The following is a 57,671-nucleotide window of genomic DNA, read 5'->3' on the forward strand; positions in this document are numbered from 1 at the left end:
AACTTCTTTTCGAGCTCGGCGTTGATGTTTCGCGGCCAGAAATAGAATATATCACGTATGGATTCTGATTGCAAGCATTATTTTGAATTAACCCTTCAACCATTGTTCCAAGGAAACCGCTTGTGCAACTCCCTTGGATATTATGGTTACGGATCAGATAATTATTCAGTCTTTGTTGCGCATATGAGGGAACAGCAGTACATCGCGGATAGACGCGGCATTCGTAAGCAGCATGATAAGACGGTCTACGCCGATTCCCAGTCCGCCTGTAGGCGGCATTCCGTATTCCAGTGCACGGATGAAATCATCATCCATCTCATGCGCTTCGTCATTACCCTGCTCTTTCTCGTGAATCTGCGCCTCGAAGCGCTGACGCTGGTCAATCGGGTCGTTCAGCTCACTGAACGCATTCGCATGCTCACGGGCCACAATAAACAGCTCGAAGCGGTCCGTAAAGCGCGGATCCTGATCATTCTTTTTGGCCAACGGTGATATTTCTACTGGATGTCCCATTACGAATGTCGGCTGAATCAGCGTTTCCTCTACAAACTGCTCGAAGAATGCGTTAAGAATATGCCCGAAGGTCATATGCTTCTCAACCGGCACACGATGCTCCTTAGCCAGAGCCTGTGCTTCTTCATTCGTCATATGGACCCCGAAGTCTACGCCGGTTACTTCTTTGACAGCGTCCACCATGGTCACACGGCGCCAGCCTGGAGACAGGTCTACCTCTTGCCCCTGGTAGTTAATCACCTGGTTGCCAAGAACCTCCTGGGCGATATGAGCAATCATATTCTCTGTAAGCTGCATGATATCCTTGTAGTCCGCATATGCTTCGTACAGCTCAATCATCGTGAATTCCGGATTATGGCGTGTGGAGATCCCTTCGTTACGGTATACACGGCCGATTTCATATACTTTTTCCAAACCGCCTACGATCAGACGTTTCAGGTGAAGCTCGATTGCGATACGCATATACAGCTGCATGTCCAGCGTGTTGTGGTGTGTAATAAACGGACGGGCGGCGGCTCCACCGGCAATGGTATGCAGTGTTGGAGTCTCTACTTCCAGATAGCCCAGCGAGTCCAGATAACGGCGCATCGATTGGATAATCCGTGAACGCGCAATAAATGTCTGCTGTACTTCCGGATTAATAATCAGGTCAACATAACGCTGGCGGTAACGGAGCTCTACATCCTTCAGTCCGTGATATTTCTCTGGAAGCGGAAGCAGGGATTTGGACAGCACCTCAAGGTTATGCACTTTAATAGAGGTTTCGCCGGTCTTGGTCTTGAACAGGGTACCGCGGATTCCGATAATATCGCCCAGGTCCAGAATGGTGAAAGCTGCGTACTGGGATTCAGAGATGCTGTCCTGGCGGACATAAATCTGAATTTTGCCGCTGAGATCCTGGATGTGCGAGAAGCTCGCTTTGCCCATTACCCGCTTAGCCATAATACGTCCTGCTACACTAACCTCAAGTGCCAGCTCGTCCAGTTCCTCATGGGTTAGTCCGTCATACTTGGCCAGAAGATTGCCAGCTGCTGCTGTACGCTCATATTTCTTGCCGAACGGGTCGATTCCCAGCGCGCGGAGCTCGTCCAGCTTCCCCCGGCGGATCTGCAGCAACTCACTTAGTTCACTCTCTGTAGTTTCCACGTTGTTGATTTCTTCCGACATGTTCTTCATCCTCTCTTACTCACGGTATACAAAAGAAGAAACGGCTCCGCCCTCATACCAAGGGGACAGTCCGTTCCAGTACAAAATATAAGCTGTATGTGTTCACCCATATTTTTCGGTTGTTATACGTTGCGCGAAGCCTGTAAATTCTAATCTTTTGAAAAAAGCTCCCCTAAGGAAGCTTTCGGATCCATCTTACTTCATTTTGATATCAAGAATTTTATATTGAATGACGCCTGCAGGGACACTTACATCCACAATGGTACCAATCTTCTTACCGATGATGGCTCTGCCTACCGGGCTCTCATTGGAGATTTTATTATTCAGCGGATCGGATTCGGCGGTTCCGACGATTGTATACTCCATAACGTCTCCGTACTCCATATCCTCAACGTTCACTGTTACTCCGATGCTTACCACATCTGTCACGATCTCATCACTATTAATGATACGCGCGTTGCGCAGCATCTTCTCCAAAGTCAGAACACGTCCTTCGATAAAGGCCTGCTCGTTCTTTGCGTCTTCATATTCCGAGTTTTCACTGATATCTCCGTAGCCGATGGCCACTTTAATACGTTCCGCTACCTCGCGGCGTTTTACGGATTTGAGGGTCTCCAGTTCTTCTTCCAGACGCTTAAGTCCGTCCGGTGTAAGGATGACTTCTTTATCGCTCATCTCAACCGATTCTCCTGTCGTATACATTTATTGAAAACACCATACTATATGCGAATCCGGAGGGAACAGAACCCTCCTTCTCCATTGCTCCTGCTGTAACGGCGATTTTATACTGTGAAATTATATTGGAACCGCTACAAAATGTCAATGACGCCCCATATAATGTTTAGCGATATTCAATAATGCAGGCAGGGACGGGTCTGACAGCGCGGCAAATCAGGGAATTAAACGGCCGAAAGAGCGTTATCCGCGCCTTCCTGCGCTTCTTCATCCTTAAGCTGAACGACAAAATCACTCAAAATCCGCACCATCTCGTCACGTTTCGTTTCTTCCATAATAACGTCCTTCACCCGGGCGGCTGACTTAAGCCCCTTCAAATACCAGGCCAGATGCTTGCGCATTTCGCGGACCGCCACTGCTTCACCCTTAAGGGCGATCAGACGGTCCATGTGAAGAATGGCCACCTTGATCTTCTCTTCAGCGTCCGGTTCAGGCATCAGCTCTCCTGTACTCAGGTATTGAATGGTCCGGTACAGCATCCAAGGGTTGCCCAGCGCCCCCCGCCCGATCATTACGCCGTCGCAGCCGGTCTGATCCAGCATCGCCCGCGCATCTTCAGGTGTATTCACATCACCATTGCCGATGACCGGAATGGATACAGCTTCTTTGGCCATCCGGATATACTTCCAGTCGGCATGCCCTGTATAGAGCTGCTCGCGGGTACGGCCATGAACACTGACTGCCTTGCCTCCGGCACGCTCAACTGCACGCGCATTCTCTTCGACAAAGATATGCTCGCTGTCCCAGCCGATCCGCATCTTCACCGTCACAGGTTTATCCACGGCATCCACAACGGCAGATACCATCTCATAAATCTTGTCCGGATTCAGCAGCCAGCGCGCTCCGGCATCACATTTCGTCACCTTCGGCACCGGACAGCCCATATTAATGTCAATGATATCGGCGTTCGTTTCTTTATCCACTATTTTGGCTGCGTCAACCAGCGACTCGCGGTCTCCTCCAAAAATCTGCAGACTCAGCGGTTTCTCGCGCTCATCCACAAACAGCATCTCGCGGGTACGCGCATTGCCATGCACAATAGCTTTGCCGCTCACCATTTCGGCACATACTAGACCCGTCCCGAATTCCTTGGCAATCAGACGAAACGCAGGATTACACACGCCGGCCATAGGGGCCAATACCACCTGGTTCTTCATCTCAATATCGCCAATCTTCAACATTCGAATCACTTCCTTATATTGTGGATTGGCTTGAGGAGCTCATGTAGCCGGGTTGGCTAATTCATCGACCGTAACTCCCAGGACATCCGCAATTTTATTTAAAATTTGATCTTCTAAACGTCTATTACCCCGCTCGACCGCACCAAGCACGGCCAAGGATATTCCGACAGAATCCGCCAACTCCTGCTGAGTGTAGCCCTTCAGCTTTCGGAACGCTCTAACCCGCCGTCCCATACGTTTGTTGTCCACAAGCGAATTCCTTCCTTTCCGTCTATGTCTTGAAGCGCTGTTGTAATTAAGCCGCGGAATCCGGAAGACTCTTCATTCTGCGAAACGATATCACTAAGCGGTAAGAGCACAAACGCACGCTCCAGCATCCGGGGATGCGGCAGCGTTAAGTCCGGTGTATCCAGGCTCAACCCCTCTACCCAAAGCAAATCCAAATCCACCGTTCTCGGCCCATAGCGGATATCACGTACACGGCCTAACCGGGTTTCTGTCTCCAGCATGACATGAAGCAGAGCCTCCGGAGCAAGCGTAGTACGCAGAGCCGCAGCCATATTAAGAAACTGGGGCTGATCCAGATAACCCACCGGTTCGGTCTCGTATACCGATGAGGTGCGTAGAACTTCAATCTCTTCATGCCGGTCCAGCTGGTTCAAAGCTTCTCTCAGCGTTCCTTCACGGTCGCCCAAATTAGCCCCTAAAGCAATATAAGCCTCTGATGCCTCAGAGGTAGAATGTATATTCATGACTCTGTCTCACTTTCTCGTCCGGCGCAGTTCTACGGTTACTCCCTGAAAATGAATATCGAATGGCGGATGCGGTTTCGTCACCTTGACGGTTACTGCATTGATAACAGTATAAGTGTCCAGTACTGCGGATGCAATATATTCTGCCAAAGCCTCGATCAGCTTGAAGGACTTTGTTTCGACAATTTTTTTGACCAGGAAATGTACTTCGGCATAATTCACAGTTTGCTCCAGATCATCAGAGAGACCCGCTCCCTGCAAATCAAGCTCGAGCTCCAAATCCACATAATAGCGCTGGCCCAGCTTGCGTTCCTCTTCAAACACACCGTGATATCCGTAGTATTCCATGCGGTGCAGCTTCATTTTATCCATTAAGGGTACCTGCCTTCTCTTAAAAATAGTCTATTCACGCACCACAGGTGCTGCAGCATACAACATGGCATCGCACATATCTACTGTACGTTTGATTAAAGAGACATCATGCACCCGCACGATCTGGCAGCCCTGGGCAATTCCGAAAGCGACTGTAGCAGCGGTCCCTTCCACAACATCATCCGCCGGCAGATCGAGTGCGGTACGGATGAATTTTTTGCGCGAAGTGGCCAGCAGCAGCGGATACCCAAGCTCCCCCAGTACATCCAGGCCCATCATCGCCTGAAGATTCTCCGTATAATCCTTGGCAAAGCCGATCCCGGGATCGAGAATGATATTCTGCGGCTCTACTCCGGCTATCAGGGCAAGGTTAATGCTCGCGGTTAAATCCTCTGTCATATCGCTGATCAAATCCTGATAATCGCGGTTATGGCGGTTATGCATCAGGATAATCGGACAACCCGCCTGCGCGGCAACTGCCGCCATCTGCGGATCTGCTTTGGCCCCCCAGACATCGTTGATGATATGGGCACCGGCCTGAATCGCACGGCGCGCTACTTCCGCTTTGTAGGTGTCTATAGATAGCGGCAGATGAGGCGCGGCACGGTGGATGCTCTCGATAACTGGCAGCACGCGTTCCAACTCATCCTCTACTCCTACCGGCTGATGACCCGGACGCGTTGACTCTCCGCCTATATCAATAATATCGGCACCCTCGGCTGCCATTCGCAGTGCATGCTCTACCGCTCTATCCGGATCAGTCCATAATCCCCCATCGGAAAAAGAGTCCGGCGTCACATTGAGGATACCCATGATTAGGGTCCGTTCGCCTAGAATCAGCTCGCCGCCTCCACATTGGTAGCTCCGCTTATATATTACCGGCTTCATTCCAGCCTCCCCGCCCTTTCTCTGTAAAGCTTCAGGATTGCATCTGTCCGTTCTCCGCAGCGTCCGCTGCCTATCGTTATCCGCCGGTCCCCGTTCCAGAGCGCCGTTACCGGTACAATCTCCTGCACCGAGTTGGTGAGGAAAATTTCGTCAGCCGCCTCAAGCTGCTCCCAGCGGTAAAAACCTTGTTCTGGATAGAGGCCTGCGGATGCTGCCAGCTCCAGCACCATTTCCCGGGTAATTCCCGGGAGAATGCCTGTAGCTATATCGGGGGTATAGAGCCGGTTATCTGCGACGAAAAAGATGTTGCTCACAATTCCCTCGGATAGGTCGCCCGCTGCCGTCAGCATCAACCCCTCTGCTCCTCTAGACGCAGACGGGTATCCGGCCAGCTCACGCTTGGCCAGAATGTTGTTCATATAATGCAGCGACTTCAGCCGCACAGGCCCTTCCGGGGTATTCCGCCGGTGATGCAGCAGCTGCAGTTCTTTGCCTTCGCTATACAGGCTGTCCGGCAGTGCCGGCAGCGCTTTGATGTACAGCAGCTGATTAGGCTGCTTGTAATCTCCTGCCGGCAGCCCAAGGATATCCTCACCGGCTGTGACTGTATAGCGGATATAAGCTTCGTTAAGCTCATTCTTGTCCATTACAAGCTGAATCCATTCCCGCAGCTGCTGCACATCCGGTGCAAAGGGAATACCCAGCTGCCGGCAGCCCTCTGTCATCCGGTCAAGATGCCTCTGCAGCAGAAAGGGCTCACCCCCGTAGGTGCGGATGGTCTCAAACAGACCCATTCCGTACAAAAAGCCGTGATCCAGGGCGGAGACCACGGCGTCTTTGGCGTCGACTGCTTTGTTGTTAAGTCCTATATATTTCATGCCGGTTCTCCGGCTCTCCGTTTCAGGAAATTGCGCAGCATCGTATGTCCATGATCGGTAATGATCGACTCGGGATGGAACTGCACGCCTTCAATCGGGTATTCCTTATGGCGCAAGGCCATAATCTCGCCTTCGGCCGTCTCTGCTGTAATCTCCAGGCAATCCGGCAGACTCTCACGTTCTACGATCAAGGAATGATACCGTGTTGCCGTAAACGGGGATTCCAATCCTTCGAAGACAGAGGTGCCATTATGGTGAATCGGCGAGGTTTTGCCGTGCATCAGGCGTTCTGCCCGGATCACATTACCGCCGAAGGCTTGTCCGATGGCCTGATGGCCGAGGCATACGCCAAAGATCGGGATGACTCCTTTGAAATGCTGCAGCAGCTCAAGGCTGATGCCTGCCTCATTCGGTGTACAGGGTCCCGGAGAGATCAAAATATGATCCGGTGCCAGGGCCTCAATCTCCTGAATACTGATCTCATCGTTACGGGATACCTTAACGTCCTCCCCCAGCTCACCCAGATATTGCACCAGGTTATACGTAAAGGAATCATAATTATCGATGACCAAGATCATATTGCGCTTCCTCCTTCGGTGCCGGAGGTAGTCCGCAATTCCTGCTCGCGTTCACTGCAGAGAATCGCCTTCACTACCGCTTTGGCTTTGTTGTGGCATTCCCGGTACTCCCGGTATGGATCCGAATCGATCACAATACCCGCTCCTGTCTGAATGTAGCCGATTCCGTCCTTCACGGCCAGTGTACGTATAATTATATTTAATTCCATATTGCCATTATAGTCAATCCAGCCCATAGATCCAGTATATGGACCCCGGCGGACCGGCTCCAGCTCTTCAATAATTTCCATGGTGCGCACCTTGGGCGCTCCGGTGATCGTGCCGCCGGGGAATAAGGCGGCAATGACATCGTAAGCATCCTTGCCGGGTGCGGCGATGCCCTCCACCTGCGAGACGAGATGCATCACATGCGAGTATCGCTCCACGGTCAGCAGCTCCGGCACGCTGACCGTCCCGTACGCAGCGACACGGCCGATGTCGTTGCGCTCGAGATCGACAAGCATAACATGCTCGGCGATCTCCTTCTCGCTCCCGCGCAGCTCCGCCTCCATGGCGGCATCCTCCGCGGGAGTGTGGCCCCGGCGCCGGGTACCGGCTATGGGGCGGGCGCTGACCTTGTCCCCGTGCAGCTTCACGAGCAGCTCCGGCGAAGCGCTGGAGAGGGCGAAGCCGGGCGTGCGGAGCAGCCCCATGTACGGGGACGGGTTGAGTCTGCGCAGCCACTCGTAGACATCCTCCGGCGAGGACTGCAGCTGCGCCTGCTGGCGCAGCGACAGGTTCACCTGGAAGACATCACCGGCACGGATGTATTCCTGAACATCCAGCACGGCCTGCTGGAATTGCTCCGGCGAGAAATCCGAGCTCATGCCCGGCCATTCTCCGGTGACACTAGCTTCAGTATCAATCAGGCCGGCAATGTCAGCATACTGAGCGGCAGCAGCTGCTTCAGAAGAAGGAGGTGCCATGATATGCTGCCACTCCTCCAGCATTCGCTCCGCACGGCTTACAGCATCAAGATACAAGGTGTGCAGCTCAGCCCTATTAGCGGATATCTCAGCCGGAACAGGTACATGGACTGCACAATACACAATATCCTCGTGATGGTCATAGATCCACAGCTCTTCCAGCCTCATGAACAGATAATCCGGGAAATCGGGATCCCTCTTGGCACAGGACGGCAGCTTCTCCAGAGAGCGGACTACGTCATAGCCGAGAAATCCGACACAACCTCCGGTGAAGGGCGGCTGCCCGTCAACCGGTACGCGGGGTGAGACATAACCCTTCATCCACTCCTGCAGCACTTTCAGCGGACGTCCTTGAAGCAGCTCCGTAGCTTCAGGTTCAGCTTGGGCCTGCCCCACAGCCGCATCAAATAGACTGTAGAGCTCCGCGGTATCTCCAATGCCCTTTATGACTGAAACCGGACGCAAGCCCAGATACGTATAACGTCCGCCCTTACCGCTCTCCAGGACCACGGAATATGGTGAAGCCATCTCCCAGGCTCTCTGCCAGCTGCCCGGCAGTCCCGCTTTCTCCTGCCGTGACTGAAGGACCAGCGGAAGAACGCTCCAGGCTTCGTCCGCCCATTGTTCCCACTCCTGCCAAGCCGTTAAGATCTCCACATTTATCCCCCTAAAGTTTTGTGAAGCATAGCCTCGAAAGCATACGCTGGCTTCTACGATAGTTTATTGCCTGTCAGTATACTGTACATCCGGTTACTTTGAAAAGCCCGTAAACCTGATAAATGCTTATTATTCAGAAAAAGAGCCTGCGATATCCCTATGGAAGCGGATCACAGGCTCTTCTGAATTGCTGGTTCTCAGCAATTATACTTCAAAGTTATACAGCGGTGTGCTCAGATAACGTTCGCCGTTACTTGGGATAATAACAACGATCTTTTTGCCTGCGCCCAGTTCCTTAGCTACTTTGAGGGCAGCGAATACAGCAGCGCCGGAAGAAATACCGGACAATACGCCTTCCTCTTTGGCTACGCGGCGGGCTGTTTCGAAAGCTTCGTCATTCTCTACATGAATGATTTCATCATAGATATCCTGGTTCAGGATGTCAGGAACGAAGTTGGCACCGATCCCCTGGATTTTGTGGGGACCCGGTTTGCCTCCGGCCAGAATTGGGGAAGCTGCAGGTTCTACAGCATAGATCTTCACATCAGGATACTGGCTCTTCAACACTTCACCCGCACCACTAATCGTTCCGCCTGTACCGACACCTGCGATGAACGCATCCAGGGGTCCGCCAATGGATTCGATTGCTTCAACGATCTCCGGTCCAGTGGTCTCGCGGTGAATCTTCACGTTCGCTTTGTTCTTAAACTGTTCTGCAAGGAAGTAATCCGGATTCTCACTGAGGATTTGCTCAGCTTTCTTAACTGCCCCGTTCATCCCCTCGGATCCTGGAGTCAATACCAGCTCAGCACCATAAGCACGCAGCAGGTTGCGGCGCTCAAGGCTCATCGTTTCAGGCATAACAATAATTGCCTTGTAGCCTTTGGCAGCAGCAACAAGAGCCAAGCCAATCCCTGTATTACCGCTGGTCGCTTCTACAATGGTGCCTCCAGGTTTCAGGGAACCGTCTTTCTCAGCTTCTTCCACAATGCTGATAGCGATGCGGTCTTTCACACTCGAACCCGGATTTTGATATTCCAGCTTCAAGTAAATTTCTGCGGAACCTTCCGGAACAATCCGACCCAGACGAACGAGCGGTGTACCACCGATCAAATCTGTTACACTGTTGACGACTTTAGCCATGAGCAAAAACCTCCTTGGAATGATAGATGAATTGGGTGCGGAACCTGTGACAGTTATGATCAGCATATGTTGTGCCGCTTATTATTTCCGACTAAATCAGTAGGTTTTACATTTAATCTCATATTATCAATCTTGCAGGCTGTTGTCAATATATATTGCTGTAGCGTATTTGGCACGCAAATCGCTTTCCACCTGCTGCAGGGGCGCCGCCTGTTCCAGCGCCAGCTCCTGGCGTATCAGCCCTCGGAGCTCATCCTGGTCCGGCTTCCCGGGATCAATAAGCTTCTCCAGCCGGATCACAGCATAGCCGCCTTCGACCTGCAGCGGCCCTGCGATGTCTCCCGCCTCAAGGCCCGCTGCTGTCTTCAGCAGCTCCTCCGGCCAGAACGGATCATTCTCCTCCACTGTTCCGATATTACCGCCATGCTGGCGGCTCTCCGCATCAGTGGACACCTCTCTGGCCAAGCCGGCGAAATCCTCTCCCTGCTCCAGGCGGTCCATAACCTGATTAGCCCCGTTATAGGTTGCCAGCTTAATCATAGAGAGCTGCATTTGCTTCCTGGGAGTGAATCTCTCAGCATTTTGGGCCAAATAATCATCAATTTCAGTTTCACTGACCGTAATACCGGCGGTGGCTACCGCTTGAAGCGTCAGCCGGTACGCGGTTTCCTCATGCAGCTCCTGGCGGGAAAGACCAAGCTCAGACTGCATCTGGTCATAATACTGCTCCTCTGAGCCGTAGCCGGACATGCCGCGCTTCAATTCCTGCTCAATCTCCTCATCGGTCACCGTAATACCGAGAGCTTTGGCTTCCTTGCCGACAACGATATGATTAAGCATGCCCAGCAGCACTTCATCTCCATGCTTTTTTTTGAGTTCATCTATCCATTCCCGGTCCGTGACCGGCTGGCCTCCGGCGGCAGCAATATCCGAAGCCTCCCCGCCTGCAGCCTCACCCTTAAGCAGGGCCATTGCACGCAGGCTCCAGAATAAAAGACCTCCAAGCATTAAGGTCGCGACGGCGAGTAATATAACGGTATTGCGCAGCGCGCGCTCCTGTCTTGTCATCATCTCATAGCCCTACGATTTCGCTTGATCGAGGATTACCTGCAGTTCATCCTTGTTAAACACATAAGCTTCATTACAGTAGTGACATATGACTTCAGCCTGATCGTCTTCTTCAATCAGCTGCTCCAGTTCGTGCTGGCCCAGACTGACCAGAGTCTCTTCTATCCGCTCACGTGAGCATTGACAGACAAAAGAAATCTCGAGTTCATCAAGGACTACAGCATCCGGCAGCAGCAAACGAAGCATTTCTTCAGGCTCAAGGCCCTGGTCCAGGATCGCCGTCACTGAAGGCATCGCTCCAACGGCATGCTCAATCTCGGTGATCTCTTCATCTGTCAGTCCGGGCAGCAGTTGAATGATGAATCCTCCGGCAACTCTTACCGAATTATCTGTCTCCACCAATACACCCAGCCCTACAGCAGCAGGTGTTTGTTCCGAAATGGCAAAATAATAAGTGAAATCCTCGCCCAGTTCTCCTGAGACAATAGGCACACTGCCGCGATACGGCTCTTTCATCCCCAGATCCTTGCTAATATCAATGAATCCTTCCGTACCCACAGCACCTGCGACATCCAGCTTGCCAAGGCTATTACTCGGCAGATGAACATGCGGATTACTCACATAACCGCGAACCTCGCCCAGAGCATTGGATTCGGCCGTAATCTGTCCGAGCGGTCCATTCCCTTTGACCATAATCGCCAGCTTCTCCTGCCCCTTGAGCATAGCGCCCATGATGGCTGCGGCGGTTACAGTACGGCCAAGCGCAGCTGTAGCTGTTGGATAGGTATCATGTCTGCGCCGCAATTCGTCGACAAGCTCTGTTGTCCGGACTGCGAACGCTCTGACCTTCCCGTTCATGGCAGTTCCCCGGATAAGCCGATCCTTCTTTTTTTCCATTGGGTGCATACTCCTCCTATCTGTCTCTATAAGGTTTCATTTCATGATTATTTGTTACGGTTGTAAATAATACGTAATCCTTCCAGCGTCAGCATCGGATTAACCTCATCAATGCAGTCTGTTTCGCCGGCGATCAGCGGAGCAAGCCCCCCTGTAGCAATAACCTTGAGAACGGGCGCATTCATCTCCAGCTTAATGCGTCTTACAATTCCCTCTACCTGGCCGGCATAGCCAAAAATAATTCCTGCCTGCATCGCGTGGACAGTATTGCGCCCGATAACCTTCTTGGGCTTCTCCAGCTCAATCCGCGGCAGCTTGGATGCCCGCTGATATAAGGCCTCTGTAGAGATCCCCAGACCCGGCACGATTGCCCCGCCAAGATAGTTCGCTCCGGCATCAATACAGTCAAACGTAGTTGCCGTACCAAAGTCAACGACCACGAGCGGGCATTTATACTGCTCGATCGCCGCAACGGCATTTACAATCCGGTCTGCCCCCACTTCGCGCGGATTCTCATAACGCAGATTAAGCCCGGTTTTAATTCCGGGGCCTACGAGCAGCGGGTCTTTGCCGATATATTTCACGCACATTTCCACGATAACCTGAACCAGCGGCGGAACAACCGAGGAGATGATGACGCCCTCTACATCTTTAAACGATATATTCGACATGTGGAACAGATTATGAATCAGTACACCATATTCATCCACAGTCGATTGACGCGCTGTGCTAAGCCGGAAATGATGAAGCAGCTCAGGCCCCCGGTAGACTCCAAGCACGATGTTCGTATTTCCGATATCCACGACAAGTATCATTAGAGATTTCCGCCTTTCTTGCCATTCAGATCCAGACTGATATCAAGACTGGCGAAGGAATAGGTAAGCCGGCCTACAGAAATGACATCTACACCCGATTCTGCAATCCCGCGTACCGTTTCCAGAGATACATTGCCTGAAGCCTCGATTTTGACATGCCGCGCTTTGGTTCTGATTCTTCTTACCGCTTCCGCCATCAGCTCAGGTGACATATTATCAAGCATGATAATGTCCGCCCCCGCAGCGAGGGCTTCCTCTACCTGCTCCAGGCTTTCCGTTTCCACTTCGATCGTCATGGTGTGGGGGATATTGGCCCGGGCGCGCCCTACCGCCTGACGAATGCCTCCGGCGCCCTTGATATGATTATCCTTAATCATTACCGCATCATACAAGCCGAAGCGGTGATTGGCTCCGCCGCCTATGCGGACAGCATACTTCTCCAGCATACGGTGGCCTGGTGTTGTCTTGCGGGTATCCACCAGCCGGGTAGGCAGACCTTGAAGCTCTTGCACGAATGACGCCGTCCGTGAAGCCACGCCGGACAACCGTTGCATCAGATTAAGAGCAAGCCGTTCGCCTGTAAGAATGGCATGCGTGCTGCCCTCGACTTCAGCGATGACCGTGCCTTTGGACACCGGCTGGCCTTCTTGAACCAATGCCGTAAATACGAGTGTCGGGTCTACCACTTCAAAAACCAGTTCAGCCACGGGAATTCCGCAGATTACCCCGTCCTCTTTGGCATGGATAATCCCCTTGGATTCATGTCCCTGGGGTATAGTGGTACGTGTTGTGATATCCCCTGATCCGACATCCTCCTGCAGCCATCCCTTAATAGACTGGAGCAGTTCTTCATTATAGCCATTAAACATCATCACTTAATTCCTCCACTATTCCCAGTTCGCGAATCTGGAGCAGATGCTTCTGCCACTCTGCATCATTCCGCAGCGGATAATCCTCACGATAATGAGCGCCGCGGCTCTCCTCCCGTGCCAGCGCTGATTCCGTAATCAGCAGGCAGCACGTAAGCATATTAGCGAACTCGTATTCTTCACGTTTGGTAAGTGCCGCATTAAAAATCGGCAGCTGACGCTTTAATTCATCCAGCCCCTTAATCAGCATTTCCTGGTTCCGCCGCAGTCCGGCGTAGCGTACCATAACCTTTTGCAGCTTCAGACGCCGCTCCACAATAGCCTGAGTAGGCGACTCCACCCGGCCTTGGTCACAGCCTGCCGATACTGTATCTTGCCCAAGCGGCGGGAGCTGACGGATGCGCTCTACGATCCGGCGGCCAAAGACAATCGCTTCCGACAAGGAATTACTGGCCAGCCGGTTGGCTCCCTGTACCCCTGTAGAAGAAACCTCGCCACAGGCAAACAGGCGGGAAACGGTGCTCTCCCCGTTCAGATCGGTCTTGACGCCCCCCATCATATAATGCGCAGCAGGAGCCACTGGAATCCAGTCACTTGTAATATCCAGTCCATAACTCATACAGGTCTCATAGATCGTCGGGAAGCGGTGTTTAACCATATCCGCTGATTCATGTGTAATATCAAGGTAGACAAAAGTGGATTTGGTCAGCTCCATCTCGCTCACAATCGCCCGGGCCACAATATCGCGCGGGGCCAGTTCCAGCAGCTCATGGTACCGATCCATAAAGCGGTCTCCGTTGATATTGCGCAGCACAGCGCCTTCACCGCGCACAGCTTCCGAGATCAGGAAGCGCGGGGCTCCAGGATAACTGAGCGCTGTCGGGTGGAACTGGATGAATTCCATATCCCGTACATGGGCTCCAGCCCGGTAAGCAATGGCTACACCGTCACCGGTTGCCACTTCGGGATTGGTCGTATAGCGGTATAATTGCCCTGCTCCGCCTGAGCATAGGATGGTTGCATCGGCCTGCAGGAACAAACGTCCGCCGCCCGGCCGCTGTACCAGTGCCCCCACGCATTCCCCGTCTACCGTAATCAGATCAATGACATAATGGTCATCCCATACCTCGATGTTCTTATGCTGCTCTGCCTGCTCCGCCAAGGCGCGGACAATTTCATAGCCTGTAGCATCCCCATTCGCATGCAGAATACGGCGGTGGCTATGTGCTGCCTCTTGCGTTAACGCAAGCTCGCCATTCTCCTTGTCGAACTTCGTCCCGAGCCGGATGAGTTCGCGGACGCCTTCCGGGCCTTCATTCACCAGTACATCAACAGCCGCAGAGGAGTTTAGCCCCGCACCGGCCATCAGGGTATCCTGACGATGATATACCGGAGAATCATCGTCTGAGAACACAGCGGCAATCCCCCCTTGGGCATACCGTGTATTGCTCTCCATCACTGTCTTCTTCGTAATCATAATGACCTTCCGGTCTTCACTGGCTTTGATCGCTGTGAACAAACCGGCAATGCCTGAACCAATCACAATACAGTCTGTCTTAATTACAGGAAGCCCCTGAAGATCGAAATCAACCAAATATTGTGGAATCATGACCGCTTTTCACCTGTTTCAACGAAAGAGTAGCGCATGCTACCGGACTTGTAGCATGCGCTCTAGGGAAGTTCTGGCTTTGTCGGCGACAGCGGGCGGTACATAAATCTGCGGCTTCATCGTCTCCAGGCATTTTACCAGTTTCTTTAAATTGTTAACCTTCATATTGGGACAAACCAGAAATTTGGTGGCAAAATGGAATTCTTTATCCGGACTGTCCAAACGCAGCTGATATCCGGTTCCATCCTCAGTTCCCACGATAAACTGCCGGCGGTCCGATTTCCGGCAATACTCTATAATCGAGGTTGTGCTGCCCACATAATCACCCATGGCCACCACTTCAGGACGGCATTCCGGATGTACTACAAATTCCGCTTCCGGATATTTGGCTCTCATCTCCACTACATCCTTGACGGTAAGCATATCATGAGTATTACAGTAGCCTTCCCATATAATCAGCTTCTTGCCGGTCTTATCCTGAACATATTGGCCCAGGTTCTTATCGGGTACCCAGATAATTTCTTCCGCATCAAGCGATTCAATCACCTTCACCGCATTGGCAGAGGTACAGCAAATATCAGTTTCCGCTTTGATCTCAGCGGAGGAGTTGATATAGGTTACTACTTTGGCATTAGGATGCTGCGCCTTCAGCTTGCGGAGTCCGTCCACATTGACCATATCCGCCATAGGACAGCCGGCGCGTTCATCAGGAATTATAACAGTTTTGTTCGGCGCAAGAATCTTGGCGCTTTCCCCCATAAAGTGAACCCCGCAGAATACAATCACATCTGCCTCTGTCTCCGCAGCCTTCTGAGCCAGTAAAAAAGAGTCGCCACGGAAATCCGCTACTTCCTGAATTTCATCACGCTGATAATAATGAGCCAGAATTATTGCATTCCGTTCTTTCTTAAGCTGTTCGAGGCGCACACGAAGTTCACGATTCTGTTCCTGCTTGCGCTCAAGCGCCAGAGCTTCCACGGTCATTCTCCCCCTTATGTCTTCATGGCATATAGCCAGTACATTCTATTAAGTTAATTTATTTAATATTTAATCACTAATGTACACAACGTTCCACCCCCTGTCAATGCGGGCAAGCCGGGTGTAGCTCTATGTCCTGATGTACCTATAGACAGAAAAATCCGGAGAACCTGAGGTTCTCCGGATAAAATTACGATGTTTTGTTCAGCGATTAAACCAGACTTCCGCCGCCTTTGTTGCCATCATCCGAACCGTTTCCTTCTTCAGGATCCGGTTTATTCGGAATATCCTTAGACAGATCGCCAAGGAATGGCGGTTCTTCGTCGGATTTGCCTTGAATGCGTACACGTACATCACCGATAGTATCAATTACTGGCTCGCCCGCTTCATGCGTTACTGCCTCTGTTTCTTCCGGTTTGCCATCCTCCGTCAGGTAGCCTTGCTCAATCAATTCTGTGATCTGATCAAGTTCCAGCGTTTCCTTCTCCAGAAGGGTGTTCGCAATCAGGTGCATTTCTTTGGAATGCTTGGTCAGCAGCTCTCTGCAGCGCTCATAGCTGCTGCGGATAAGGTTCTGCATTTCCTGGTCAATCTCGTAAGCAATGGAGTCACTGTAGTTCTGCTCATGTCCGATATCACGGCCAAGGAAGACTTGGCCTTGGGATGTGCCGAACTGCAATGGCCCAAGCTTATCGCTCATTCCATATTCCATAATCATCGCACGCACAATGCGCGTAGCCTGCTGGAAGTCACTATAAGCGCCTGTGCCGATTTCACCAATGAACAATTCTTCAGCAACACGTCCGCCAAGCAATCCGGTAACCTTATCCAAGAGTTCCTGCTTGGTAACGATCATCCGGTCTTCCTTAGGAAGCATAATGACATATCCGCCTGCGCGGCCGCGCGGGATAATGGTAACCTTATGCACCACATCGGCATGCTCGAGGAAGTAGCCGGCAATGGTATGGCCTGCTTCGTGGTAAGCTACAATCCGTTTCTCACGGTCACTGATTACGCGGCTGCGTTTCTCTGTGCCGACAATTACACGGTCAATCGCTTCATCCACTTCACGCATGGTAATGTCCTTACGGTTGCGGCGTGCAGCAAGCAGTGCCGCTTCGTTAAGCAGGTTCTCCAGATCCGCACCGGTAAATCCGGTTGTACGCTTGGCAATTACGTCAAGCCGAACATCCTTGGTAAGCGGTTTGTTGCGGGAGTGAACCTTCAGTACAGCTTCACGGCCCTTCACGTCTGGACGGTCAACCGTAATCTGACGGTCAAACCGGCCTGGACGGAGCAAAGCCGGATCCAGTATGTCGGCGCGGTTGGTAGCCGCGACAATGATAATGCCTTCGTTGCCACCAAAGCCGTCCATTTCAACGAGCAATTGGTTAAGGGTTTGTTCGCGTTCGTCATGTCCGCCGCCAAGTCCTGCGCCGCGCTGACGTCCCACAGCATCGATTTCGTCGATAAAGATGATACAAGGAGCATTCTTCTTTGCATTCTCAAACAAATCACGTACCCGGGATGCGCCGACACCGACGAACATTTCCACAAAGTCGGAACCGGAGATGCTGAAGAATGGAACGCCGGCTTCACCTGCTACCGCACGGGCCAGCAAGGTTTTACCTGTTCCCGGAGGTCCCACAAGGAGTACCCCTTTAGGAATACGTGCACCTACAGCTGCGAATTTACGCGGATCCTTGAGGAATTCCACGACCTCCACGAGCTCTTGTTTCTCTTCATCAGCTCCTGCAACATCCTCGAAGCTGATTTTCTTCTTCTCTTCATTATATAACCGGGCTTTGCTCTTACCGAAATTCATGACCTTGCCGCCGCCGCCCTGTGCATTGTTAAACAGGAAGAAGAACAGGATGAACATGATAACTAATGGAATGATGGAAGAAAGGAATGTCAGCCAGATGCTGTCGCCTTCCATTTTCTTCTGAGTCAGCTCCACGCCATTAACTTCGCTGGCAGCTATAAGTTCATCAAGGGCCCGATCTGTAGGAGGAACATAAGTGGAGAAATTCTTCGATTTAGTCTCAGGTGGCAATTCTTTGTATTCGCCTGTAACCAGAAATGCGTTACCCTCAAACTGAACCGTCAGGCTCTTCACATTGTTGTCCTTGATCTCCTGTCTTAACTCATCATATCTAGGGAAATCGGCGGATTCATTTCCATTGCTTACAAACTGGACAATGCCCACCACGACTAAAAATAAAATCAAATAAAAACCAGAATTCCGGATGAACCGATTCATCCCCTACCTCCTCTCACAACGCTCAAGTTATTGTACCATAGCCTGACCAGACTCCTCAAATTGTCAGGAAATCCAGGAAAGTGATCCTTGAATCTAAGGCTGTCGATTGGTTCATTTGGAATAAATTTCAGGCTTCAGTACACCTACGTATGGGAGGTTCCGATACAGTTCGGCATAGTCGAGTCCATAGCCTACCAGGAAAGCATCAGGAATCACAAAGCCGGTATATTCGGCTTCAAGATTAACTGCACGGCCTGAAGGTTTATCGAACAGGGTGACTACGTTGACGGAAGCAGCATTCCGGCCCTGCAGCATCTCAATCAGATAGCTGAGCGTAAGACCACTGTCGATAATGTCCTCGACAATCAGAACATCGCGGCCTTCAACCGATGTGTCCAGATCCTTGATGATTTTGACTACACCGGAGGATTTGGTCGTACCGCCGTAGCTGGATACTGCCATGAAGTCCATCTCAACGGGTACTGTAATCACTTTAACCAGATCCGCCATAAAGATAAACGCACCTTTGAGTACACAGATGACTAAAGGTGTGCGGCCTGCATATTCCTTGCTCAGCTGGGCGCCAAGCTCCCTGATTCTTTGTTGGATTTCTTCTTCGCTGATCAAGATTTCTTGAATATCATTCTGCAACTTGCGAACCTCCTAAGTTATACTATGAAAGACTTACTTCGACCATTACGTTTCTTCGCCCTGTTCCATGTCTTCCATGGACAGGAGAAGCACCGAGGCCGTGTGCCGCCCTACTGCGGCATGCATCGAGCGCCTTACGCCCGGAATCCAGACGATATTGCCCAAACCATCACAAACGAGGGGAATCGCAGAGCGTTCGGAAGAAGGTATTTTATCATCAATGTAAATATCTTTTACCTTTTTGCTTCCGTTTAATCCCATAACCCTTATGGTATCTCCAGGCAATCGGGAACGGATGGTGAGTGGTAAGACGAGCTCATCGCCGTCAAACCAAGCCGACATCTTCCCAGAGTCCTCCTCCTGTGCAAAAAAATCTTCTCTCTCCAGCACCTTCATCGCCATAACTTTTCCTATCTCCTTCAGGTTGATCCGGGGATGAGGCAAAGACAGAGGGTATGTATAGCTCACCTGCCGAAGCAAGGGCTTGGACGAGAACAAAAGGGTGTCATATTGCCGCATACAGACGAAACCCCCGCCCAAATCCAAAGTCCATACGGTGGGGTGCTCCTGCAGCGTTCCCCGGCGTACAGCTTCAATCTTGGGGAAATCCATCGCAGATGAATCCGCTGACAGATAATTTAATATTAGTTTAATCAAACGCCGTTGTAAAGCGGAGGGTAGGGCCGCAAATGAAGCTCTCTTCAAGGTGTATTTTCCATGCTCGATAAAAACAAGCTCTTCGAAGCATTTTGCCGCATTCGCCTCCATATATTCATCTTCCGCACCGGCAATTTCAGACAGCTGCAGCAGTGATTGTCTCACTCTCGGATTATGCTGTTCAAGCAGGGGCAATACTTCCAGCCTGACCGCGTTCCGCTTATACTTCATAAGCAGATTGCTGGCATCCTCCGCGTAAGCAAACCCCTCTTCCCGGCATAAGCCGACAAGAGCTGTTTTGTTAATACGCAGGAAGGGGCGGATGAGTTCCACCTTTTTTTCAGTCCGTTTCCAGCGCATGCCTGCAAGCCCCGAAGGACCACTCCCCCGCAGCAGCCGCATCAGCACGGTCTCGGCCTGATCATCGGCATGATGGGCCAGTGCGACAGAACGTGCATGGTAACGGTGCGCGGTTTCAATCAGAAATTGATAGCGTTTCTCCCTTGCCGCTCCTTCCGGACCCAGTCCTATTTCCTTGACCATGGATGGAATATCAAACTCCGCGAGCTCAAAAGGGATTCCCAGCTCAGCAGCCAACTTCCTGACAAACTCCGCCTCTTCCGCTGATTCGGCTCTGAAGCCATGATTCACATGGGCACAGACCAGAGTTAATGGCATCCGGTTTACGGATATCTCGTGCAAAATACGCAAAAGAGCCACAGAGTCCGGCCCTCCGGAAACTGCGACTACAATGGTGTCATGGGGCTGCCACAGTTCATGCTCAGCCGCAGCTTCCAGTACGGATTCCACCAGTTCTTTCATTTGTTCCATATGGGCATCCTTTCTTGCAGATCACTTGCCTGTCTTGCTCCGGAATTCCAGCACCCTGGTATTATGTATAATTTCAAAAACGGAATACCCAGTAGATCGTAAAGGCCAGCAGAAATAAAGACAGCGCAAACGCATTTTTGAGCCAGCGGGGAGTTGCCATCGTATCCTTTCCCGTCTTCCGTGCTCTGTATATCTGACTTCTCCAGATCTCCGCAGCTTGTGCGGAACCGGGAAAACCGCCTTTGAGTGCCAGACACAGCCAGGAGGCCAGCTTCTTGTCAGGCAGATTTCTGGCCAGCTTCAGCAGTTCATCCACACTCCGGGTCTGCGGCAGCTGCTGGGCTGCGGACTTCAGACCTTCTTCATTAAGCAGGCGCAGGCACAGTACGGCAAAAGCAAACAGATCATAGTTCTCGTCTCCCGTCCGGCTGCCGGCGTTCCAGAATCCGCGGTCATGCCATTCGGTAAACTGCTTCACGCTGCGTCCCAGGGGACTCGCGCCTCCGTAGTCAATCAGCTCGGCTTCCCCGTAACTGGATACCATGACATTCTCCGGCTTAAGGTCTCCGAACACAAAGCCGCACTCATGCAGGGTCTGCAGCTTCTCCAGAAGCTTCATGCCGACAAGCCCCAGCCAGGACGCCCCGTTCCTGGACAAAAAATGATGCAGCGGTCTGCCCTCCACATAACGCATCACGTAGAAAGGAGTATGGTCCCTATCCTTGAAATCATCCGATTCCAGCAGGTAAGAGGACAACGGTGACTCCTTGCGCGCCCGGTGCTCGCTGCGTTTACGGCAGGATTGCAGAGAGGTCAGTACATTGATCTCTGACTGCAGCTCCAGCGTATCGTATCCGATTTTGAGCGCATACCGCTCCCGCCGGCCTTCCCGCTGCACAAGATATACGGTTCCGTTTGCCCCTTTCCCCAGCATCCGCTCCACAACATAACGGTTCCCCCGCCATTTGCCGGTAATTACAGTGCCTGCCGGATAGGGTGGATTAGACGACATACCCACCAATCATCCCTTCTCTTGCCTCGTCATCCCCATTCACAAGATAGTCACGAGGTTCATCCAGTTTATCATAACGGTAATGTTCGAGCACCTTGAAAATAGCCGGTCCTGTCGGAGTAGCCCCCCGCATCTTCAGCCTGGAGAACAGTGAGCGGACTTCCGATACATTCCGCGTCCAGTCCATATCCAGCACGGCATCCTCACTGCTGGAGTGTCCGGGGAAATGGAACACGGCAAGCTCGCTCCGCCCTTCCCGCGCTTCCAGACTGAGTGCCAAATCACGGATAGCATCCTCCACAGCACCCAGCTTGGGCTTCATGCTCGCACTTGCATCAATTAAAAGGGCAATGCGCAGCGGAGAAGTCTCGGTCAGCTCATCGACAACCGTAACCACCTGTGACCGCTGCTGCGGAGGCAGTTCTTCGAGGGAACCCTCGCCGAGAATTTTTTTTACCTCTTTATTAACCGCCTGCTGGATCGTCTGAACCACGGTCTTGCGGGTCATCATCTGAATGGTCTGCGCCAGCTGCGACGTTGAGGCAATCCGGCTGAGTCCGCCTCCCGCTTTGGCAATATCAGCGATCTCCCGGCTTCCGAGTTCACCAATCGTTCCATAGTCCACGACACCTACGACATTGACCGTAATGCCTTCCTGCCGGGCATGCGCCGCCGCAAGTACCGGACTTTCCCCCACATTCGAACAACCGTCAGTAATGAGCAGAATCTGCTTCATGACCGTTCACTCCCCTTTGCCTTGTATCTAGTTCTAGCATATCCAAGGTAGAGAGATTTCAAACGCCGCTTAGCGGAGCTTCAGATAAATTAACGTAAGGCCGGGGAACTGCAAGAAATATTTGGATTTCTGATCGCTGTTGTCCCCGGATTTATTAAATTTGTTATAAGGTGCAAATCCGGGGACAAAGGCGAACGCTGCCGCTTCTACAGTTCCAAAATTCCTCTCCGTTCCTTAACCTCACGATAAGACCAACAATCTGAAGCAATCGCCGCTGAGTCAGCGGCGGTTGAAACGGGGCGGGTGGATCGATGGAGTGCACCCGCCTATTGAAACAAGATTTCTTAGCCCACAGGCCACAGCCAGAGGAATATTTGGAACCTCCAGTGGTGATCAACGACTTAGCTGTTGCTGGAAATCTGGTATTTGCTGCAGCTGAATTGATACGTTTCCTGCAGATAACTATTAAGCGCCCGCTATCGCTCCTCCAGTCTGAGGTCTAAAAATCCTGCACCAAATACAACATTTCCCTCATAAAATCATTCTAAATCGGATATTGTTGTACGAAATGCAGGATTTCTCAGCTTCCAAGCCATTTAGCGGAGCAATTGTTGTAATTCATACAACAATCCTCCCAAACAACCGGGTAACGCCGAATCAAAGCTGTACTACGTACAACAATTTCATGCCTGAACCGAGACGGACCAGGGCTGCCAGTGGTTCTTGAATCCCATGGCAGCGTGACGGACGAAAAATAGAGGGAACTTAAGAATCCCACTTACTGCATGGACGAAATCCTTACTCTGCAGGGGGAGGCGTTTATCGGCTGGCCACAATTTTTAAGTTCAGCTTATAAGATAATAATGAAAGAACAGTGTCAGGTGAATGATAGGTTACCTAACTAACTGTACGCGGTCTCTCCATACGACCCACGCCCGGCATATGCAGGCTGGACCACTCCGGATGGAAATGATCGACACGGCTGACGACAATCGTCATATCATCATGGATCTCATTGCCCTGGTAACGGATTACCTTATCCAGCAGGCTGTCGGCCATATCCTGAGGATCATCACCTTCCAGCTCCTGGATCAGGCGTTTCATCCATATCTCTTTATTAACGGCATATCCGGGCGCATCATAAATACCATCGGTCATCATAATGAGAATATCCCCGGGACGCAGCTGCATGGTGACCAGGTCCACTTCGATATCTTTAATAATTCCAATCGGCAGATTGCTGGCTGTCACCGGAATAACCTCGCTGCCCCGCCGGATAAAGCTTGGTGCTGACGCGATCTTCATGAAGATGGTCTGCGCCGAATATTGATCGATCAGCGCCATATCCACGGTCGCATAGAATTCATCCGGGGAACGCAGCAGCAGAATCGAATTGACGGACTTGACCGCCAGCTTCTCATCCATCCCGGATTGCAGCAGCTTCTCCAGCATGGATAGCGCAGCGCTGCTCTCCATCCGGGCCCGCTCGCCGTTGCCCATTCCATCGCTGATCGACACAGCAAAGGTGCCATTTCCGAGCTCCACCGTACTGAAGCTGTCGCCGGACATTATGTCGCCTCCTTTGGCAGCCCCGGCTACGCCGGTATTGATTTCATAAGCTTTGGCCGAACCAAAAGTCACCATGGATAAGCCTTCGCGCGGGTGCACCGCTGTTTCACTTACCACCGCAATATTCTCCTCCAGGATATCGGAGAGCAGCGGGGCAATCATTTTGCGGCATTCGTCAAAGCCCCGGGTATAAGCATGCACTACTTCAATTTCTACCCGCCCGGGATCAAGGCTTAGAATTTCTATAGTGTGAATTGACAGGCCCAGCTTCTCCAGTGCCTCGCGAATCTGTCCCTCCTGGCGGTACATCGCCTGGCCCTCCCGCTTGATTTCCTTCGCCAGATCCTCCATAACCTGAGAGACCCCGGATAATTGCTCGGCAACAAATTGGCGGCTGTCGTATATTTGCCGCTTCCAGCGCATATCATGCTGATAGAGTTCATATTGGCCCTTCATTACTTCCAGCACTTCGCCCGTCTTGCCGCAGATCCGGTTCCATTCCGGAGGCAGCTGGGCCGCTGTAATGTCGGGGCATTCCTCCACAGTAGTCATCATATCGGTCATATATCTGTATGTCTGATAGAACTTGGCATCCCAGCAGTGAGTACGCCGGATGCAGCCGGCGCAGGCTCCTTCCGTTACCGTTTTCATAAAATCCTCCATTTCACGGTCGCTTTTACCTGCTTCCGTGGCCCGGGGAATTTGACCAAAGCTGCTGGAGAGCTGACGGAATACCTGAGAGAACTGGGTAACCCGGTCTGCTGTAATATCCCGCACTCTGCGGGCATATTCATGTTGAGAGCGGCTATGGTCAGCAGTGCCCGGTACATATTTGGCAATGGCAGAAATAATGCCTTTAGGTGTCAGAAGAAACAACACTACGGCCGCGCAGGTCTCCCAGGTGGAATTCATCACATCGCCCGGTCCCATGAAATATACCGACAATATGGTTGAACCCAGCAGCATCCCGATAGAGACGGCCCCTTTGCGTCCGGACTGCATCATTCCCGCCAGCATGCCGGAGAAGGCCAGCAGACTCATCTGATAAATGGCACTTACATCAGCCAGACTGAGGATCAGTCCGGTGACGACACCGACGGCTGCCCCGAGCGGGGCTCCACCGGCAAGGGCAAAGAGCAGAATGAGGAAACGCGATAAAATATGCTCCAGAGAAAGGCCGTTTACCGTCCACCCGACCAGGCCTGTCATCACGGAGGCCAGCAGAATAATCAGGCAGAGGACCTCTTCATTGCGAAGCGCCCTGCTTTTTTGCTTATAAGTGAACACCGGAAGCGCCTGCAGGAATACGAGCGTCAGCACAAACCCAAGCAAAGCATCAATCGTTGCCATCATCAGCGGATACCAGGCCAGCGTCGGCCCGATTACCACCCGGAACAGTCCCACCATAAAAGAAGCCACGAATACCATCAGCGGCGCATAGGACAGATCCACCCGCTGGAAGTTCTCCATTCCTTTGTAAATCAGATAAAAGATAATCAGCTCTGCGGCAACCACTATAGCACCGGGAAACGGGGTAAAGAGACTTCCGAGCAGAATAGCCGCAGCCACAGGCAGCGTAGAGTCCCTGCGCATAAATACAATGACGGCGAAATAAGCGGCAGCAAAAGGAGTCAGCTCGTCCAAAATCATGGCACGGCCCAGTAAAAAGCCCATCAGACTCAGCAGCATTGCCCACTTCTTGACCGCGATGAACTGGAGGACCGGCTGTTTCATACTCCACGCCTTCAGACGTGTACTCCAAGCTTCCTTCTGAATCTTGTCTTTGCTTCCTGCTCTTGTCCACTCCGGCAAATTCACCACATTGCTTTTACTCATTCCCCTGCACCACCCGTATAAGAATTTATGGTTCTCATTATATAGCGGGGGTCTTATGAAAGTTTGTCAGAAACAGAGAGCAGGCTGTAAAAATATTCCGACAAAAAAGCCTCTGCCGACATTTTATGGAAAAACCTTTCTAACCCTTACGGAGCCAAAGGTTAGCCCTTGCCGGGGCTGGCCATGACGGCGGACGTTGCCGGTGCCCGCGCATACTTTCGTCAGCGATTGCCCTAGAGTTATGTGAGAATGGCTTGGATGCTGTCGGCAATTTGTTTGTGGCCGACAAAAAACAGCCTGGCTGCGAATCCTACACTGAAGTTAATGCAGAGCTTACTGCCATTGCGGAAAAATTCCAGGAATTGCACTATTACCAGAACACACAAAAAAACCGCGAAGGGCATGAAGCCCCAGCGGTTATTTATGATGTGCAAGACTCAGATTATACGCGCTTGGCTCCACGGCCGCCGCGCTTTCCTTCTGTGTTCTTCTTGATCGAAGATATCCGTTCTTCGCTGTCTTTCAGGAAGCGTGACATTTTATCCTCGAATGAAGGTTTACCGGCTGCAGGCTTGAATGGACGCCCACCCCGTTCACGATTGAATCCACCACCGCCGCCTCCGCCACTGCCGCCACCACCGCCGAAACGGTCTCCACCGCTTGGACGTTCTGGTCTTGGAGCTCTGGGGGGACGTACTTCTGACGCCGGCTTATCAACGGCCTGCTTAATGGAAAGTCCGATCTTGCCGTCCTTGTCAACATTGATCACCTTGACGGTTACTACATCCGCAATCTTCAAATGATCGTTAACATCCTTGACGTAGTTATCGGCGATCTCCGAGATGTGAACGAGACCTGTGACACCTCCTGACAGATCCACAAATGCTCCGAAATGCGTGATGCCTGTCACCTTGCCCTCTAACTTGGTGCCCACTTCAATTGCCATAGAATAAAATGATCCTCCCTTAAAAATATACAGACGAATATTAAGTTCATCCTGTCTGCGGTGATTTGATTATACAGTAAAGAAGAAGGCAAGGCAACAGAGCGAAAGCCCCTTTTAGCCTGCTTTTATTACTCAGATTGCTCTGTGCGGATAGGTGATTCACCTTCTGGATACATATTATACCATTTACGCGCTAATTGTCCGATATACTCATCATCATTCAGCCGCGAGACTTCATATTTCAGTTGGTTGAGCGAAGCTGTGACACTTTCATTGCTCTGCTGCTTCTTCGCAAGCTGTTCAGTCTTGTCGGCAATAGCTGAACTCTGGGCAAAGAAAGTAAACCCGGCCCAGCCGAAGAATACCGCCACTACAAAAATCCATATAAACTTTCTTCTCTTCGCGCCTGCGGCCGAAGCCTTATGGTTATCATTCTTCTCTTCCGCAGAGAATCTGTTCATACAGCGTACCCCCAGTTCAAGATCAGCGTTTCCGCCATCCCGATATCCATTTAGTGATCCTCACCATCCTGGCACTGTGATAGAACCGGGAAAGATACGGAGAGACCCACCTTACAGGAAGTACCCAGATTGGCTTGGTTAGACGCAGCAGCAGCTTCAAAATATAGAGCAGGATCCGGCCGAGCAGCAGCAGCGTTCCCTTCACAAGGCGCCACAGCCAGAGAAGCGGCCATCCGATCACGATCTCAATACATCTCCATAGCATCCTGCACGTATACTGAACCGACTGAATTAACATTAACACAAAACGCCTCACCGTAACACTGAAGATCAAAAAATAGATCCATACACCTAGAAAGAGTCCGAGAAAGACATAAAACCTCAATTGTCCCTGATTTCCGGCATAAAGCATGCGAAAGACGAACAGGGCAGCCGCTATCCAGTACAGCAGATCCAGCAGCGCATTCAGCCATTTGGGAAAGCTCAGCTTCAGCGACAGCACCCGGTAGCTGTCATAGGCCAGTCCCATGGCTGTGCCGGCCAGCACCATGTAGAGCAGGGTGATCCATTGGACCGCGGGATTCATTTGAACAGCTTACGGAGAATCCCTTTATTTTTGCCCTGCGTACCGGGGTCCAGATAAATCAGGGAATGAACATTGCCTTCAAGTGACAACAATCCATTCTCCAGACTTAAATTTTTGATATGTAAATGATTTCCCCGAATGGTGAGATGGCCGAGTTCCGTACGTAGCAGAAACTCCTCGCTGTCAAAGCTCTCTACATTCTGCACGCCCGTAAGTTCGACCTGTTTACGGCTGTGCATGTGCAGATCATGTTGTTTATTGACTTTGGCTGGCTCGATCATAGCATGTACCCCTCCTTCTTGGTTCTAATCTATGACGGAAGGACAGGGTATAGAACATGAAGGAATGCCATGCATCGTAAAAAAGCGCAACTTCACATAGAGTAAAGTTACGCTTTCGGTTACTGCCTTTGAATATCTGCCTTACCAGTCGAGTCCGGTGCTTTTGGCCACAGGCTCTTCACGGAGCAGGGTATACATTCCGGCGGCCTCGTCCTTGCGGGTGGTCTCCACCAGCTTTTCGACTTTGACCGTCACAAGCTTTTGGCCGAACTGCACGGTAATCTCGTCACCGATCTTCACAGTGCTGCTCGGTTTGGATTCCCGTCCATTGATCAGTACCCGGCCCTGTTCGGACACATCCTTGGCCACGGTGCGGCGCTTGATCAGACGGGAAACTTTCAGGAACTTGTCCAGACGCATTAGTTAACGGCTTCTTTAAGCTTGTTACCTGCCTTGAAGGCCGGTACAGTCGATTCAGGGATTTCAATAGGTGTGCCCGATTGCGGGTTACGGCCGGTACGGCCGGAACGTTTGCGGGTTTCAAAAGTACCGAATCCGATCAGCTGCACTTTATCTCCGCTTGCCAGAGCTTCTGTGATTTCGCCCAGAACCCCGTTGAGTACTGCTTCTACATCTTTTTTGGCCAATCCGCTTTTTTCGGAAATGTTGTTTACCAGATCTGTCTTGTTCATAATTTGAAGTTCCTCCTAGGATACAAAAAATAAATGAAAATCAGTTTGCTGGCAGAAATTGCCGCAAAACGTCATTTCGTCTTTATGATATTCTTGATTCTACCCTCAATTCCTGCCATGATCCGCCGTTTTTTTAAAAAATGTAACATCTGGCGGGAGAACCGGGGCTTATAGCACTATAACATTATAAACCTCTCTTTGCATTTCAAATCAGAGATTTAAGGTCCTGTTCACAGCATTACCGTTTCTCCGGCACTGTATACCCTACTGGCTCCGCTCTTCCGTCTTGGCTTCCTGCCAGAGGGCTTCCATCTCTTCCAGACTACTGTCTTGAACACTAGTACCTCTATCAAGCAGCCGCTGCTCAATGTACTGGAACCGGGAGATAAACTTGCGGTTTGTGCGGGTCAGCGCTTCCTCCGGATCGGCATCGATGAAGCGGGCTACATTGGTTGCCGCGAACAGCAGATCGCCAAGCTCCAGCATCTGCTCCTCGGCAGACAGTCCCGTTTCAATGGCTTCCTGCAGTTCATCGGTCTCTTCACGGATTTTGGCCAATACATCCCCGGTGTTATCCCAGTCGAAACCGACCTTGGACGCCTTCTTCTGCAGCTTGTAGGCTTTCATCAGTGCAGGCAGGTCACGCGGAACCCCGCTGAGCGCGGATAGCGCTTCAGGCTTCACGCCTTTGCGCCGCTTCTCTTCGGCCTTCATGCCGTCCCAGTTCTGCAGCGCCTCCTCGGCATTGCCGGCAACCTGGTCCCCGAATACATGCGGATGGCGGAAGATCAGCTTATCATTCAGCCCCTCTATTACATCATAGACGCTAAATGTGCCGAGCTCCTCTTCCATCTGGGCATGAAGCATAATCTGGAGCAGCAGGTCGCCCAGCTCTTCCTTCATATGGTCCGGGTCATCCTCGTCAATCGTTTCCAGCACCTCATAAGTCTCTTCGATCAGGTTCTTACGCAAGGATTCATGGGTCTGCTCACGGTCCCAGGGACAGCCTTCCGGGCTCCGCAAAATATCGACAATCTCATGCAGCCGGGCAAACGTACGCTTTCGCGCATCCTCTGCAGGGTTGATTGGTACATACACCAGCGAGAGGTTGCCGTATCCGTCCAGCCGGTCCAGCTCATACAGCGGCACACGCAGAATCTGCTCCTCGCCCTCTACACCGAGAGCATGTCCGACAATTACTTCATACTCCGGCGGATACAGTTCCATCAGGCAGAGCTTGGTTTCTGATGCAGTGAAGCTGTCATAGACCTGTCCGATCAGCGTGTGCAGCTCCGGGTGGAGCTGGGAGCTGCGGATGCCCGAAGCATCCAGCAGCTGAAATCCTTCAATCGGATCAAAGCCCAGACGGACGAATGCCTCATCGAGGAAGCTCTCGCCGCCGAGGATATTCAGCTCAATGCCGGCCTCCGGGCAGCGCTGGCGCAGCAGGGATACAGCGGATTCAGCAACCATGGGATGTCCCGGCACGGCATAGACGATTTCTGTGCCTTGCGGAGCCGCCGCTGCCTTCTCAATCAGGGTGGCCGTAATGGCTTCGTAGACCTCAGGGAAGGAGGATAACGATTCATACAGCCCGTCGAAAGACTCCGAAGAAATCTCAAGCTCAGCCAGTGCAGCCATAGCGGGATGCTCTGCGGTCCGCACGTAAACGGCGGATGCCGCCTTGAGCTTCTTGATAATGCCCAGTGTCAGCCGGTCCGGATTGCCGGAGCCAAGACCGACTACCGTTAGTATTGCGCTCATGCCTGTCTACTCCTTTCAGGGCATCTGCCTGCTGCTCGTGCAGCCGGTGGCCCTATGTAAATTATTAGTAAGCCTTATGGGAACAGGCGCAGCTTCTTCAGCTTGTCCGCCAGCCGGGGGCCGAAGCCCGGAAGCTGGCGCAGTTCGTTCTCGCTGAGCAGCCGCAGCGCCACTGCGCCGAGTGCGAAGACGGCGCAGCCTGCGAGCACGCCGAGCAGGCTCTGCGCCAGCGCATCGGTCCGCCCGCCGCCGAAGCCGGCCGCGTCCGCCGCTCTGCCCGCGGCGAGGCTCACGGCCGCGGCAACCAGCCCCAGGCCCGCGAGCAGCGCTGCGGGCTTCAGCAGGGCATCTGCGAAGCGCAGCCGCAGATAGCCCTGGCGGTACAGCAGCAGCACGTTCAGCGCTGCTGCGAAGAGATGTGCGGCCACGCCGGCGATGGCCGCACCGGTAATGCCCTGCTGCGGGACCAGCAGCAGGTTCAGGGCCGCCTTAAGCGCAGCGGCGGCCAGAAGGTGCAGCGCCGGCGCACGCACGGCGCCAAGGCCCTGCAGCAGCGCGGCGGAGATGATGCTGACCGTACCGCCGGCGGCGGTGAAGGCCAGCCAGGTCATCGCGCCGCTGCCGGCAGCGTCCCCGTACAGAGCCGTGTTAACCGGCTCTGCAAGAACGGCCAGGCCTACGGACGCGGCCAGCCCCAGGAGCCAGAACCAGCGCAGCGACAACGTGATGCGCGTGCGGATAAGGTCCTCGTTCCGCTGGAATTTCGCTTCCGCCAGAGCCGGAATGAATACTACCGACAACGAGGTGGCCAGCATGGTTACGATCTGAACGAGCGGCAGTCCGCGGTTATAGATGCCGAACTGGGCCATAGCAGCCGTCTCACTGCTGCCGCTTCCCGTCAGCAGACGGGGAACCGTGAACACATCCACCAGGCCGATCAGCGGCACTGCCAGAGCGCCCAGCATCACCGGCAGTCCGTAAGCCAGCAGCTTACGGGCATTCGCGCCGCGTTCCGGGCGGACTTCAGCTGCGGCTGCGGCTGGTTTCCCTCTGGCCGGAACCTGAGGCATGACGCCCTGCAGTCCGCGGCGGCGGTAACTGCGCCAGTAGAGGAGCATAACAGCCAGACCTGCCAATCCCCCGCCCGCAGGACCGAGCAATGCGCCGGCAGCAATACCTGCCGCATCGGCACCGGCCGCTGTCAGATAGAGCAGCAGTGCGATCATGACTGCCACACGTACCGACTGCTCTACGACCTGTGACACCGCAGTCGGCATCATATTATGCAGCCCCTGGAAGTAACCGCGCAGAGCAGCCATCAGCGGTACTACTGCCAGTCCCCAGGCGCTGCTGCGCAGAGCAGGGGTAATATGGGAGTTGCCGACCCACACAGCAATAACCGGAGCTCCGGTATAGACCAGAACCCCGAGAATCAGTCCGGAGACTGCTGTAATGCCCGCTGACAGGCGCAGCACCCGCCGTCCTTCCTGATCATCCTGCGCAGCAGATGCCTCTGCTACGAACCGGGAGATAGCTGCAGGCAACCCCAGCATGGCCACCGTGACCAGAATCGTATATAGCGGATAGACCGTATTGTAGATACCGAATGCTGCGTCACCGCCCAGGTTCTGCAGCGGGATCTTCTGCAGGGTGCCGATCAGTTTCGAGAATATAGCTGCCGCGCTAAGAATAAATGCCCCTTGCAGCAGCTTCGAGCCTTGTGTGTCCGATTTCATGATATACCTGCTTCTACAGCGTGACTGCCATTTTATTGAACGTGAACTTAAGCATGTTACCATAAAGTCCGCATTCTTAAGTTCATCCTTTTAGAATGAATTTCTATATTATAGCTTAAGTATGCCTGTAAGTGGAAATGGCTTCGCGGATACAACAAAACCCCGCCATTTCCTGTGGATTCATACCCAGAGGATAAGCGGGGTTCTATAGGCCAATCTCTTACTGCTCCATTTGCTTGCCCAGGAAGGCTGCGGCTGTTTCAGCCATCTTCACTTCCATCTGCGCCATTTTCACCGTGTCATCCTTATTCAGCAGTACTACACAGCCGATTGGATCTCCGCCGGAGATAATGGGTGCTGCCACATAGCTGGATAGCAGCTCCGTGTGGTCTTTGCTGATGTCGTAGCTGCCTCCATTAGTCTCAAGCACCGTTTTACGGCTTTCCATTACCTTCTCCAGCAGCACGCCAACCTGCTTCTCCAAATAATCCTTCTTGGAGCCGCCGGCGAGTGCGATGAAGGTGTCCCGGTCCGTAATCATGGTAATATGCCCTGTTCCCTCATACAGTGACTCCGCGTATTCTTTAGCGAAATCACCCAGCTCGCCGATCGGAGAATACTTTTTCAGTATAACTTCACCGTCACGGTCGACGAAGATTTCCAGAGGGTCTCCTTCCCGAATCCGCAAGGTGCGTCTAATCTCTTTAGGGATAACAACTCGTCCGAGGTCATCAATACGGCGTACAATTCCAGTAGCTTTCATTTCACATGTTGCCCCGCTTTCTTAAGAAGTATGGTCCAACTACTGTCCATTATGGGAATGGTTAATCCCAGTGATTTATCGTAATATCTGACCATAGTATTCATCTCTTCCCAGTTCCTTATACATCCAAGCCGCCTGTTTAAAATAGTTCATGCAAAATCCCAGCACTCCAGGCGCATCATTCCAGTTATGTTCTTAATTTCTCCATTCTATACCTGCTCCAGACGGGTCAAAAAAAGCCGCCTGATGCTTGGCGCATTCAGGCGGCTTGTCCAACTTTAGAATTATTTGGCTGCTTCTGTAGCAGCCGGAGCGGCTGTGGCATCGGCCGGGGCTGGAGTAGCTGTAGCGGCTGTTCCCGGTTCTTCGGCTGCAGCGGTGCTCTTCGGCAGGTTGATCTCAATCTTCAGGCTGTCCAGATCCTTCTCGAGGAATGACTCCAGGCTGGCGGAAGCTGCCGAGCTCTTAACGGTCTCCAGCTGCTCTGCCGTCAGCGTGTCGAAGGTTGTCTCCTTGCGGGCTTCAACTTTAATGACGTGATAGCCGTAGCTGCTCTTCACCGGATCACTGATCGTATTAAGCGGCAGCGTCTGGGCTGCGGCTTTGAACTCTTCTACGTATTTGGACAGAAGCGTGTCCTTATATTCGCCCCCGGTATCCTTCGTACTGGTATCATCCGAGTATTCCTTGGCAACGGCTGCAAAGTCTGCGCCGCCGTCCAGCTTCGCCTTGGCTTCATTGGCACGTTTCAGCGCATCTGCATCCGTACGCTCCTTGCCGTCACCATCCGTCAAGCCAACCAGCACGTGACGCAGTGTAGCTACGGTGAAGTCAGCTTTAATCGCTTCGTACTCTGTCTTTACCTGCTCGTCCGTTACTTTGAGCAGCATGTCCTGATAAACGGTAAGCACCCGCTGCATATAAGAACGCAGATCCGATTCACTTAGATCCTGCTCCTTCAGAGAGCTTTTATAAGAGTCGCCCAGACTGCTCTTGATCGTCTCAATCTGTGTGTCGACTTCTTTCTCTGCTGCCTTCTTCGCCTCATCCGTTGCCTGGCCGGCCAGATACTCAAACGCGACCTCCTGCTTCAGGATAGACTCCTTGAACATATCAATCTCCAGATACTGCGCCTGCTGCGGAGACAGGAATTTCATTACGCGGGTATCCAGGTCGAATTCCTTCGCAGTAATCGTTCCGCCATTATAAGTTGCTACCGCTGTATCATCGCTGCTGTTGTTGCTGCAGGCAGCAAGCATGGAGAAGGAAACCGCTGCGGCCAGTGAGACCAGCAGCACTTTCCATGGTTTTTTATTTAACGACATTGTGTAATTCTCCCTTCGATTTTAAAGACTGTTTGGCTGCCGCAAGGAATTGCTCCAGCAGATCAAGCAGCTCTTTGTCGCCCAAGTCTTTGGACTTGATGCGGATCGTTGCTTTCGCATCCTTATCAAATTGTACACGTCTTTCGAAGCTATTTCCAACTTTGGCGAGCTTCGCCGTATCAAACGCGCCGATACTTCCTTCATGGAAATTGAGTGAGACCTCATCGCCCCGCCGGACCATGGATTCCATACCGTACAGCTTGCCGTATACCTTCAGCCGGGCCACAGAGAGCAGATTGATGACGGCTTCCGGCAATTCGCCGAACCGGTCAAGCAGCTCATCCTCAAGCTCCGAAGCATCCTCAAAAGTAGCCACCGCAGCGACTTTTTTATAGATTTCAATTTTTTGGATACTGTCGTAAATATACTCGGATGGAAGGTACGCGTCAATCGACAAATCAATCACGGTATTGCCCTGTTTCAGCGAAGTATCCTCTTCACCAAGCACGCTGACTTTACGCTTGCGGATTTCCTCCGCCAGCATCTGCGAATACAGATCGAAACCGACAGAAGCGATGAATCCGTGCTGCTCCGCACCAAGCAGATTACCTGCTCCGCGGATGGAGAGATCGCGCATGGCAATTTTGAAGCCTGAACCAAGCTCCGTGAATTCCTTGATCGACTGCAGGCGTTTCTCAGCCACTTCTGTCAGTACTTTATCCCGCTGGTAGGTGAAGTAAGCATAGGCTATCCGGTTAGAACGGCCCACACGGCCGCGCAGCTGATAGAGCTGGGAAAGTCCCATTTTGTCGGCATCATGCACAATCAGCGTATTGACGTTTGGAATATCCACGCCAGTCTCTATAATACTTGTGCTGACGAGGACATCGTATTCTCCATCGAGGAAGTCGAGAATAGTCTTCTCCAGCTCCGACTCCGACATCTGCCCATGGCCGATGCCTACTCTTGCCTCCGGCACCAGCATGGAGATTTGTGCAGCCATTTCCTGAATCCCCTGGACGCGGTTATAGAGGTAATAGACCTGGCCGCCACGGGCAAGCTCCCGCTCTACCGCTTCACGGGTCAGGGTCTGGCTATGCTCCACAACATACGTCTGTACGGGAAAGCGGTTCTCTGGTGGCGTCTCAATAACTGACAAGTCCCGCACACCAAGCATCGACATATGCAGCGTACGGGGAATCGGCGTTGCCGTCAGGGTCAGTACGTCGACATTGGTCTTCAGCTTCTTCAGCTTCTCTTTGTGGGTCACGCCGAAACGCTGCTCTTCATCGACAATCAGAAGACCCAGATCTTTGAACACCAGATCCTGCGACAGCAGACGGTGTGTGCCTATAACCACATCCACGGTACCCTGTCTTACTCCCTTAATGGTGTCATTCTGCTCCTTGCGGCTACGGAAACGGCTCAGCACCTGAATATTCAGCGGATAGTTGGCGAAGCGCTCACGGAAGGTCTCATAGTGCTGCTGCGCCAGAATCGTTGTTGGCACGAGTACTGCCACCTGCTTGCCCTCAATCGCTGATTTAAAAGCAGCCCGGATCGCCACTTCAGTCTTGCCGTAGCCCACATCTCCGCAGAGCAGGCGGTCCATCGGACGGTTCTGCTCCATATCCTTCTTGATCTCTTCGATCGCACGAAGCTGGTCACGGGTCTCCTCATACGGGAACATCTCTTCGAATTCACGCTGTTCCTGTGTATCCTTCTCGAAGCCATAACCGAGCGCGCTCTGGCGTTCGGCGTAGAGCTTGATCAGATCATCGGCGATATCCTGGACCGAGCTCCGTACTTTGCTGGTAACCCTCGTCCACTCGTTGCCGCCAAGCTTATATACCTTCGGCTCCTTGTCTTCTGAACCGACATACTTCTGAATGAGATCGATCTGTTCAATCGGAACCGAGAGCTTGTCGCCGCCCGCATAGAGAATATGCATATAGTCGCGGTGAATCCCGCTGACCTCGAGCGTGCCGATGCCCATGTACTTGCCGATCCCGTGGTTCTGATGAACCACATAATCGCCAATCTTCAGCTCCGTATAACTCTTGATCCGTTCGGCATTGTCAATTCCCTTGGAGACCTTCCGCGCCTTGCGCTGCTTCTGCGAGAACATCTCACCTTCGGTGATGACAGCCAAATGAATGGAAGGCAGCTCAAAACCGGAGCCCAGGTTGCCCTGAAGGATGGTCGGCGCTTCAATCCCGTAGTCGTCCAGCACCCGGCGGACACGCTCCATCCGCTCCTCGCCATTGGCCAGCATAATAACCTTCACGCCAGACTTATGCCAGCGTTCCATCTCCGATTTCAGCACATTCATCTGCCCATGGAAATCCTGCATTCCCCGGCTGATGAAGCCCAGGATATTCTGCGGCTGAATATGCGGAACCTGACGCAGGAAAATCGACATGAACAAGCTCTGGAACGGGCGGTGATACATAATCACATCGCTCTCGACAGAAAGATGCAGGTCTGGCAGCGTTTTGCCGTTCTGCAGCAGATGCAGGTTCCATTCCGACTCATCGCGCTCCAGCTGCTTGGCAGTTTCCAGCAATCGGGCCGGTTCATCCAGCACAAGCAACGTATCCTGTGCCATGTAATCATACAGATGAGAGCGTTCAGGATATAAGAGACTGATATATTTATAGATTTCCGGAAAATAAGTGCCTTCGCGCAGCATTTCCAGCTCCCGGCCCATTTCCTCACGCAGACGCAGCTTGGCCTGACGGTCGCTCATTTTCTCGAGCTGCCGCTCCAGCAGCGCTGACGCAGCTGTAGAGGCCGCATCCTGGCGCAGATGATCGGCAATAATCTCCTTGGCCGGAGTAATCTTTACACTGCGGACCTTATCAATAGACCGCTGGTCTATGGGATCAAAGGTACGAATGGAGTCTACTTCATCATCAAACAGCTCCACCCGGTAAGCCAGTGGAGAAGTCATAGGATAGAAATCAATAATACCGCCGCGCACGCTGAGTTCACCGCGGTTCTCCACCCGCTCGACACGCTCATAGCCCATTTCAATCATGGACATGAGGAATTCATCGAGCGAAAGGGTACCGTCCTGCGAAACGGTCAGCTGGGCTCCGGCCATCACATGAGGGGCGGGGAGCAGCCGCCGGACGCCGGAGTACGGAACAACTACAACTCCACGGAAGCCCTTGGCACATTTCGTAAGCACATCAATACGCTGAGCGAGTGTCTCGGGGCTCGAGACTGCAGCTTCAGCAGCCACCAGCTCATTAGCCGGATACAGCAGCACACGGTCCGGAGAAAGCGCTTCCTGCAAATCCTCGGCCATCTTCTGGGCCGAGAACATATTATGAGTGACTACCAGCAGCGGACGCTCCGTCTCTTCATGCAGCGCAGCCAGCATAATTTGTCTGGCCGAGCCGGATAAGCCGGAGATAAGCTGCTCCTTCATACCTGCAGCGATACCGCTGGTGACGGACTGAAAATCGGGATCCTTCGAAAAAGCTTCTATAAGACCTTGTAACAACAGGTGCACCTCTCTTACTAAACAGGCTGACAGCAGCATTGCCGCTGCCACCTATTATAATTAGAATCGAAAACAAGCCTCAGCGGATAAGGCCAAGGCTTGCGGATGACGATAGAGACAGGCGCTTCCACCTACTGAAGCGGACTGGCCAGCAGGCTGAGTTCCGGATTGTTATCCAGGGCCTGCTTGCAGTAACCGCAGGTAACCTTCACCGTAATCTCACCTTCTGAATCATACGCTATTATATCTCTGCGTTCCGCAGGGGTCAAGGAATGTAGGCCCAGCTGCATCTCTGTGATATCACTTCTGCCGATGCTTCCTAAGAATGTCCGGCAGTGCCTGCATACATAGTTTATTGCCATCTATATGCCTCCTGAAGGTAGTATATACCTCCAGTATGCCCCGCCCCGGATAGCTTTAGCCTTAAATTACTGCACCCTATACCTTGTAATCAGCCATTGAACTTGGCCATGGTCTGCTCAAATGTATGCTGCAGGCCGAATTCCACTGCATCACAAGTATCCATAATCATCGTTTCCAGCTTGGGTCCGTCTTTCTTGGAGAACGTAGACAGCACATAATCGACAATTGCAAAACCCGGCTCCGGACGTGAGATCCCCATCCGCACCCGGTTGAAGCTCTGGGTGCCTGTGTGCTGGATGATCGACTTGATTCCGTTATGTCCGCCGGCACTGCCTTGATAGCGCAGCCGGATTTTGCCCAGCTCCGTATCCAGATCATCATAGACAACAATCATATCTTCCAGCTGGACCTTGTAATAATCCATATAAGCGCGGACCGCCTCACCGGACAGGTTCATGAAGGTCATCGGTTTAATCAATACGGTCTTAACTCCGCCAATGACACCTTCGCCGATCACCGATTTGCATTTATTCTGGTTAAAGGCAATTCCGTGTCTGGACGCAAGCTCATCCAGCGCCATGAAGCCAACATTATGCTTGGTCTTCGCGTATTGCGTTCCGGGATTTCCGAGTCCAACAATCCATTTCATAACTAAGGTCTATCCTTTCCGCCCGGTACTCCCAGCAGAAGAGTTCCGTTTTTGGTACAATAAGTTTATACTCCGAAGACAGGTGATGAACAATGCCACATCAGGGCGATATTTTAACATTACCGCGCCATTTCCAGTACCATATTCAATATGCTGTGCCTGTTGAAGTATTTAGGGGTAGCGCTCATGTAGACATCGGTGTGATTACAGCGGTGGATGAAGGCTTTGTGGAGCTCCAGGGGACGCTATACAACCGCAGCCTGTTCACCTTCATCTCCCGCCCGGGATACTGAAACGTACCAGCCGCTCCGTTTCCCGCATCACGCCGACAAGGGTTACATCTTCCGCTTCACGGAGGTGTAACCCTTTTTCTAATATAAGCAGCTTATTCGATCTCGAACAGTTTACTGATCGACAGCTCTTCATGCACACGAATAATAGCTTCGCCCATAAGCGGAGCTACGGACAGTACTTTGAGCTTGCTTGTCGGATTACTGCTGCGAATTGGAATGGTATCCGTCACGATAATTTCTTTGATTGGAGAGTTTTCCAGACGTTCATGCGCAGGCCCGGACAATACAGGATGTGTACAGCAGGCGTAGACTTCCTTAACGCCGCCTTCCATCAGAGCATTAGCCCCCAGCACGATCGTTCCTGCCGTATCGATGATATCATCGATCAGAATCGCTGTTTTACCTTCAATGTTACCGATAATGTTCATAACCTCACTAACGTTCGGCTCAGGACGGCGCTTGTCGATGATCGCCAGTGGAGCGTTGAGGAAATCAGCAAGCTTTCTTGCCCGCACAACACCGCCATGGTCCGGAGATACGACAACCGGGTTCTGAATTTGTTTGGAACGGAAGTATTGGGCCAGAATCGGAACACCCAGCAGATGATCCACAGGAATATCGAAGAAGCCTTGAATTTGCATCGCATGAAGGTCCATGGTAATGACGCGATGTGCACCCGCTTTTTCAATCAGGTTCGCTACCAGCTTGGCCGTAATCGGATCGCGTGAACGGGCCTTACGGTCTTGGCGCGCATAACCGTAGTAAGGAATGACGACATTGATGCTCTTCGCAGACGCACGCTTAAGCGCATCTACCATAACCAGAAGCTCCATCAGATTGTCGTTAACCGGTCCACAGGTGGACTGTACAATATATACATGACAGCCCCGGACGCTTTCCGACAGCTTAACCTGAATCTCTCCGTCGCTGAAGCTGGTAGTGTGGGACTCGCCCATCGGAATACCGATATAATCGGCAATCTGACTGGCCAGCTTAGGATTGGAGTTGCAGGTGAAAATCTTTAGTTTGGAATCGCAATAAGTCATAAAATATAAACCCTCCGTGACGGAATTTAACTTCCAAGTAGCACCGGCGCGGATTTGCAGAGTCCGTCCGGCGCTTTGGCCTTGGGCGCTTTACGATGGACTCGACTGGTCTTTCTTCGCTTTGGCACGGGAGCGGATCTTCTCCGCATAACCCGGCTTATTCTCCTGCCTTACTCTGGCAACAGCCAGATCATTCTCCGGAACAGAACGAGTGATGGTTGACCCCGCGACAACGAATGCGCCTTTGCCCACAGTTACCGGAGCTACAAGGTTCACATTGCTGCCGATAAAGGCATCGTCCCCGATTTCTGTTCTCGACTTGTTGTAGCCATCATAGTTAACGGTGATGGCACCACAGCCGATATTCACATTCTTACCGACCTCAGCATCACCGACATAGCTTAAATGGGACACTTTGGAGCCGTCACCGATTGTAGCATTCTTGATCTCCACGAAATCGCCGATCTTGACCTCTTCGCCAAGCACGGCACCCGGACGCAAATACGCAAAAGGCCCAACGGATGCCCGTGCGCCGACCTCAGCCTGACTCAGTACGGAGTGCTTCACTACAGCACCGTCCATAATCACGCAGTCTTCAATTTCGCTCGCAGGTCCGATCACACAATCTTCGCCGATTACCGTCTTGCCTTTGAGCACAGTGCCCGGATACAGCACAGTGTCTGCTCCAATGACAACATCCGCTCCAATATAGGTAGAGGCAGGATCGATTAAAGTCACGCCGTTCAGCATATGCCCGCGGTTGATACGCTCACGCATATAGCCTTCCGCTTCGGACAATGCCAGGCGGTCATTCACACCAATAGACTCTGCAGCATCATGGGCCTGATATCCAAGAACGATATCTCCCTGTGCCCGGAGTATACCGATAACATCAGTCAAATAATATTCCTGCTGGTTATTGGTATTGGTTACCTTCTCCAGAGCGGCAAATAGCTTAACGTTATCAAAACAATAAGTGCCTGTATTGATTTCGCTGACAGCGGCTTCGCTCTCTGTGCAGTCCTTCTGTTCTACAATCCTCTGCACTCCGCCGTCTTCGCCACGGATAATCCGGCCATATCCGGCAGGCTGCTCCATAACAGCGGTGAGGACGGTTGCGGCAGCTTTCTGCGCTTCATGCAACGCCATCAGCCCTTCCAGCGTCTCGGTCATTACCAGCGGCGTATCCCCGCAGATCACGATCGTGGTTCCTTCTTCGCCGCCAAGCAGATCTTTGGCTTGTTTGACGGCATGCCCGGTTCCAAGCTGGATATCCTGCAGCACATATTCGGCATTGTCGCCTACATAAGCTTTAACTTTCTCAGCGCCGTGACCTACGACAACTACTGTACGCTCGCATCCGGTCGCTTTTACTGTATCAAGCACATGCCCTACCATCGGTTTACCGCAGACGGGGTGCAGCACTTTGTATAATTTAGATTTCATGCGCTTGCCTTGGCCTGCAGCAAGTACAACAGCCATTCTTTTCAAGAATGCCAACCTCCTACTTCTTGAACTCACTACTGAATATATCTCATTCCGGGCAAAAAGAAAAGAGAACCATGAAGGCATGGTTCCCTTTTCTTCGAACCCCAATAAAATCCCCCCACAAAGTGGGGCTTTGTCTTCGAGGCTGACCCAGGTACTTTGCGGGACCCCGAAACATAAAAAGTCTTATCTTAAAAAAACGGCATGGCCTTACGCCGCCCGGGAGGGCAGCAATCCTTGAGAGTCAGCGCTTCACAGCTTAAGCTCCCTCTTCAATGACTTCTTCTTCTTCCGTAGCGGCGCGTTCGTACTCGGCCAGAACCGCAGATTGAATCTTTTCGCGCGTTCCCGAAGAAATCGGGTGAGCGATATCGCGGAATTCACCGTCAGGTGTACGCTTGCTGGGCATTGCAACGAACATCCCGTTATTACCATCGATGACGCGTATGTCATGAACAACAAACTCGTTATCGATTGTAATGGATGCGATTGCTTTCATTCTCCCCTCAGAGTTGACGCGGCGGAGTCTGACATCCGTAATTTGCATGTGTGTGTTCACCACCTTTTTCCATCAGAGACTTGGTGTATAATTCCACACAGCAAAGCGAATTCCTTCTTTTTCATTCCATAAAATGCCTGAAAAAGAAGATTATTTTTGCAGAACCATTGATTTCGACACATTTCGTGCTGTTATCTTAAGATTCCTCACGGTTTCGACATTATGCACGGGTTTTTAATCTTGGAAATCCAGCTCCCTCAGGAGGGGAAATAGTTGCCGGGATACGCGGAAATGCGCCGCACCTTGGAATCTACCTCCGTCAGCTTTACGAGTGATACGTAATCATGCAGCAGGCGTTCTTCCTTCTCCACCGCTCCGGATTCTACAAGTACGCCTACACCGGCGACCTCAGCATTGAACTCACCGAGCAGATCAACCATCCCGCGTACGGTACCGCCCGCCTTCATGAAGTCATCCACGATCAGCACCCGGGATTTCTCACGCAGTGCCCGTCTGGACAGCGACATCGTATGTATGCTCTTGTGCGAACCCGAGACATAATTAATGCTTACCGCCGAACCCTCGGTCACCTGATGGTCGCGGCGCACCAGTACTACAGGCAGCCCAAGCTGTGCAGCCGTCGCATAAGCCAGCGGAATCCCCTTGGTCTCCACCGTCATCACGACATCAATCTCTACCCCGTAAAAAGCCGTAGCAATAATCTTACCGGCTTGCTCCATCAGGGACGGCAGTCCCAGCAGATCGGACATGTACAAATAACCGCCGGGCAGAATCCGGTCACTCTGCTCCAGCTGCCCGCACAGACGGTTCACGAAAGCTAGGGCCATGTCCATCGGCATCCGCGGAATATACCTGACTCCGCCTGCAGCACCCGCCAGGGTTTGCAGTTCGCCCATGCCTTCGCCTTCAAATACCTCTTTTATAATAGCCAGATCTTCACTGACCGATGACTTCGCTGCACCGTACCGCTCTGCGAAGGTCGAGAGCGGCAGCAGATCATGCGGCTTCTCAAGTAAAAATTGGGTCATATCAACCAATCGCTGGCTTCGTTTAAGTTTTTTCACGGAATGCTCCTCGCCAAAACCGAATATTATTATGAATAATATCATTTTTGTACGGATTTACACAAGCGAAAACGGTTATACCGTCCTTCAGGAGTTGACTTGCTCTTCGCTCAAGAAGAAACGGCTAAGCTGCCTGGGGCAGCGCTAACCGTTTCGGTGTGCCTTCCGGCTCAGCTCAGCGAACGCACGGCATAGACTTCCTTGCAGAATCCGCGGAGCCCGTTATAGATTCTTGCCACCTTGGACTGCTTCGATACCAGGCCGAACACTGTCGGTCCGCTGCCGGACATCAGTACCCCGTCTGCCCCCAGCTTCATCATCGCTTCCTTGAGCTGCTGTACCTCCGGGTGCAGCTTCAGGGTCACATCCTCCAGCACATTGCCCAGGCCCGCGCAGACCGCCGCGAAATCGCCGGCCTCAATCGCCTGCTGCATCCGGAGTGCGGACGGATGGACCGCGATGTTATTCGCGCGTACGCGTCCGTACACCTCAGCCGTCGATACATTAATCGGCGGCTTGGCCAGGACGACCCAGCATTGCGGCGGACTCGCTATCGGAGTCAGCCGTTCTCCCCTGCCCGTAGCGAGGGCAGTGCCTCCTGTGACGCAGAACGGGACGTCCGAGCCCAGCTCGGCGCCCAGTTCCTGCAGCTCCTGCGCCGGGATCCCGAGGCGCCAGAGCCGGTTCAGGCCGCGCAGCGTAGCCGCGGCGTCACTGCTGCCGCCGGCTAGGCCAGCAGCGACCGGAATTCTTTTGTCCAGGTGAATATGTACACCGCTTCTCACGTTATAGCGGTCTTTAATCAGTCTTGCGGCCTGGAAGGCCAGATTCTTCTCATCCAGCGGAATATACCCGGCCTGGCTAGAGATAATAATGGAATCACGCTTCAGCTCGGAGAGCTCCAGACGGTCGGCCAGATCGACCATAGTCATAATCATTTCCACTTCATGAAATCCGTCAGCGCGCTTATGCAGCACATCCAGCATCAAATTAATCTTGGCCGGCGCTTTCTCATACATTTTCAAGGCGTTCACCCACCCTCAGCTTTTCCCGTAAAAACAACTTAACATATTATATGAGAAACTGGCAGTGAAGTCCATTAACAAAAGTTGAGTAAGCTTCTCCGGACCCCGGTATCTGGAAAAAGGTACCGCCAGCAGGCGATACCCAGTTACAACTGCAGACCCCAGCCTGACGGCGTTACGATTTCCGTGCAGCCTGTTCAGCCAGCTGAATCGCTCTCTTGACCATGTTCCCGGCATCAACTGCCCGGATTCCACCCCAGCCTTCCTGCTCTACCGTTTCATAGAATCCAAGCTCCTTGGCCAGCTCTGTCTTCAATTCCTCCGACATCATGCCCCGTCTTCTGCGGCTCATTACGGATTCCTCCCTGTATGCTATTGGATGATGAGCTACTGCTTATGTAGTATGCGGCCAAGGGGCACAGGTCATGCAGCGGAAAAACAAAAAACAGCCCCCCTTAAGGGAGACTGTCCGTGACGCTAAGCTTTAATATACATAATCCGCATCTGCCCATCGTCTTCGGTAACTGTGATTTCCACAGATTCAGTAAGGATATCGGCATAGCTATAGGAGACTCGCTTGAATGTTTGCTGCTCCTGATCCAGTTTGACAATAAATACAGAAGGGTACGTTTCTTCCAGGACACCGGTACGTTCAACGGTCTTGCGACGACCACCGTTAGCCCGCAACGTGATCTTATGACCGACGTGAGCTTCGAGACTGCGTTTGATTTCCAACAGCGCGTTATTAGCCATTGCCTGACGACCACCTCTTTCCTTGTCCATTATACAACTTTTCACAATCATTGTCAAAGCAAATAAATAATTATAGATGATGCTAAAATAGTTGTCAACGGAATTTTTTTAGAAGCACGAAGTCCCGGCTTAAGCGCCTTGTTATCGGTAATGCTGAACGCAAATCTGCCCATGAAAAAAGGAAGGATAAGCCGGATCGCTTATCCTTCCTTCTCTATATCCGCCGCTACAGCACCGAAGGCGCCACCTTCAGGGTAGCAAGATTCTGCAGCCGGGGCATCCCGATACGGAAGCTCCCGCGGGTCTCAATTCCGCCCATTCCCTGGTTACCGCTAATGGTATGGTTCAATACATCGCTCAAATTGACCGTATCGCGGATCGATGTGAATGAAGCCTTGGCCGCAATATAGACGGGGTCCAGGGCATGAATGAGTATTCTTCCCGGTGAGCTGGCGAAATTCGCCCCTGTGCCCAGCAGCGCCTCGAAATGCGACTGGCAGGCCCCTGCAACAATCGTCAGGGCGTCGAAATTCCGCTCATACTCCCGGGCAACCTGGATAGCCGCAACAAAATTCTGTGAATTTTTGTAGCTGCTCAAGCTGTAGAGATCATAACCCTGCTGTTGCTTAAGTACTCCGTCATGACCGGTAATCACCACGATATCCGGACGCACACGGGGCAGCAGCCGGTACAAGGTCTCCGCCATTTTGGACTCATGAATATGATGCCCTTCGGCGGGTATGCGCAGTTGCTCATACAGACTCAGGCTCTTCTTCAGGTACAGCGCGTCGCCATCCAAATGCAGCACCTTACCCGGCACTTCGAAAAATCCGGCTTCCTTCGGAGTTGGGGCCCATGTGCCAGTTGCTCCCGATACACTCTCTCCGCTGCGCTGGCTCTGCTCCTGACGGTCTTTGCGCAGCCAGCTCAGGGATTCTATGGCTTTGATCTGCGCCTGCTGCCCCCGCTCTGTAATCCGGGTAGGAGGCACCTGCACCAGATCATCCAGCGGAGAGTCCGCCAGCAACCGGAATTCCGTCCCCTTGATGACGGCTTTATTCTGCACTATATTCTCTACCCGGAAAGTCACATCGCCGCCATAAGATTTACGTATGACCAAGTCTCCTAAATTCATTACAACACCACCTCTACCCCATGTTATGGGCAAAGGTCCCGGTTGGTTCATCACCCGGAGTGTTTTCTGCTGATTATACGATTCCTGCGGCCAGCAGGACAGCGCTTAGCCGCGCATATTCCTCCAGGCTAAGTGTCTCTCCGCGGCGGGACGGCTCTATCCCTGCTTCAGCCAGCAGTGCCTCCAGACGCTCACGCCCCTCTTCAGCGAAGTAGCGGGCCTTCAGGTTATTGGCGATCGTCTTGCGCCGCTGGGTGAAGGATGCCTGAACAACATCGAAGAAATGCTTCTCATCGGCAACTTCAACCGGAGGGCGCTCTCTGACCTTCAGACGGATGACGGCTGATTCTACATTCGGCTGCGGAATGAACACTGTCCGGGGTACCATGCAGACCAGTTCGGGCTCGCTGTAATACTGGACGGCAATACTAAGGCTTCCGTACTCTTTGCCTCCAGGAGAAGCAGCCATACGTTCGGCAACTTCCTTCTGGATCATAACGACGATGTTATCAAGCGGCAGCTTCTCTTCCAGCAGCTTCATGAGAATCGGGGTCGTCACATAATACGGGAGGTTGGCCACTACGCTGACCCTGTCCACACCGGCAAAATCTTCGGCAAACAGCTCCTGCATGTTGACCTTCAGTACATCATCATTGCGGATCTTTACATGGGGATAGGGTGACAGGACATCCCTGAGGATCGGAATCAGTCTGCGGTCAATCTCCACCGCTGTGACCGCTCCTGCTGTCATCGCCAGCCTTTCCGTCAGGGCTCCGATACCCGGGCCAATCTCCAGTGCGCCTGCTGCAGAATCCAGGCCTGCGGCATCGACAATTTTGTCCAGAATATTCTGGTCGATCAAAAAGTTCTGGCCCAGGCTTTTTTTGAACGAAAACCCGTACCGCTGTATGATTGCTTTGGTTCTAGTTGGGGATGAGATATTCAGAGTGTCGCTCATGAAGTAATGCCTCCCTGATCAATTTGGGCGAGAGCGCGCGCGAACTCTTCGCGTGTAATACCGAACATCGCCAGACGCTTGTACAGCTGCTTGCCGTTGCAATAACCGATACCCAGCAGATTGCCAAGCTGCATTCTTCTCTCTGCTGCCTGTGCGTGTACCATCATACCTGCGGCCATAAGATCCTCCAGCCCGATTACAGCCGGTGCCCCTTCAAAAGAAGTATGGACATGCTCCAGCGCATGGCGGATGGCCTCAGGCGAGGCATTCTCCACACCTATATCCCCTTTGCGGGTAGCATCCTTCTCCGGAATGAATGCGTGCTTGCATCCGGGTACCTTGGAGGAGACAATTTTGCGAATCCGCTCTCCGGCATGATCGGGATCCGTGAGGATGATAACCCCTCTGCGTTCCATGGCTAATGTAATCTTTGCAATGACCTTGCGGTCCACTGCGGAACCGCCTGTTTCAATCGTATCCGCTTCTACCGCCCGCTTAACGGCCACGGTATCGCTTTTACCTTCGACGACAATTAATTCTTTAATCATAAATAATTTACTCCCTTATTCTAAAACGCAAAAAGAAGAGGATTCGCTCCCCTTCTTTTTGGCTAAAGAATGTATAAGTGATGAGCGGCAGCTCTCTAAATTCCGTAAGTGCTACCCCCACTATATCTTATAAACCGCTAATTTGCAAAAGACTTGCCGCTTAATTAAGCTCCGGCTTCACAGGTCCAATCACATAGATGGTCCGCGACTTCCGGCCGAAATTACGGGCATGGCTCAGTGAATCGTAGTATACATCCACCTTGTTGCCTTTAATGGCACCGCCGGTATCCTCTGCTCGGCGAAACCCTAATCCCTCAATGTACACCCACCAGCCAATTGGTATTACATTCGGATCGACTGCAATAGTGCGGCCTTCCGTTACGCGTGTGCCGGAGGCGGTACGTGTTCCAATTCCCGGTTCTTCCGAGGAATAAGCCGTCATGGATACGTTTTTGATCATTTTTTTGTATTCAAAATCTACGCCTGCCTTGCTCGTGACGTTGTTGCTCTTCGCACTGACTTTGGATGATTTGGAGGTTGTTGTTGCTTTGGATGTAGTTGCAGCAGCTACAACAGGCTTCGGAACCGCTTTGGTACCGACAGCAATAACCTTATCTTTGGTTACTGTCTGAACTTCCTTGCCGACCATATTCATGGAGACTAGCTCCCCATCCTGATATACCTTCTCGATATGCTGGATGATCGCGCCCGGCTTGCCTGCCTGTGCAACTCTTACGTCTCCCTTATACAGAGAGGGGTCTGCGGTTTTGATGACCTTAAAAGGCAAGTTTACTGTCCGCTGTACGGTCTGCTTGGTAATACGGACAATCTTGACTTCCATGTCTGGTGTGACTGCGGTATCAAGCGAAGGGAAAATCTTGTCATTGCCCTCCAGGCTGTAACCCAGCTTGGTAATGGCATCTCCGAGCGAATCCTCGGTGGTGTATATGGTCTTGGTTGCACCGTCTGCAGTAAGCATAAGCTTCTGCGCACGGGTGATTACGACACGGTCGCCGTCTTGTATTTCATCACTAAGGCCAATAGATAGCTCATCATACGGCTGCAGCGAAATTTGTTCCTTTGCCAGCACATCACTGAGCAGCGCTTCCCGCGTCTCCAGTGTCTGTACCTGTCCGTCTATAACTAAAATAATTTCTTTATTACTCTGACCGTGTACGTACAGCAGAATTAACAGTGCGATAACAATCGATATCACACCTGCAAGTGAAAGTACGCGAGGATTCACTTGCTTCAACCGTAATGCGAAAGACCTGCTGGATGATTGCGAATCATGGGATACCTCTGGTTGGAATACGCCCACTCTCTCCATCCTCCTTACATAGCCCCGTCGTCCAAGTTATATCAAGGTGACTGCATCATTTCTGACGAAACTAGGTTTGAGATTGCAACAGGATACGCCCGCATTGCTCCAGCGTTTCCTGCTCATGGATCGCCTGCTCGGCATAGCTACTCCGGATATCTGTTATATAACAGTATGCCGGGAACATCCGCATTATTCAAAACAAAAAAAAGCCCAAAAAAGAGTTCACAGAGGACTCTTTCGTGGCTTCTCCGGTGTCGAATACGCGGGAATGTTTATGCACGAGGTTTCCTCTCTTACTTGCGCTTACGGGGTTAGCTGTCGGGTTCGGGCATAAGAGAGACGCCCTATCTCAGGTCACCCGCTCACGGCGGTTGCCCTCAAATTCACCCCAAAGACCACGTGAAGAAATCAAATAAATTCTGCGGCAATTCTGTGTTGTACTCTATGTACGGGCATGCGGCAGGGCATTTATTGGTTCCCCCGTTCTCCATACGGAGACTCAGCGAGACGATCCATGAAATAGTGACTGTCACAGTAACAACAGCTCACTGCACTGAAAAGATGATATCCTGTTTTGATGCATGTTGTAAAGGACGATTCAACCACGTTTACGTAAAAAAATGATTAAAATATTGTAATATTCAGCCGTTTTTAGACTATAAAAGTTTAATATATCGGCTATACTTCATTTTTCACCGCTTTTTCTCCCGTTTTCAGACAATCCCAAATCGTTCCAGTGCGTTCGCATACGTAATTTCAGCCAATTCCTGTAAATCAATCCCTTTTATTGCCGCAGCTGCCTCCGCTACCAGTCTTACATGTGCGGTCTCATTCCGCTTGCCGCGGAAGGGGTGCGGAGTCAAATATGGGGAGTCCGTTTCGATCAGCAGCCGGTCCAGCGGAGTCTGGGCGAGCACCTCTTTGGGCACCCTTGCATTCTTAAACGTAATCGGTCCGCCGAAGGACAAATGGAAGCCGAGATCCAGACACATTTTGGCGCTTTCCCAGCTGCCGGAGAACGAATGCATCACCCCTCCAACCTCACCCGCTTTTTCCTCCCGCAGAATCCGGATTACATCCTCGTGGGCATCGCGGTTATGGATACAGATTGGCATCTTCAGTTCACGTGCCAGGCCAATTTGCTTGCGGAATACCTCATGCTGCACATCCTTAGGAGAGGTGTCCCAATAATAGTCAAGTCCGATCTCACCGATAGCGACTACCTTGGGATGACTGCAAAGCGAAGCAATCCATTCGAGGTCGCCCTCCTTCATACTGAATGCATCCTGGGGATGCCAGCCCACCGCTGCATAAATATAATCATATTTCTCTGCGAGCTCCATCGTTGTCGGAATCGTCTCCCGGTTGAAGCCGATATTGATCATTTTACTGACTCCGGACTCCAGTGCCCGGGCGATTACCTCCTCGCGGTCCTCGTCGAATTGCGGAGCATCCAAATGGGTATGTGTGTCGAATAACTGCATTATATTTCATCCTTTCCGCCTTGATTTCTATGATGAATTACAAGTATTTTAGGTTATTTTGCAAAAATATCTGCGATGGAGGGCGGCAGCTGTGGAAGGGCTTTCTGCAGCCTGTCCTGCGGGAAATAGAGATGGTATCTGCCTCGGTGAATCCCGCTGATTGAGCGTACAATATCCGATACCTCAGAGATCTCCCGCAGCTTATCATGACGGTCCAGAAGCAGAATCTGTTTGCTGTCAAAAGCGTCCCCCGGACGGAATACATCATAAGGAAGATCTGTCGGAAAATCGATTTCCAGATCATAATCAGCACGCAGTCCGGCACCGGCAAAGCTGCGGCGGATTTCGTCAATTGTCTCTGTATCCAGATGCTCCATCTCCACATATTTATACAGTTTACGATGAATAAATCGGCTGCACAAGTCGCTTAAAATTTCATCACTCTCCAGCGTCCACTGCATGAAGGCTGTCTGCATCAATGCCTCATCCAGCAGCAGGTACTGCTCCACCGTTACATCCCCGCGGAACAAATCACTTAGCGGCTCAATCATGAACCGGAAAGCATAATCCTCCTGTACCAGCTCCTTGGCTCTGCGGAGAATCTGGCGCAGAATAATTTCCGAGCTGCGTGTTACCGGATGGAAATAGACCTGCCAGTACATCTGATAACGTGACATCAGGTAATCCTCAATCGCATGCATCCCGGATTCTTTAACAACTACCCGGCCGTCATAGGGGCGCAGCATCCGCAGAATCCGGTCAATGTCAATGGTTCCGTAATTTACCCCTGTATAATAGGCATCACGCAAAAGATAATCCATCCGGTCCGCATCCAGCGGCCCCGACACTAAATTGACAACAATTTCATGCTCATACGTTTTGGAGATCACAGAGGCTACTTTTTTAGGAAAGTCCTCAGCTACATCACGCAGAATAGCGGTGATTTCCGTATCCTCCAGAATGATCCGGCAGGTCCAGTCCTCATGGTCCATTTCAAAAGCTTCTTCTATAGAATGGGAAAACGGGCCATGTCCCAAATCATGCAGCAAAGCCGCACACAGGGTAAGCAGACTTTCCTCAGGCATCCAATCCTTATACCCGCTTCGTTCAAACTGCGATATAATCCGTCGGGTAATTTCATAAACACCAAGCGAATGGGAAAACCGGCTGTGTTCTGCACCATGGAAGGTCAGATAAGAGGTGCCGAGCTGGCGGATGCGCCGCAGGCGCTGGAACTCCTTGGTGTTAATCAGACGCCAGATAATGGTGTCCTGGACGTGAATATAGTTATGAACCGGATCCTTAAATACCTTCTCTTCTGTCAGCGGTTGCTTCATGAGATCAACTCCTTTGAATAATATCCATAGAAATAGGGTGGAATTACAGTTATAATAATAAATATTGTCGTACTTTGTCGAATTATGACAAATTAACAATTTACAAATCGACAAATATTTTCGAGGTTCTTTTTGGGATATATGCCTAACCAATGGCGGTATGAATGTTTCCTTCAAAGTTTCCTTAAAATTCGCCTCAAAAAAGGTTGACTGTTTTGGGAATGGTTGGTATTATAAATATCATAAAACAGTGAACAATGTCGAATATTGACGCTTTTGATAATTGAGAGGAGCAACGATTGTAATGATGAAATCAACAGGAATTGTACGTAAGGTAGATGAGCTTGGACGGGTCGTTATTCCAATTGAATTGCGCCGCACACTGGGTATTGGAGAAAAAGATGCGCTCGAAATTTACGTGGACGGTGAGCGGATCATGCTTAAGAAATATGAGCCTGCCTGCATTTTCTGCGGTAATGCTGAGAATGTAACCTATTTCAAAGGTAAAATTGTTTGTCATGAATGTATTTCTGCTATCCCTACCCCTGTGACAAACTAAACCAAATAGGTTATAATAGGAACTAATCAAATTGTTAATTCTAACCTTTTTATATCTCCTTGGCCTCCCGTTAGCGCGGGAGGTATTTTTTTGCACTTTTTTCCCTTAGATCATAACCCTTAACTTCTTCTTACCCTCCCAAACCCTCCCTATAGGGAGGGCCCCAAGGGCCCCGGCCCTCTGGACACCCGGAAGCTTGGCTAACTGTGCAGATGGGGCGGAAGGAAGTCATGTTCGGCGGTGGACCGGCCCTTTTCGGACTCCCTGAAGGTGCGTCCTCAGGGCCTTGCCATGCGCAGTGTTTCGCCGCACGCTTCGCTCTTGCGGCGGTTGTGCGGCTTCGCTCTTAGGTGACGCTAGCAGTGGAACCGCTCTCCCTGCGGGAATTTCTTTAAGGCGGAGCCGATTAGCAACTTTGGTGCGTGCTGGTTATTTGCCTTCATGTTACCTTCGTGCTGCGGTACGCTCTCCCTGCGGGAATTGCTATGTCAGCGCGGCCAAATGACTTTCGTTCGGGCGATAGCGTAGGTGTAATATTGGATAATCAGTCTTGGAAAAAATGGATAACTGCATTCTGTGCAGTTATTTAATACCAAAGTGAGCGGCTGATTAATTTAGTTGTATTTCATACAATTATATCCATACATATCCTCTTAATTATCCTTTTTCCATAAATATAAATGTACAAACTACACTTATATCTAATATAAGGAATAATTGTATCCAAATAAGTGTACAGAATACAATTATTTCATCAAGCATTCTAATCATCTGAGCTATTTCAGAGTTTATCTAACAGATGCTTAACTCGCAATAATCGTGATCAGTTACGCTATCCCCTTATTCCCGCTCCAGCAGCGCATTATAAATATCACGCTTGGCCAAGCCACGGTCAGAGGCCGCTTTTTTCATCGCGTCTTTGCGCGTCAAACCTGAGGTTTCATAATGGGCAACATGAGCTTCGATGCTCAGCTCCCGCCACCAGGAAGACTCGGCGAGCTCCGCCTCTTCTTTGCTCTCTCCCTCAAGCACAATTACGTACTCACCAAGCGGAGGATGCTCCTCCAGCCAGGCACAGCATTCTTCAATCGTACCGCGAAGAAACTCCTCATACCGTTTGGTCAGCTCACGGGCCAGTGTAACCCGGCGGTTGCCGAAGGCTTCCTGCAAATGAACCAGCGTCTTAGCAACACGATGCGGTGACTCATAGAAGAGCAGTGTGCCCTGGGCGGAGCGAAGAGGTGCCAGAACGGCCCGGATATCCTTGCGCTCTCTGGGCAGAAAACCGATAAATGTGAAGCTGGCGGTAGGCAATCCTGAAGCAATCAAAGCTGACAGCGCCGCGTTAGCTCCGGGAATCGGAATGACCGGAATTTGATGCCTTACAGCCAGTGCTACCAGGTCCGCTCCAGGGTCTGAAATCGCCGGCAGGCCGGCATCGCTGACAAGGGCTAAATTTTTACCTTCTATTATATAGCGTATCAATTCAGGTCCGCTTGCCGCCTTATTATGCTCATGGTAACTGAACAGCATCGAGGGTGTAATTTCAAAATGGCTCAGTAATTTACGCGTCTGTCTCGTATCCTCTGCGGCAATAATATCGCATTCCTTCAGCGTTCGCACCGCGCGGTAAGTCATATCTTCCAGATTACCGATCGGAGTAGCCACCAGATACAGACAGCCGCATCCTTCGGGCTTTGCTCCGTCATTGTTATTTTGAAAGCTGCTTTGGCAGGTTATCGTCATTGGCTCTTATCCTCTTTGTTCCCATAATAAATATCCATTATCTCAGGGCAGTATTGATTGTCCTCATTATATACGATTAAAGGCGGTTGTAAACGCACCTCCGGCTTCCCGTCGCGCGCCGCTTCAATCAGTACCATATTCGCCTCCAGATGCGCACGGGGATGTACAAAGCGGATCAGCTTAGGTTCCAGCCGGTGCTTACGCATTAGACTGATGATATCCACCAGACGCTGCGGTTTATGTACCATACTGACTTTGCCTCCAGTGCGGACCAGCCGGACACAGGCCTGAATGACCTCCTCCAGCGTACAGCCAATTTCATGACGGGCCATGGCCTGATGTGAATTCAGCTTCAGGTCGCTCCCGTTAAGCGGCATATAAGGGGGATTAACCGTTATTGCATCATATACACCATACCCTGCGGTATTATGCAGCTCCCGCAAATCACCTTCATGGATCAGCACCCGCTCCTCCAGCCTGTTCAAGGCTACACTGCGCCGGGCCATGTCGGCAAGACGGGGCTGAATTTCTATCCCTTCAATAGAAGCTTTGGTACGCGTGGTCAGCAGCATAGGGATAACTCCGTTGCCGGTGCATAGATCAAGTACTCTTCCGCGCGGCGGTATACTGGCGAACCGGGCCAGCAGCACAGCATCCATAGAGAAGCTGAATACTTCATCACTCTGGATAATCCGCAGATCATGGGTTAGCAAGTCATCGATCCGCTCTGCACTATGCAAAGGCACCGGGGTATCGTTAAACGAATGGGTCATTGTACATTCCTCCAAATTCAAAAAAAACCGTAGGCGAAAATCTCCTACGGCTGGATATCCTCATTTATTAAGAAAAGAAAGGCAGAACAGACAATCGCCTTCCGTCCGCAAATGCCCGAAATAGACATTGCAGATGTGGAAACCTTCATGGTACAGTCTGGCCAGATTATCGTAACCTTCTCCGACAACCTCTTCTTTGCCTTCGGCAGCCAGTATAGCCTCCGCCTCAGCAGAAAGCGCGGCCTTATCCAGAGGGGCTTCCCTTTTCAATATGATACGTAGCTGCTCATTCTCCAGACTGAGCTTCTGATTTGCTTCCATCAGCTCTTTAACCGTCTGTTTCCAATCTCCTAGAGTGGCGCGCATTTCATCCATCTGCGCTTCCATCTCCTGCATGTGTGCAAATATATTTTTCTTCTCCAAGTTTCCACCCCGAAAGTAACCTTATAATGGTTTACTTGACGACAACATCATCCATTGGAAGTTCTTTAACTTTGCCCACTTCAAACAACTGCACATGAACCGTGCGGCTTCCGGCATTAATACCTACTACTTTGCCATCACCCAGTGAGGTTACGACGATTTTGCCTACCGCCGGCATTTCTTCCTTCGTGCTCTCATAATTATCATGCTCAAACTTCAGACAACACATCAGCCGTCCGCATAATCCCGAGATCTTGGTCGGGTTCAGCGAGAGATTCTGGTCCTTGGCCATCTTGATGGACACCGGCTCGAAATCACCCAGCCAGGAGGAGCAGCAGAGCACCCGTCCGCAAGGTCCAAGTCCGCCAAGCATCTTGGCTTCATCACGCACACCAATTTGCCGGAGCTCGATGCGGGTTCGGAAAATACTTGCCAGGTCCTTAACCAGTTCGCGGAAATCCACGCGGCCCTCGGCAGTGAAATAAAAAATGATCTTATTACGGTCAAACGTAAATTCCACATCCACGAGCTTCATTTTGAGGCCATGATCGCGGATTTTATTTAAACAGGTGGTAAAAGCGTCCTTTGCAGCACCTTTGTTCTCTTCGACCACACGGGCGTCGGTTTCACCGGCAATACGCATGACCTTCTTGAGCGGCAGTACAACGTCTGCTTCCTGCACCTCTTTTTTGCCAACGACAACCTTACCGTATTCGACCCCTCTTGCTGTCTCAACAATAACGCATTGATCGCGTTCAATCGGGAAATCAAGTGGATCAAAATAATATATTTTACCCGCTTTTTTGAAGCGGACACCTACTACGCTGTACAAAAATTAACCCCCTTGTTTGCCGGTAAAAGGAATCCTTAAGCAAGCCTGCTTCCCAGATGATTCATGCTTGTCCTTCCTCATCCGTTAAACCTGTACTTCCAGGTGCTGAAGCGTTTATCCGGAGGATCTATCATAAATAACCCGGCCTGTTAACTTTCTAACCGGATTAAGAACTGCTCCAAACACAACTGGGTATTGGTATTGGAGCGGAGCCTGCGCTTGCTCTCCACCGCAAATTCCATGTAAGCCACCCATTGTTCCGTACTCCGCTGACGGGCAGCCTTGGAAATGAAGTCTAACTGATCTATGAAAACGATACTTTCGTGCTTTCGGTACAGGAAGTAGAGCATATCTTTGAACCATAAGTGAAACATGCTGAATAGAATATCCAAATGTTCACCAAGCCCGGTCTTGAACACCTTCTGCCCTGCAGTTGCTACTGCGGAGCTTCCTTTGCCCAAAGACTCCTTTGCTAATTGTAACACTAGATTTCTCATTTCTGCAAACCAATTCTGTGCCAAAAGTTCCCTGCAGCCGTCAAGACCTGCAGTCAGTGATACTGCGCACCGTGCCAGCGGCACCGGAACCCCTTCACTGGACAGCGCCTGAAGCATAATATCCGGATGCAGCGGGCTAAACGGAATCCGCTGGGTTCTGGACTGGATCGTCGGCAGCAGGGAACTGCTGTTATCAGAGATCAGAATTCCTACCGCAGGAGCAGGAGGCTCCTCCAGAAATTTCAGCAGACTGTTGGCGGCTTGCACCGTCATTTTGTCCGCTCCTTCTATAATATAAACCTTCGGGTTAATTCCTTCCGAGCGGTAGGAAAAAACACGCTGAAGTTCGCGGATCTGGTCAATCTTGATACTCGCCCCATCGGGCCGCAGCAACGATAAATCGGGATGGTTGCCATGCTCCACCTTACGGCACTCCAGACATTCCCCGCAGGCATCATCCTTGCACTTCGTGCAAAATATCGCTTGGGCGAACGTCATAGCCATTCTGACCTGGCCGCTCCCTGGCGGACCGGTGAACAGATAGGCATGACTTACAGCGTCCTTGCGTAAAGCATTTTGAAGCAGCCGCTTGGCATCCTCCTGGCCTAATAGTTCATGAAAAGACATATATTCCTCCAAGTTTGTCAGAACGAAAGGTTAATCAGCAGTCCGCGGATCTCTCCGACCCGTCCGAGCAGATCAATCCGGCCCTGCTCACTGTCCAGCAGATCATCTGCCATATTCAGCAGAGCGGCATCAATTTCATCCAGCAGCTTGTAGCGTTTGCCCCGGCCGCGCCGGTCCCAGCCCTTGGTCTCCTTCAGGATCACTCCGCGGCGGGCGGTCTCCTCCAGGAACCGTTTGATCATGTTCCGGTAGATAGCCAGTTCACGGACGGTCATGGATTTGGAGAGCCGGTCGCCTTGCTGCTGGATATCTTTAATCTGGCGGTTCAGTTCATCTATTGTTTTTTGCTCACTTTGCTGTTGAAATACATCGGTAAAGTTCTTTTGCTGAACAGGCCGCCGGTCAGCTTCCGTGGTCGACAATTCACTTTTTAAGGGCCTGTAGCCCGGGTTGATCTTCAAAGGTATCTACCGCCCTTATGGTTTATTGCTATATTATGCGTTAGTAATGCTCGAAACGATCAACCGGAAGGACGAATACTG

At 51.6% G+C, this 57,671-nt stretch carries 58 protein-coding genes and 1 riboswitch (1 of these 59 running past the window's edge); of the genes, 2 read left to right on the forward strand and 56 right to left on the reverse strand.

Features of this window, described 5'->3' with window-relative positions:
• Positions 1-165: 165 nt before the first annotated feature.
• The 36 genes from lysS to pth all read right to left on the reverse strand — a co-directional run bounded on the left by lysS (position 166) and on the right by pth (position 38,697).
• A complete protein-coding gene (gene lysS / locus GC101_RS00205) occupies positions 166-1,680 on the reverse strand; it encodes a lysine--tRNA ligase (protein ID WP_171715643.1) in 1,515 nt (504 codons plus the stop codon).
• Between the two features lie 195 nt (positions 1,681-1,875).
• Positions 1,876-2,355 carry a transcription elongation factor GreA gene (gene greA / locus GC101_RS00210; RefSeq protein WP_039309541.1) on the reverse strand — a complete coding sequence of 160 codons (480 nt, stop codon included), beginning with the start codon at positions 2,353-2,355 and terminating at the stop codon, positions 1,876-1,878.
• A gap of 224 nt (positions 2,356-2,579) precedes the next feature.
• A complete protein-coding gene (gene dusB / locus GC101_RS00215) occupies positions 2,580-3,596 on the reverse strand; it encodes a tRNA dihydrouridine synthase DusB (protein WP_171715644.1) in 1,017 nt (338 codons plus the stop codon).
• Positions 3,597-3,635: 39 nt separating this feature from the next.
• Entirely contained in the window at positions 3,636-3,845 is a 210-nt protein-coding gene (locus tag GC101_RS00220; RefSeq protein ID WP_039309539.1) for a helix-turn-helix domain-containing protein, read from the reverse strand.
• Positions 3,797-4,348 carry a 2-amino-4-hydroxy-6-hydroxymethyldihydropteridine diphosphokinase gene (gene folK / locus GC101_RS00225; protein ID WP_039309538.1) on the reverse strand — a complete coding sequence of 184 codons (552 nt, stop codon included), beginning with the start codon at positions 4,346-4,348 and terminating at the stop codon, positions 3,797-3,799. Before folK ends, GC101_RS00220 begins: the two co-directional genes overlap by 49 nt.
• A 9-nt stretch (positions 4,349-4,357) precedes the next feature.
• Positions 4,358-4,720: a dihydroneopterin aldolase gene (gene folB / locus GC101_RS00230; protein WP_039309536.1), complete on the reverse strand. Its 363-nt coding sequence runs from the start codon at positions 4,718-4,720 to the stop codon at positions 4,358-4,360.
• A gap of 30 nt (positions 4,721-4,750) precedes the next feature.
• On the reverse strand, positions 4,751-5,608 hold the full coding sequence (folP, locus tag GC101_RS00235; protein WP_171715645.1) for a dihydropteroate synthase: 858 nt from the start codon (positions 5,606-5,608) through the stop codon (positions 4,751-4,753).
• Complete coding sequence (locus tag GC101_RS00240) at positions 5,605-6,486, reverse strand: aminotransferase class IV (protein WP_171715646.1); 882 nt, start codon at positions 6,484-6,486, stop codon at positions 5,605-5,607. The genes folP and GC101_RS00240 overlap by 4 nt, the downstream gene beginning before the upstream one ends.
• Positions 6,483-7,064 carry an aminodeoxychorismate/anthranilate synthase component II gene (gene pabA / locus GC101_RS00245; RefSeq protein ID WP_039309532.1) on the reverse strand — a complete coding sequence of 194 codons (582 nt, stop codon included), beginning with the start codon at positions 7,062-7,064 and terminating at the stop codon, positions 6,483-6,485. Before pabA ends, GC101_RS00240 begins: the two co-directional genes overlap by 4 nt.
• Positions 7,061-8,686, reverse strand: coding sequence for a chorismate-binding protein (locus GC101_RS00250; protein ID WP_171715647.1), 1,626 nt, complete (start codon positions 8,684-8,686; stop codon positions 7,061-7,063). Before GC101_RS00250 ends, pabA begins: the two co-directional genes overlap by 4 nt.
• Positions 8,687-8,890: 204 nt before the next feature.
• Positions 8,891-9,829: a cysteine synthase A gene (gene cysK / locus GC101_RS00255; protein WP_039309530.1), complete on the reverse strand. Its 939-nt coding sequence runs from the start codon at positions 9,827-9,829 to the stop codon at positions 8,891-8,893.
• A 126-nt stretch (positions 9,830-9,955) separates the two neighbouring features.
• A complete protein-coding gene (locus GC101_RS00260; protein WP_171715648.1) occupies positions 9,956-10,900 on the reverse strand; it encodes a peptidylprolyl isomerase in 945 nt (314 codons plus the stop codon).
• Between the two features lie 9 nt (positions 10,901-10,909).
• The gene (gene hslO, locus GC101_RS00265) at positions 10,910-11,794 is read right to left on the reverse strand and encodes an Hsp33 family molecular chaperone HslO (protein ID WP_171715649.1); all 885 of its coding nucleotides are present in this window, start codon (positions 11,792-11,794) and stop codon (positions 10,910-10,912) included.
• A 47-nt stretch (positions 11,795-11,841) separates the two neighbouring features.
• Positions 11,842-12,609: a type III pantothenate kinase gene (locus GC101_RS00270; RefSeq protein ID WP_039309527.1), complete on the reverse strand. Its 768-nt coding sequence runs from the start codon at positions 12,607-12,609 to the stop codon at positions 11,842-11,844.
• Positions 12,609-13,481 carry a carboxylating nicotinate-nucleotide diphosphorylase gene (gene nadC / locus GC101_RS00275; protein WP_076248557.1) on the reverse strand — a complete coding sequence of 291 codons (873 nt, stop codon included), beginning with the start codon at positions 13,479-13,481 and terminating at the stop codon, positions 12,609-12,611. The genes GC101_RS00270 and nadC overlap by 1 nt, the downstream gene beginning before the upstream one ends.
• On the reverse strand, positions 13,471-15,087 hold the full coding sequence (gene nadB, locus GC101_RS00280) for an L-aspartate oxidase (RefSeq protein WP_171715650.1): 1,617 nt from the start codon (positions 15,085-15,087) through the stop codon (positions 13,471-13,473). The genes nadC and nadB overlap by 11 nt, the downstream gene beginning before the upstream one ends.
• Before the next feature lie 39 nt (positions 15,088-15,126).
• A complete protein-coding gene (nadA, locus tag GC101_RS00285) occupies positions 15,127-16,065 on the reverse strand; it encodes a quinolinate synthase NadA (RefSeq protein ID WP_039309543.1) in 939 nt (312 codons plus the stop codon).
• A gap of 211 nt (positions 16,066-16,276) precedes the next feature.
• Entirely contained in the window at positions 16,277-18,328 is a 2,052-nt protein-coding gene (gene ftsH / locus GC101_RS00290; RefSeq protein WP_171715651.1) for an ATP-dependent zinc metalloprotease FtsH, read from the reverse strand.
• A 111-nt stretch (positions 18,329-18,439) separates the two neighbouring features.
• Positions 18,440-18,979, reverse strand: coding sequence for a hypoxanthine phosphoribosyltransferase (hpt, locus tag GC101_RS00295; RefSeq protein WP_039309523.1), 540 nt, complete (start codon positions 18,977-18,979; stop codon positions 18,440-18,442).
• 45 nt (positions 18,980-19,024) lie between these two features.
• The gene (gene tilS / locus GC101_RS00300; protein WP_171715652.1) at positions 19,025-20,467 is read right to left on the reverse strand and encodes a tRNA lysidine(34) synthetase TilS; all 1,443 of its coding nucleotides are present in this window, start codon (positions 20,465-20,467) and stop codon (positions 19,025-19,027) included.
• A 73-nt stretch (positions 20,468-20,540) separates the two neighbouring features.
• The gene (locus GC101_RS00305) at positions 20,541-21,479 is read right to left on the reverse strand and encodes a serine/threonine protein kinase (protein ID WP_171715653.1); all 939 of its coding nucleotides are present in this window, start codon (positions 21,477-21,479) and stop codon (positions 20,541-20,543) included.
• Positions 21,469-22,215 (reverse strand): vWA domain-containing protein, encoded by a 747-nt coding sequence (locus tag GC101_RS00310; protein WP_042132692.1) that lies wholly within the window; start codon positions 22,213-22,215, stop codon positions 21,469-21,471. Before GC101_RS00310 ends, GC101_RS00305 begins: the two co-directional genes overlap by 11 nt.
• A gap of 897 nt (positions 22,216-23,112) precedes the next feature.
• The gene (gene spoIIE, locus GC101_RS00315) at positions 23,113-25,620 is read right to left on the reverse strand and encodes a stage II sporulation protein E (RefSeq protein WP_042132691.1); all 2,508 of its coding nucleotides are present in this window, start codon (positions 25,618-25,620) and stop codon (positions 23,113-23,115) included.
• Positions 25,621-26,062: 442 nt separating this feature from the next.
• A complete protein-coding gene (locus GC101_RS00320; protein ID WP_042132690.1) occupies positions 26,063-26,566 on the reverse strand; it encodes a S1 domain-containing RNA-binding protein in 504 nt (167 codons plus the stop codon).
• A gap of 128 nt (positions 26,567-26,694) precedes the next feature.
• The gene (locus GC101_RS00325) at positions 26,695-27,027 is read right to left on the reverse strand and encodes an FtsB family cell division protein (protein WP_171715654.1); all 333 of its coding nucleotides are present in this window, start codon (positions 27,025-27,027) and stop codon (positions 26,695-26,697) included.
• Positions 27,028-27,049: 22 nt separating this feature from the next.
• Positions 27,050-27,613: a spore cortex biosynthesis protein YabQ gene (gene yabQ / locus GC101_RS00330; RefSeq protein WP_171715655.1), complete on the reverse strand. Its 564-nt coding sequence runs from the start codon at positions 27,611-27,613 to the stop codon at positions 27,050-27,052.
• The gene (gene yabP / locus GC101_RS00335; RefSeq protein WP_171715656.1) at positions 27,610-27,894 is read right to left on the reverse strand and encodes a sporulation protein YabP; all 285 of its coding nucleotides are present in this window, start codon (positions 27,892-27,894) and stop codon (positions 27,610-27,612) included. Before yabP ends, yabQ begins: the two co-directional genes overlap by 4 nt.
• A 141-nt stretch (positions 27,895-28,035) precedes the next feature.
• Positions 28,036-28,314, reverse strand: coding sequence for an RNA-binding S4 domain-containing protein (locus GC101_RS00340; protein ID WP_036723951.1), 279 nt, complete (start codon positions 28,312-28,314; stop codon positions 28,036-28,038).
• The gene (locus tag GC101_RS00345; RefSeq protein WP_039309509.1) at positions 28,314-28,586 is read right to left on the reverse strand and encodes an HU family DNA-binding protein; all 273 of its coding nucleotides are present in this window, start codon (positions 28,584-28,586) and stop codon (positions 28,314-28,316) included. The genes GC101_RS00340 and GC101_RS00345 overlap by 1 nt, the downstream gene beginning before the upstream one ends.
• 264 nt (positions 28,587-28,850) lie before the next feature.
• A complete protein-coding gene (gene yabN / locus GC101_RS00350; RefSeq protein WP_171715657.1) occupies positions 28,851-30,350 on the reverse strand; it encodes a bifunctional methyltransferase/pyrophosphohydrolase YabN in 1,500 nt (499 codons plus the stop codon).
• A gap of 74 nt (positions 30,351-30,424) precedes the next feature.
• A complete protein-coding gene (locus GC101_RS00355; protein ID WP_171715658.1) occupies positions 30,425-32,086 on the reverse strand; it encodes a putative polysaccharide biosynthesis protein in 1,662 nt (553 codons plus the stop codon).
• 220 nt (positions 32,087-32,306) lie between these two features.
• Positions 32,307-32,849 carry a stage V sporulation protein T gene (gene spoVT / locus GC101_RS00360; RefSeq protein ID WP_171715659.1) on the reverse strand — a complete coding sequence of 181 codons (543 nt, stop codon included), beginning with the start codon at positions 32,847-32,849 and terminating at the stop codon, positions 32,307-32,309.
• 284 nt (positions 32,850-33,133) lie between these two features.
• The gene (locus tag GC101_RS00365) at positions 33,134-34,174 is read right to left on the reverse strand and encodes a peptidylprolyl isomerase (protein WP_171715660.1); all 1,041 of its coding nucleotides are present in this window, start codon (positions 34,172-34,174) and stop codon (positions 33,134-33,136) included.
• Positions 34,161-37,685 (reverse strand): transcription-repair coupling factor, encoded by a 3,525-nt coding sequence (mfd, locus tag GC101_RS00370; protein WP_171715661.1) that lies wholly within the window; start codon positions 37,683-37,685, stop codon positions 34,161-34,163. The genes GC101_RS00365 and mfd overlap by 14 nt, the downstream gene beginning before the upstream one ends.
• A 131-nt stretch (positions 37,686-37,816) precedes the next feature.
• Complete coding sequence (locus tag GC101_RS00375; RefSeq protein WP_039305780.1) at positions 37,817-38,047, reverse strand: anti-sigma-F factor Fin family protein; 231 nt, start codon at positions 38,045-38,047, stop codon at positions 37,817-37,819.
• Positions 38,048-38,136: 89 nt separating this feature from the next.
• The gene (gene pth / locus GC101_RS00380) at positions 38,137-38,697 is read right to left on the reverse strand and encodes an aminoacyl-tRNA hydrolase (RefSeq protein WP_171715662.1); all 561 of its coding nucleotides are present in this window, start codon (positions 38,695-38,697) and stop codon (positions 38,137-38,139) included.
• 92 nt (positions 38,698-38,789) lie between these two features.
• On the opposite strand from pth, the gene GC101_RS00385 reads away from it, so the two are divergent.
• Entirely contained in the window at positions 38,790-38,990 is a 201-nt protein-coding gene (locus GC101_RS00385) for a hypothetical protein (RefSeq protein WP_039305774.1), read from the forward strand.
• Between the two features lie 92 nt (positions 38,991-39,082).
• On the opposite strand, the gene GC101_RS00390 is transcribed toward GC101_RS00385, so the two are convergent.
• The 13 genes from GC101_RS00390 to GC101_RS00450 all read right to left on the reverse strand — a co-directional run bounded on the left by GC101_RS00390 (position 39,083) and on the right by GC101_RS00450 (position 51,672).
• Positions 39,083-40,036 carry a ribose-phosphate diphosphokinase gene (locus GC101_RS00390; protein WP_019914487.1) on the reverse strand — a complete coding sequence of 318 codons (954 nt, stop codon included), beginning with the start codon at positions 40,034-40,036 and terminating at the stop codon, positions 39,083-39,085.
• A 90-nt stretch (positions 40,037-40,126) separates the two neighbouring features.
• Entirely contained in the window at positions 40,127-41,527 is a 1,401-nt protein-coding gene (gene glmU / locus GC101_RS00395; RefSeq protein ID WP_281365762.1) for a bifunctional UDP-N-acetylglucosamine diphosphorylase/glucosamine-1-phosphate N-acetyltransferase GlmU, read from the reverse strand.
• 256 nt (positions 41,528-41,783) lie between these two features.
• Positions 41,784-42,071 (reverse strand): septation regulator SpoVG, encoded by a 288-nt coding sequence (gene spoVG / locus GC101_RS00400; RefSeq protein WP_036696395.1) that lies wholly within the window; start codon positions 42,069-42,071, stop codon positions 41,784-41,786.
• A gap of 209 nt (positions 42,072-42,280) precedes the next feature.
• The gene (purR, locus tag GC101_RS00405; RefSeq protein ID WP_042132683.1) at positions 42,281-43,108 is read right to left on the reverse strand and encodes a pur operon repressor; all 828 of its coding nucleotides are present in this window, start codon (positions 43,106-43,108) and stop codon (positions 42,281-42,283) included.
• Between the two features lie 170 nt (positions 43,109-43,278).
• Positions 43,279-44,133 (reverse strand): 4-(cytidine 5'-diphospho)-2-C-methyl-D-erythritol kinase, encoded by an 855-nt coding sequence (gene ispE, locus GC101_RS00410; protein ID WP_171715663.1) that lies wholly within the window; start codon positions 44,131-44,133, stop codon positions 43,279-43,281.
• Positions 44,134-44,308: 175 nt separating this feature from the next.
• On the reverse strand, positions 44,309-44,485 hold the full coding sequence (locus tag GC101_RS00415) for a small, acid-soluble spore protein, alpha/beta type (protein ID WP_039305760.1): 177 nt from the start codon (positions 44,483-44,485) through the stop codon (positions 44,309-44,311).
• 125 nt (positions 44,486-44,610) lie between these two features.
• Positions 44,611-44,886 carry a biofilm formation stimulator Veg gene (gene veg / locus GC101_RS00420; RefSeq protein WP_036696386.1) on the reverse strand — a complete coding sequence of 92 codons (276 nt, stop codon included), beginning with the start codon at positions 44,884-44,886 and terminating at the stop codon, positions 44,611-44,613.
• A 226-nt stretch (positions 44,887-45,112) separates the two neighbouring features.
• Entirely contained in the window at positions 45,113-46,021 is a 909-nt protein-coding gene (gene yabG / locus GC101_RS00425; protein ID WP_171715664.1) for a sporulation peptidase YabG, read from the reverse strand.
• A 73-nt stretch (positions 46,022-46,094) separates the two neighbouring features.
• Positions 46,095-46,979 carry a 16S rRNA (adenine(1518)-N(6)/adenine(1519)-N(6))-dimethyltransferase RsmA gene (gene rsmA, locus GC101_RS00430; RefSeq protein WP_042132680.1) on the reverse strand — a complete coding sequence of 295 codons (885 nt, stop codon included), beginning with the start codon at positions 46,977-46,979 and terminating at the stop codon, positions 46,095-46,097.
• Positions 46,976-47,527: a ribonuclease M5 gene (gene rnmV, locus GC101_RS00435; RefSeq protein ID WP_171715665.1), complete on the reverse strand. Its 552-nt coding sequence runs from the start codon at positions 47,525-47,527 to the stop codon at positions 46,976-46,978. Before rnmV ends, rsmA begins: the two co-directional genes overlap by 4 nt.
• A 160-nt stretch (positions 47,528-47,687) precedes the next feature.
• On the reverse strand, positions 47,688-48,848 hold the full coding sequence (locus GC101_RS00440) for a 3D domain-containing protein (RefSeq protein ID WP_171715666.1): 1,161 nt from the start codon (positions 48,846-48,848) through the stop codon (positions 47,688-47,690).
• A 288-nt stretch (positions 48,849-49,136) separates the two neighbouring features.
• Positions 49,137-49,366, reverse strand: a riboswitch (cyclic di-AMP (ydaO/yuaA leader).
• Between the two features lie 198 nt (positions 49,367-49,564).
• Positions 49,565-50,335, reverse strand: a complete 771-nt coding sequence (locus tag GC101_RS00445) for a TatD family hydrolase (RefSeq protein ID WP_039305744.1) — start codon at positions 50,333-50,335, stop codon at positions 49,565-49,567.
• 53 nt (positions 50,336-50,388) lie between these two features.
• A complete protein-coding gene (locus GC101_RS00450) occupies positions 50,389-51,672 on the reverse strand; it encodes an HD domain-containing protein (protein WP_171715667.1) in 1,284 nt (427 codons plus the stop codon).
• A gap of 304 nt (positions 51,673-51,976) precedes the next feature.
• Between GC101_RS00450 and GC101_RS00455 the strand changes: the two genes are divergently transcribed.
• A complete protein-coding gene (locus GC101_RS00455) occupies positions 51,977-52,231 on the forward strand; it encodes an AbrB/MazE/SpoVT family DNA-binding domain-containing protein (RefSeq protein WP_019914502.1) in 255 nt (84 codons plus the stop codon).
• Between the two features lie 840 nt (positions 52,232-53,071).
• Here GC101_RS00455 and rsmI read toward each other — a convergent pair.
• The 7 genes from rsmI to GC101_RS00490 all read right to left on the reverse strand — a co-directional run.
• Positions 53,072-53,977, reverse strand: coding sequence for a 16S rRNA (cytidine(1402)-2'-O)-methyltransferase (rsmI, locus tag GC101_RS00460; protein WP_246354103.1), 906 nt, complete (start codon positions 53,975-53,977; stop codon positions 53,072-53,074).
• Entirely contained in the window at positions 53,974-54,750 is a 777-nt protein-coding gene (locus GC101_RS00465) for a tRNA1(Val) (adenine(37)-N6)-methyltransferase (RefSeq protein WP_171715668.1), read from the reverse strand. Before GC101_RS00465 ends, rsmI begins: the two co-directional genes overlap by 4 nt.
• A gap of 60 nt (positions 54,751-54,810) precedes the next feature.
• Positions 54,811-55,173, reverse strand: coding sequence for a DNA replication initiation control protein YabA (gene yabA / locus GC101_RS00470; RefSeq protein WP_039305729.1), 363 nt, complete (start codon positions 55,171-55,173; stop codon positions 54,811-54,813).
• Between the two features lie 31 nt (positions 55,174-55,204).
• Positions 55,205-56,005, reverse strand: a complete 801-nt coding sequence (locus GC101_RS00475) for a PSP1 domain-containing protein (protein ID WP_039305726.1) — start codon at positions 56,003-56,005, stop codon at positions 55,205-55,207.
• A gap of 149 nt (positions 56,006-56,154) precedes the next feature.
• On the reverse strand, positions 56,155-57,129 hold the full coding sequence (gene holB / locus GC101_RS00480; RefSeq protein WP_171715669.1) for a DNA polymerase III subunit delta': 975 nt from the start codon (positions 57,127-57,129) through the stop codon (positions 56,155-56,157).
• Between the two features lie 17 nt (positions 57,130-57,146).
• Complete coding sequence (locus tag GC101_RS00485) at positions 57,147-57,590, reverse strand: YaaR family protein (protein WP_039305718.1); 444 nt, start codon at positions 57,588-57,590, stop codon at positions 57,147-57,149.
• A 40-nt stretch (positions 57,591-57,630) separates the two neighbouring features.
• Positions 57,631-57,671, reverse strand: the 3' portion of a protein-coding gene (locus tag GC101_RS00490) for a cyclic-di-AMP receptor (protein ID WP_036723983.1). It continues 289 nt past the right edge of the window; only the last 41 of its 330 coding nucleotides appear in the window; the start codon falls outside the window, past its right edge; it ends in the stop codon at positions 57,631-57,633.

The organism is Paenibacillus phytohabitans, assembly GCF_013141775.1.
Lineage (GTDB): Bacteria > Bacillota > Bacilli > Paenibacillales > Paenibacillaceae > Paenibacillus_AQ > Paenibacillus_AQ phytohabitans.

Bases quoted from the DNA above. Each gene is read 5' to 3' on its own strand.
- lysS (WP_171715643.1), bottom strand. From the start codon at position 1,680: ATGTCGGAAGAAATCAACAACGTGGAAACTACAGAGAGTGAACTAAGT.
- greA (WP_039309541.1), bottom strand. From the start codon at position 2,355: ATGAGCGATAAAGAAGTCATCCTTACACCGGACGGACTTAAGCGTCTG.
- dusB (WP_171715644.1), bottom strand. From the start codon at position 3,596: ATGTTGAAGATTGGCGATATTGAGATGAAGAACCAGGTGGTATTGGCC.
- folK (WP_039309538.1), bottom strand. From the start codon at position 4,348: ATGAATATACATTCTACCTCTGAGGCATCAGAGGCTTATATTGCTTTA.
- folB (WP_039309536.1), bottom strand. From the start codon at position 4,720: ATGGATAAAATGAAGCTGCACCGCATGGAATACTACGGATATCACGGT.
- folP (WP_171715645.1), bottom strand. From the start codon at position 5,608: ATGAAGCCGGTAATATATAAGCGGAGCTACCAATGTGGAGGCGGCGAG.
- GC101_RS00240 (WP_171715646.1), bottom strand. From the start codon at position 6,486: ATGAAATATATAGGACTTAACAACAAAGCAGTCGACGCCAAAGACGCC.
- pabA (WP_039309532.1), bottom strand. From the start codon at position 7,064: ATGATCTTGGTCATCGATAATTATGATTCCTTTACGTATAACCTGGTG.
- cysK (WP_039309530.1), bottom strand. From the start codon at position 9,829: ATGGCTAAAGTCGTCAACAGTGTAACAGATTTGATCGGTGGTACACCG.
- GC101_RS00260 (WP_171715648.1), bottom strand. From the start codon at position 10,900: ATGATGACAAGACAGGAGCGCGCGCTGCGCAATACCGTTATATTACTC.
- hslO (WP_171715649.1), bottom strand. From the start codon at position 11,794: ATGGAAAAAAAGAAGGATCGGCTTATCCGGGGAACTGCCATGAACGGG.
- GC101_RS00270 (WP_039309527.1), bottom strand. From the start codon at position 12,609: ATGATACTTGTCGTGGATATCGGAAATACGAACATCGTGCTTGGAGTC.
- nadC (WP_076248557.1), bottom strand. From the start codon at position 13,481: ATGATGTTTAATGGCTATAATGAAGAACTGCTCCAGTCTATTAAGGGA.
- nadB (WP_171715650.1), bottom strand. From the start codon at position 15,087: ATGATTCCACAATATTTGGTTGATTTCGATCTTCAGGGGCTTCCTGTA.
- ftsH (WP_171715651.1), bottom strand. From the start codon at position 18,328: ATGAATCGGTTCATCCGGAATTCTGGTTTTTATTTGATTTTATTTTTA.
- tilS (WP_171715652.1), bottom strand. From the start codon at position 20,467: ATGGAACAAATGAAAGAACTGGTGGAATCCGTACTGGAAGCTGCGGCT.
- GC101_RS00305 (WP_171715653.1), bottom strand. From the start codon at position 21,479: ATGTCGTCTAATCCACCCTATCCGGCAGGCACTGTAATTACCGGCAAA.
- GC101_RS00310 (WP_042132692.1), bottom strand. From the start codon at position 22,215: ATGAAGCAGATTCTGCTCATTACTGACGGTTGTTCGAATGTGGGGGAA.
- spoIIE (WP_042132691.1), bottom strand. From the start codon at position 25,620: ATGAGTAAAAGCAATGTGGTGAATTTGCCGGAGTGGACAAGAGCAGGA.
- GC101_RS00320 (WP_042132690.1), bottom strand. From the start codon at position 26,566: ATGGCAATTGAAGTGGGCACCAAGTTAGAGGGCAAGGTGACAGGCATC.
- GC101_RS00325 (WP_171715654.1), bottom strand. From the start codon at position 27,027: ATGAACAGATTCTCTGCGGAAGAGAAGAATGATAACCATAAGGCTTCG.
- yabQ (WP_171715655.1), bottom strand. From the start codon at position 27,613: ATGAATCCCGCGGTCCAATGGATCACCCTGCTCTACATGGTGCTGGCC.
- yabP (WP_171715656.1), bottom strand. From the start codon at position 27,894: ATGATCGAGCCAGCCAAAGTCAATAAACAACATGATCTGCACATGCAC.
- GC101_RS00340 (WP_036723951.1), bottom strand. From the start codon at position 28,314: ATGCGTCTGGACAAGTTCCTGAAAGTTTCCCGTCTGATCAAGCGCCGC.
- GC101_RS00345 (WP_039309509.1), bottom strand. From the start codon at position 28,586: ATGAACAAGACAGATCTGGTAAACAACATTTCCGAAAAAAGCGGATTG.
- yabN (WP_171715657.1), bottom strand. From the start codon at position 30,350: ATGAGCGCAATACTAACGGTAGTCGGTCTTGGCTCCGGCAATCCGGAC.
- GC101_RS00355 (WP_171715658.1), bottom strand. From the start codon at position 32,086: ATGAAATCGGACACACAAGGCTCGAAGCTGCTGCAAGGGGCATTTATT.
- spoVT (WP_171715659.1), bottom strand. From the start codon at position 32,849: ATGAAAGCTACTGGAATTGTACGCCGTATTGATGACCTCGGACGAGTT.
- GC101_RS00365 (WP_171715660.1), bottom strand. From the start codon at position 34,174: ATGTCGTTAAATAAAAAACCATGGAAAGTGCTGCTGGTCTCACTGGCC.
- GC101_RS00375 (WP_039305780.1), bottom strand. From the start codon at position 38,047: ATGGCAATAAACTATGTATGCAGGCACTGCCGGACATTCTTAGGAAGC.
- pth (WP_171715662.1), bottom strand. From the start codon at position 38,697: ATGAAATGGATTGTTGGACTCGGAAATCCCGGAACGCAATACGCGAAG.
- GC101_RS00385 (WP_039305774.1), top strand. From the start codon at position 38,790: ATGCCACATCAGGGCGATATTTTAACATTACCGCGCCATTTCCAGTAC.
- GC101_RS00390 (WP_019914487.1), bottom strand. From the start codon at position 40,036: ATGACTTATTGCGATTCCAAACTAAAGATTTTCACCTGCAACTCCAAT.
- spoVG (WP_036696395.1), bottom strand. From the start codon at position 42,071: ATGCAAATTACGGATGTCAGACTCCGCCGCGTCAACTCTGAGGGGAGA.
- GC101_RS00415 (WP_039305760.1), bottom strand. From the start codon at position 44,485: ATGAGCCGCAGAAGACGGGGCATGATGTCGGAGGAATTGAAGACAGAG.
- veg (WP_036696386.1), bottom strand. From the start codon at position 44,886: ATGGCTAATAACGCGCTGTTGGAAATCAAACGCAGTCTCGAAGCTCAC.
- yabG (WP_171715664.1), bottom strand. From the start codon at position 46,021: ATGAATTTAGGAGACTTGGTCATACGTAAATCTTATGGCGGCGATGTG.
- rsmA (WP_042132680.1), bottom strand. From the start codon at position 46,979: ATGAGCGACACTCTGAATATCTCATCCCCAACTAGAACCAAAGCAATC.
- rnmV (WP_171715665.1), bottom strand. From the start codon at position 47,527: ATGATTAAAGAATTAATTGTCGTCGAAGGTAAAAGCGATACCGTGGCC.
- GC101_RS00445 (WP_039305744.1), bottom strand. From the start codon at position 50,335: ATGCAGTTATTCGACACACATACCCATTTGGATGCTCCGCAATTCGAC.
- GC101_RS00450 (WP_171715667.1), bottom strand. From the start codon at position 51,672: ATGAAGCAACCGCTGACAGAAGAGAAGGTATTTAAGGATCCGGTTCAT.
- GC101_RS00455 (WP_019914502.1), top strand. From the start codon at position 51,977: ATGATGAAATCAACAGGAATTGTACGTAAGGTAGATGAGCTTGGACGG.
- rsmI (WP_246354103.1), bottom strand. From the start codon at position 53,977: ATGACGATAACCTGCCAAAGCAGCTTTCAAAATAACAATGACGGAGCA.
- GC101_RS00465 (WP_171715668.1), bottom strand. From the start codon at position 54,750: ATGACCCATTCGTTTAACGATACCCCGGTGCCTTTGCATAGTGCAGAG.
- holB (WP_171715669.1), bottom strand. From the start codon at position 57,129: ATGTCTTTTCATGAACTATTAGGCCAGGAGGATGCCAAGCGGCTGCTT.